Raw genomic sequence first — 55,192 nt, 5'->3', positions numbered from 1 at the left:
AAGCTCGCGGCAGACCTGAAGAAGAAGTACGACTCCGGTGCGAGCATCCGGGCGCTGGCCGAGGAGACCGGCCGCTCGTATGGCTTCGTCCACCGGATGCTCAGTGAGTCGGGCGTCACGCTCCGTGGGCGTGGCGGGGCGACCCGGGGCAAGAAGGCTTCGGCCTGATCCCGAGCGCTCATCGGCTTCGATGGTGACCACCCGGTCGGACGACTGACCGGCCGGGTGGTTACTGTGCAGTCACTTAGCTCTGCTCTGTTGACCGCACACATCGGAGGCGCCCCATGGCTTCGCCCGAACAGGACGACAAGGACCTCGGTCCCGTACTCGACAAGGACGGCGTACGGCTCACCGTCGACGACGCGATCGCCACGGTGACGCTGACCAACCCGGCCAAGCGCAACGCTCAAAGTCCTGTTCTGTGGCGGGCGTTGGCGGAGGCCGGGCGGTCGCTGCCGGGCTCCGTCCGAGTCGTGGTGCTGCGTGCCGAGGGCAAGTCCTTCTCGGCCGGACTCGACCGGCAGGCGTTCACGCCCGAGGGCTTCGACGGCGAACCGTCGTTCATCGACCTCGCGCACAGCAGTGACGCCGTGCTGGACGAGGCCATCGCCGGGTACCAGGCGGGCTTCACCTGGTGGCGACGGAGCGACATCGTCTCCATCGCCGCCGTGCAGGGGCATGCCATCGGGGCCGGCTTCCAGCTCGCCCTCGCCTGTGACCTGCGCGTCGTCGCCGACGATGTGCAGTTCGCCATGCGTGAGACCAGCCTCGGACTGGTGCCCGACCTGACCGGCACCCACCCGCTGGTGGGGCTCGTCGGCTACGCCCGCGCGCTGGAGATCTGCGCGACCGGGCGCTTCGTCGCGGCCGAGGAAGCGGTGAGCACCGGCCTGGCCAACATCGCCGTGCCGGCGGACCAGGTCGAGGACACCGTACGCGAACTCGCGACAGCCCTGCTGGCCGCGCCGCGCGACGCCGTCATCGAGACCAAGGCGCTGCTCCAGGGCGTCCAGGGGCGTGCGTACGACGACCAGCGCGCCGCCGAGCGTGCAGCCCAGGCCCGACGACTGCGGGACCTGGCCGGCGTCGGCGAATAGGCGCCAGCCGACCGTGGTTCAACCGACCGTGGCTCAGTCGATCCTCGTGACGAGCACCGCCACGGTCGGGTGACCGGGCAGCACCTCGCCGGCCCTCGCGCGGACCTCCCGGGCCACATCCAGGGCCCGATGGTCCGCGCGTACGGCGATCTCCACGCGCGCGTGGACGCGCGGCAGCGCACCTTCGCCCTGCCGTTCCTCGATGTGCACCGCGCGCCCCAGCCCGCCCAGCGCCCCGGTCAGCCGGACCACGCCGGGGGCGCCGAGCGCGGCTGCGGCGATCAGGGATTCGCCACCGTCATCAACATTGACCACCACGTCAAGTTCATCAACATGGTCAGTGTCGGCGGCGATCTGATCCATATCGTCCACACGGTCAACGTCGTCCATCTGGTCCAGCAAGGCTGTCACCTGTAGATCAACCTCCGTCACCACCAGCCCGAGCCGCTCCGCCGCGGCCGTCGCCAGCGCCGCGCGCAGCCGGGACGCGGTCTCCGGAAGGGGCTCGGTCGCCACGGCCGCGAAGTCGGCCGTGATCCGCAGCGGACCGGGCGGCAGCGCCCCCGGCGGCGGTGGTACGGCGGGCTCGTGCACGTCCTCCGGGTCGGCGAGCGCGATGCGCAGCGCGCCCAGCCGCACGCCCCGTACGTGCTTCGCCACGCCCCGCAGCACGGCCTCGGCCGCCCGCTCCGCGATCCACGCGCCGTCCCGCCGGTCACCCAGGGGCAACAGCCTCCCGAGCCCCAACTGCTGCCGTACTGCTTGCGCCCATGAGTCCGCCGTCATTCCTCCAGCCTGCCGCATCCCCGGCGCGGGAGAATGGAACCGCACTTACCGTGGTCGAAGGACGACGACCGAAAGGGACGTACGGCGATGACCGACATGACGGAGCGGAACCGGACACAGGACCCCGACGGCGAGAGGGAGCCCCTGCTGACCCGTAAGACCCCCACCAAACGCGGCGGAGGCGACCCGGCGTCCCGAGGGCGTACCACCATCGCCGACGGGGTCGTGGAGAAGATCGCCGGGCTGGCCGCCCGGGACGTCCTGGGCGTGCATGCCATGGGCAGCGGGCTGTCCCGCACCTTCGGGGCCGTGCGCGACCGGGTGCCCGGCGGTTCGAAGTCGGTGTCCCGGGGTGTGAAGGCCGAGGTCGGCGAGGTGCAGACCGCCCTCGATCTGGAGATCGTCGTCGACTACGGGGTGTCGATCGCGGATGTGGCCCGGGCCGTACGGGAGAACGTCATCGCGGCCGTGGAGCGGATGACCGGACTCGAAGTCGTCGAGGTCAACATCGCGGTGAGCGATGTGAAGCTGCCCGACGAGGAGGACGACGAGCCGGAACCCCGGCTCCAGTGACCGAGCCGACGGATGAACCAATGAGCAGCGGGCCGACGAACGAGCTGAGGAGCGCAGGATGAGCAGGGCCGTGGTCGGCATGATCGCCGGAATGGCGCTGGGCTTCGCCGGATACTTCGGCGGGTTCGGCGCGTTCCTGCTGGTGGCCGCCCTGGGAGCCATCGGGTTCGTCGTCGGCCGGTTCCTCGAAGGGGACCTGGAACTCGGCGACTTCTTCCGCTCGCGCGACGACCGGCGGCGGTGACGTCCGTGAGCGGCGCGGACGGCGCGGTCGACGAACGCGGCAGACCCAGGGCGGCCGTCCCGCCCGGCGAGCGGGGCGCCACCCGGATCGCCGACCGGGTCGTGGCGAAGATCGCCACGCAGGCCGCGCGCGAGGCGCTCGGGCCGCTGCACCCCGAGGCCGCACCGCCGCATGCCACCGTGGTCGTACACCACGATGCCGCACGCGTGCGCGTGCACCTGGAACTCGACTATCCCTGCGACATCGGCGACCGCTGTCTTCGGGTGCGTCGACAGGTGGTTCAGCGGGTACGCGCGTTGGTGGGCATGGAGGTGCCCGAGGTCGCCGTCCAAGTGGAACGGCTGCATCCGGCACAGGCACACCGCGCGGTACAGGGGAGGACGCGATGAGCGAGCCCCAAGGCTCCGAAGGCACGACCCAACGACTACCGGTCATCGAGAAGGAGACCGACCCCGGACACGGCGGGTACGACCCGGCGGCGGACCGCGGTCCCGCACCCCTGGTCGACGGCGGCGGCAAGGACGGCCGCTTCTGGTCGATGCGCCGCGTCCCCGCGGGCATCGTCGCCGTCCTGCTGCTCGTCGGCGCGGGCGCCCTGCTCTACGACATCACCGCCGTGCGCGCCAAGCGGCCCGCCGCGCACTGGCGCCGCGAACTGACCCGGCAACTCGCCGAACGGCCCCTGGACGACACCTGGGTCCTCGTCGGCGCCGGGATCGCCGCCGCCCTCGGCCTCTGGCTGGTCGTGCTCGCACTCACGCCCGGCCTGCGCCAGGTGCTGCCGATGCGCCGCACCCACGCCGACGTCCGGGCCGGCCTGCAACGCGCCGCCGCCGCGATGGTGCTGCGCGACCGTGCCATGGAGGTCTCGGGCGTGCAGTCGGTCCGGGTGCGCACGAGCCGGACGAAAGCCGATGTCCGCGCGGTGTCCCATTTCCGTGAACTCGACGACGTACGCGCCGACTTGGACACCGTGCTGAGCGACGCGATCACCGGGCTCGGGCTGTCCGGGCCGCTCGCGCTGTCGCTGCACGTCGGCCGTTCCGGACGGAAGGGGTGAGCGCGGTGCTGAGGGTCGTCAACCGTGTGGTGATCGGTGTCGTCGGTCTCGCGCTGCTCGTGCTCGGCGGCTCCGTACTGGCCGTAGGGCTGGGCGTGAAGCCGCCGTCGTGGTGGATCTACGACGGGCGGCACGACGTCCTGCTGAGCAACGCCCGGCGGACCCGCTGGCGGGCCGACGGCTGGTGGTGGCCGACGGTCCTCGCCGCGCTCGCGGTCCTCGTCCTGCTGGCCCTGTGGTGGCTGGTCGCGGTGCTACGGCGGCGCCGGCTCACCGAGGTCGCGGTCCGCACCGGCGACGGCGAGGGCGCGCTGCTGCGGGGCCGGGCCCTGGAGGGCGTCCTCGCCACCGACGCGGGCGACCTGGACGGCGTGGCCCACGCGCACGTGCGGCTGGCCGGCACCCGTACCGCACCCGAGGCCCGCGTCCGGCTCAGCCTGGAACCGCACGTGGACCCCGGAGTCGCTCTCGACCACCTGACGGCCAACGCCCTGGCCCACGCCCGAGACTCGGCGGGCCTGGACGCGCTCCCGACGGAGGTACAGCTGACGGGAGTCAAGCACCGTGCGGAGCGGGTGAGTTGACCGGTTGAGCCGACGGGTTGAGCTGACGGTCCGTCAGAACCCGTGCCGCATCCCACCGTCGACCGGCACCATGATCCCCGTCAGATAGGACGCGGCCGGCGACAGCAGGAACGCCGCCACGCGTCCGAACTCGTCCGGCGTCCCGTACCGCCGCAGCGGGATCCGCGACTCGTTGGCCGCGCGGGTGGCCTCCGGGTCCGCGGAGAGGCCGTCCAGCTCGCGTACGCGGTCCGTGTCGATGCGGGCGGGCAGCAGCCCGACGACACGGATGCCGCGCGGGCCCAGCTCGTCCGCGAGGGACTTGCCGAAACCGGCCAGGCCGGGCCGCAGCGCGTTCGAGATCGTCAGCCCGGGAATCGGCTCGTGCACCGAACCGGACAGCACGAAGCCGATGACCCCGCCCGCCTCCAGCTCCCCGGCCGCCGCGCGGGCGAGCCGTACCGCGCCCAGGAACACCGACTCGAACGAGGCCTGCCACTGCTCGTCGGTGGTGTCCGCGACGAACCCGGGCGGCGGCCCGCCGACGCTCACGAGGATGCCGTCGAAGCCCCCGAAGTGCTCGCGCGCGGCGGCGATCAGCCGGACCGGCGCCTCCGCGTCGGCGTTGTCGACAGCGACGCCCACCGCGTTCGGCCCCAGTCGGGCCGCCGCCTCGGCGGCCCGCTGTTCGTCCCGCCCGGTGACGACGACCTTCGCGCCGTCGGCCACCAGCTCGCGCGCGGCGGCGTTGCCCAGTCCACGGGTGGCGCCGGTGACGACGTACACCCGGTCCTTCAGTCCAAGATCCATGGTCCCTATCCTGCCTTCTCGTCCCCGAACAGGGTGAGGGCGGTGTTCACCAGGCCGATGTGGCTGAACGCCTGCGGGAAGTTGCCCAGTTGACGGCCGGCCACCGGGTCGTACTCCTCCGCGAGCAGCCCCACGTCGTTCGCGAGCCCCACCAGACGCTCGAACAGCACCTGGGCCTCCTTCGTACGGCCCGTCAGGTGCAGCGCGTCCACGAGCCAGAACGAGCACGCCAGGAAGGTGCCCTCGTCGCCCGGCAGCCCGTCCACGGGGGTGTCGGCGGCGGTGTCGTAGCGGCGTACGAAGCCGTCGTGGCCGAGCGCCGCCTGGACCGCGTCGACCGTGCCGACGACCCGGGGATCGTCGGGCGGCAGGAAACCGAAGCGGGGGATGAGCAGCAGGGCGGCGTCGAGTTCCTGCGAGCCGTAGTACTGCGTGAACGTGTTGCGCACCGGGTCGAAGCCTTTCTCGCACACGTCCTTGTGCACCGCGTCCCGCAGCTCGCGCCAGCCCGACAGGTCCCCGGGGAGGTCGGCGTACTCCTCCAGAGTGCGTACGGCCCGGTCGGCGGCCACCCACACCATGACCTTGGAGTGCACGAAGTGCCGGCGCCCGCCGCGCACCTCCCACAGGCCCTCGTCGGGCTGCTGCCACTGCGCGCGCAGCCACTCCAGGAGGACGCTTTGCAACGACCACATGTGCGGCTTGGGCGACAGACCCGCGCGCCGGGCCAGCCACAGGGAGTCCATGACCTCCCCGTAGACGTCGAGTTGGAGCTGGTTGACGGCGCCGTTGCCGATCCGTACGGGCGCCGAGCCGCCGAAGCCGGTCAGGTGCGGCAGTTCGAACTCGGGCAGCCGCCGCTCGCCCGCCACGCCGTACATGATCTGCAGGTCCGCCGGATCGCCCGCGACCGCGCGCAGCAGCCAGTCGCGCCAGGCCTCGGCCTCCTTGTGGTAGCCCGCGGTGACGAGGGCGCCGAGGGTGAGACTGGAGTCGCGCAGCCAGCAGTAGCGGTAGTCCCAGTTGCGTACGCCGCCCATCTCCTCGGGCAGCGAGGTGGTGGCCGCGGCCACGATGCCGCCGGTCGGGCGGTAGGTGAGGGCCTTGAGGGTGATCAGGGAACGGACGACCGCGTCCCTGTAGGGGCCGTCGTAGCGGCAGCGGGCCGTCCAGCGCTCCCAGTCCGCGACGCTGTGCCGCAGCGACTTGTACGGGTCGACGAGCGGCGGACGCGGCTCGTGCGAGGGATGCCAGGTGAGGACGAAGGCGACCTTCTGCCCGGCCTCGACGGTGAACTCCGAGAGGGTGCTGAAGTCCTCGCCCCAGGTGCGCACCTCGGGTTCGCTGCGCAGCCACACCGAGTCGGGACCCGCGACGGCCACCCGGTGCCCGTCCGCCCTGCGCACCCACGGCACGACCGCGCCGTAGTCGAAGCGCAGGCGGAGCGTGCTGCGGACGGTGACCGTGCCGCTCAGGCCTTCCACGACGCGCACGACATCGGGGGCGCGGTGGCGCTGGGGCATCAGGTCGGTGACGCGTACCGTGCCCTCGGCGGTCTCCCACTCGGTGTCCAGGACCAGGGTGTCGGGGCGGTAGGCGCGGCGGGTGCAGCGGTCCGCGCCCGCGGGGGCGATGCGCCAGTGGCCGTTCTCCTCGTCACCGAGCAGTCTGGCGAAGCAGGCGGCCGAGTCGAAGCGCGGCAGGCACAGCCAGTCGACCGAGCCGTCCATGCCGACCAGGGCCGCGGTCTGTTCGTCGCCGATGAGGGCGTAGTCCTCGATACGTGGGTGCACGGGGTGCGGGTTCCCTCCCTACCGGCGGGGCAATCAAGGTTCGGGGCCGGGCGGGTGAAGCGCGGGGGTCAGACCGTCGCCGGTTCCGCCTGCTCCGTCTCCTGCTCCTTGGCCGCCGCCTCCCGGCGGTCGCGGGCCTCGCGCCGCGCCAGGACGACGTAGCCGACCGGGACAGCCGCCGCGAACAGCCACCACTGGATCATGTACGCGTAGTTCAGCGGGGCGTCTTCCTTGCCCGGGTCGGAGATCTGCTCCGGGGTGTCGCCCTTCGCCTCGGGCGCCGTCTGCTCGACATAGCCGCCGAGCACCTGGGCGTTGAGCCGCTTCGCCTGTTCCTCACTGTTGATCAACATGATCTGGCGGTCGGGCAGGCCCTTGATGTCCTTGATGCCACTGGCCGCGGTCGTCTCGTCGGCCATCAGACGCCCGGTGATCGTGGTCCTGCCGCTCGGCGGTGCGGGGATCTTCGGGAAGGCGGTCTGCGCGCCGTTCGCCGGGATCCACCCACGGTTGATCAACACCACCTTGCCGTCCGTCAACACGAACGGGGTGAGTACATGGAAGCCGACCTCGTCGTCGTCATTGGTGCGACGCCGGACGACGACTTCCTTGGAGGTCTCGAAGGTGCCCGTCGCGGTGACGGTGCGGTACTTCTCGGTACGGGTCACCGCGTGCCCGGGGGTGCTGATCGTCTCCACGGGGACCGGCTTGGCGTGCAGGGCGTTCGCGACCAACTGGTTGCGGGCGCTGCGCATCTCGTAGCGGTGCATCTGCCAGATGCCCAGCCTGATCATCGTGGGGATCAGGAGAAGGGTGATCAACGCGAGGATCACCCACTGCCGGGACATCAGGAAGCGGTACACCCCACGACCGTACAACTCGGTCGCGGGGCGCATTCAGGGGGGTCTGTCCTCGGACTGTCCTCAGACCTTGTCGATGATGCCCACCTTCCCCTCCGCCCGCGCACAGTGGCCGCCGCAGAACCAGTGGCCCTCGACCTCCACGCCCTGGCCGATGATCTGCACCCGGCAGTGCTCGCAGATCGGGGCCATGCGGTGGATCGCGCACGAGAAGCAGTCGAAGACGTGTACCGCGCCCTGCGCGTGCACCTCGAAGCTCATGCCGTAGTCATTGCCGCACACTTCACATCTCGCCATGCGCCACAGGGTGGGCCGTCCGCCCGGCACGGGCGAGCGGACGCGGGGCGAGTCGCGTCCCAATCACCCGTCCGTACGGCTCCCCGTGGCGCGCTCAGTCCGCCTGCTCGACGTCCCGGAGCAGTTGCCCGAAGGCCGCCTCGTCCACCACGGGCGTGCCGAACTGGCGGGCCTTGACCACCTTCGAGGTGCCCGAGTCCGGGTCGTTCGTGACCAGCAGGCTGGTCAGCCGGGACAGGCTCGTGGCGACATGCAGCCCGGCCTCCACGGCACGGTCCTCCAGGAGCTCGCGCTCGATGGACGTGTCCCCGGAGAACGCGATCCGCATCCCCTGCTTGAGCGGCTTGCCGTCCTCGAACCGACCCGGGTTCGGGTAGGGGCACGCGGGCCGCTTGCGCGCGGGACGCCAACTGCCCGCCCCGTAGCCGCTGTAGCCACCCGCCTGCTGCCCGATGCGGGGCGCGGGCCGGTCGGCGGTCCACTCGGTCAGCGGCCGGCACTCGTGCAGCGGCAGTCGTACGCCGCCCTGTGCCGCCGCCCGCAGGCTCGGCCGGAACGCCTCGGCGAGCACGCGCGCGTCGTCCAGCGCGTGGTGCGCGCGCTGCTGCACGACACCGAAGTGCGCCGCCAGGGACTCCAGCTTGTGGTTGGGCAGCGGCAGGGCCAGCTCCTTGGAGAGCGCGATGGTGCACAGCCGCTGCCGGACCGGCGGCTCGATCTGCACGCGCGCGTACTCCCGCGCGATCATCTGCCAGTCGAAGACCGCGTTGTGCGCGACCAGCACCCGGCCCTCCAGGCGGGTCGCGAACTCCTCGGCGATGTCCTTGAAGAGGGGCGCGCCCTCCAGTACGTCACTCGTCAGACCGTGAATCCACACCGGGCCGGGATCGCGCTCCGGGTTGACCATCGTGTACCAGTGGTCCTCGACCTCGCCGAGCGCGTCCAGCCGGTACACGGCTGCGGAGATTATCCGGTCGTCCCGGGCCAGACCGGTGGTCTCCACGTCAACTACCGCATACCCCTGGGGATACGCGGCCGGCCACGGAGCGGCTGCGGACACTGCGGGCGAGTGGTCTTCGAGCATGGTCACTGAGGATACGGGCCGTCACTGACAGCCCCGTCCCTCAGGTGGCTTGTCCCGCCCGCCCGTTCGGGTCCGCCGAACGCACGCGCGCGTGGCTATGGACCTTTTGCCCGCCTGGTGCAAGCGTGCTGCCCGCCTGACGGATGACGGCCTACGAAGGGCGGTACGGCGTATGGCACGCGTACGGTACGGCGCACGGACCCAGGCGGAGATCGCCGCCGCACGCACAGCGAGCGCGAAGCTCCCCGACATCTGGTCCACCGGTGTGGTGGCCGTCTGGGAGAGCGACCCGGACGCGGTCGCGGCGGTCCTTCCGCCGCCGCTCAAGCCCACCGGGCGGCCCCTGGTCCGGGTGAACATCAGCAGGGTCGAACTGACCGGATATCCCCTGGGCGCGGGCTCGTTCGCGGTCGCCGCCGCGCACGACGGCGTCGAGGGCTGGTACCCGCTGGTCATGCCGATGACCCACGAACGGGCCCTCACCGGCGGCCGTGAGGTCTTCGGCGAGCCCAAGAAGCTCGGCGAGGTCACCGTCGAACGCGTGGGCCTCGTCGTGCACGCGTCCCTGGCCCGGCACGGCATCGCCTTCGTCGAGGTCCGCGGCGCGGTCAGCGAGGAGCTGCCCCTCCCCGGGCCGACACAGAAGACCGACTTCTACTTCAAGTTCCTTCCCGCGGTGGACGGTTCGGGCTTCGACGCCGACCCGGTGCTCGTGCACTGCCTGCGCAACGAGAAGGTCCGCCGCCTCGAACGCGTCACCGGGGACGTCGTCCTGCGCGAGTCCATGTACGACCCGGTCGCCGACCTCCCCGTACGCACCCTCGTCGACATCACCATCGGCGAGAAGACCAGCGACCAGCGCGGCAAGGTCGTCGAACGGGTCGACGCGCGGGCCCTGTTGCCGTACATCCACCAGCGCTACGACGACCCGCAGCAGATCCACGACGGGCCTCCCGAGGGGAGTGCCTGATGGAGTTGACGGAGGGGCAGGTCGCAGTCGTCACCGGGGCCGCGAGCGGGATCGGGCTCGCGATGGCACGGCGGTTCGCCGCCGACGGGCTCAAGGTGGTCCTCGCCGACGTCGAGCAGGGCGCCCTCGACAAGGCCGCCGCCGATCTGCGCGCGGACGGCGCCGACGTGCACGCGCGCGTGGTCGACGTCGGCGTACGCCAACAGGTCCTGGATCTGGCCGAGTCGGCGTACGACACGTACGGCGCCGTACATGTCCTGTGCAACAACGCGGGCGTCGGCTCGGGTGCCGAGGGCCGGATGTGGGAGCACGAACCGAACGACTGGCAGTGGGCGTTCGCCGTCAATGTGTGGGGCGTCTTCCACGGCATCCAGGCGTTCGTCCCGAGGATGATCAAGTCGGGTCAACCCGGTCATGTCGTCAACACGTCCTCCGGGGACGGCGGTATCGCCCCGCTGCCCACCGCCTCCGTGTACGCGGTCACCAAGGCGGCCGTCGTGACGATGACCGAGTCCCTGTACGCCCACTTGAGAGCGGAGCACGCGCGCGTGGGTGCCTCGGTGCTCTTCCCGGGGCCGCACATGCTGCGCACCGGCCTGTGGGAGTCGCACCGCAACCGGCCCGACCGGTACGCCAAGGAGCGCCCCCGTAGGACCCCTTACCGCAGCCTCGACCAGTGGGAGACCGCCATGAAGGCGGCGGGCAAGGAGGTCGCCTTCACGCCCGTCGAGGAGGTCGCCGGCCTCGTCGTGGACGGTATCCGCGCGGACCGCTTCTGGCTGCTGCCCGAGAGCGAGCACAGCGACGCCCAGATCCGGGCCCGGGCGGCCTCGATGCTCGACCGGGCGAACCCGTCGTACCTCGAAAGCTTCATCCTGGACTGAGGGGGCTGTTGTGACCGACCAGGAGCCGTACCTGATCATCTCCTCCGACTGCCACGCCGGACTGCCCACCGAGGAGTACCGGCCCTATCTGGACGCCCGGTTCCACCGGGACTTCGACGAGTTCCTCGCCGGACGCGACCGGCGCCGCGAGGAGATGACCCGGCTCGGCATCCGCAACGAGGCGTTCGCCACCAAGTGGTTCCAGGACAACGAGGAGGGCCTGCGCGGGGGTTGGGACACCGCACAGCGCCTCAAGGAGCTGGACGGCGACGGGGTGGCCGCCGAGGTGGTCTTCCCGGACGCCGACGCCGTGGACAGCCAGACGGCCGCACCCTTCGGAGTCGGACTCGGCCTCTCCGGGGACCAGGACCCCGAGTTGGGCATGGCGGGCGCGCAGGCCCACAACCGCTGGCTCGCCGACTTCGTCTCCGAGAACCCCCAACGGCACTGCGGGGTGGCCCTGTTGCCGGTGACGGCCCCCACGGAGAAGGTCGTCGCGGAGATCCACCGAGCCAAGAAGTCCGGCCTCGGCGCCTTGATGATCCCCTCCATGTGGGTCGACAAGGAGCCCTACCACGACCGCCGTTACGACCCCGTGTGGGCTGCCGCCGCCGAGTGCGCGATGCCCGTACTCACCCACTCCGGGGCCGCGCCCCGCCACGAGTACGGCGACCACCTGGGCATCTACGTCAGCGAGGTGACCTGGTGGCCCGCCCGGCCCCTCTGGTTCCTGCTCTGGTCCGGAGTCTTCGAACGCCACCCGGGTCTCAAGTTCGGTGTCGCGGAGTCGGGTTGCTGGTGGCTGCCGAACCAGCTGTGGTTCATGGACCGGCTCTACCTGGGCGCCCACGGCGGCAAGAAGCTCTCGCCGTTCGCGGAGCTGAAACGGCCGCCGAGCGAGTACCTCGACCGGCAGGTCTTCATCTGCGCCACCAACACCAAGCGCCGCGAACTGGCCCAGCGGTACGAGATCGGCGTCGACAACATCCTCTGGGGCAGCGACTTCCCGCATCCCGAGGGCACCTGGCCCGACACGCGCGCGTGGCTGAAGCGCACCTTCCACGACATCCCGGTCGACGAGACGCGTCGCATGCTGGGCCTGGCGGCGGCCGACGCCTTCGGCTTCGACGTGGCGGCCCTGGAGCCCCTGGCCCGCCGGATCGGCCCCACCCCCGCCGAACTCGGCCAGCAGGACGACCAGGAGGCCGTGACGGCGTCCTGGGCACGCTCCCGCGAGGTCGGGCGGCACTGGCTGACCGACCACGACTTCCCGGTCCTGGGGGTGACGCCATGAGTGCCACAGACCCCATGAGGCCCGCGAGCGAGGACCGGTACACGGTCATCTCGGCCGACTGCCACGCGGGCGCCGATCTCCTCGACTACCGGCCCTACTTGGAGAAGCGCTACCACGACGAGTTCGACGCGTGGGCGGCCACGTACGTCAACCCGTACGAGGACCTGGTCGCCGACACCGCCGACAAGAACTGGAACTCCGCGCGGCGGATCGCGGAGCTGGAGCAGGACGGGATCGTCGCCGAGGTCGTCTTCCCGAACACCATCCCGCCGTTCTTCCCGTCCGGCTCCCTGATGGCGCCCGCGCCGACGGCCGAGGAGTTCGAGCGCCGCTGGGCCGGCCTGCGCGCCCACAACCGCTGGCTTGCGGACTTCTGCGCGGCTGCGCCGGGCCGGCGGGCGGGTGTCTTCCAGATCCTCCTGAACGACGTCCAGGAGGCCGTCAAGGAGATCCGCCGGGCGGTCGAAGCGGGCCTCAGGGGCGGCCTGTTGCTCCCCGGTACTCCACCGGGCTCGGGGCTGCCGGAGCTTTACTCGTCGACGTACGACCCGATCTGGGCCGTGTGCGCGGAACTCGGCGTGCCCGTCAACCACCACGCGGGCTCGGCCGCCCCGCCCCTCGGCGACGAACCGGCCGCCCGCGCGGTGTTCATGGTCGAGACGACCTGGTTCTCGCACCGCGCCCTGTGGCACCTGATCTTCGGCGGTGCCTTCCGCCGCCACCCGGACCTGAAACTGGTGCTGACCGAGCAGGGTTCCGGCTGGATACCCGGGGTGCTCGACATGCTGGACTACTACCACGGGCGCCTGGTCGCGGCGGCTGCGAAGGCGTCCACCGCGGAGTCCAAGTTCGGCGCGGGGCTCGCCGCCTCCATGGGCAAGGGGCCGTCGGAGGTCTGGCGCGACAACTGCTTCGTGGGCGCCAGTTTCATGCGCCCGCACGAGGTGCCCCTGCGCGACCGCATCGGCATCGAGAAGATCATGTGGGGCAGCGACTACCCGCACGACGAGGGCACTTATCCGTACTCCAGGGAGGGCCTGCGTTTCGCGTACGCGCGCGTGCCGAGCGACGAGGTCGCCGCCATGCTCGGCGGCAACGCGGCCCGCGTGTACGGCTTCGACCTGGACCTCCTGGACCCGATCGCGGCGAAGGTCGGCCCCACGGTGACCGAGATCGCGGAGCCGCTCGCCGAACCGCCGGCGGACGCCACGAGCCCGGTGTTCGCCCGGGGGGCGTCGGTACGGGTGTGGTGAGGCCGGTGGTGGGATCCTTCGCGGTGTGACGGAACCGAGCAACGACCAGAGCCATGACGAGGCCCACGAGGGCACGCTGGGCTCGCGGCTGAACTGGCTGCGGGCCGCGGTCCTCGGCGCCAACGACGGCATCGTGTCCACCGCGGGGCTCGTCGTCGGCGTGGCCGGCGCCACGGACGACCGCTCGGCACTGCTGACGGCAGGCCTGGCGGGTCTCCTCGCCGGCTCCATGTCGATGGCGGCGGGGGAGTATGTGTCGGTCTCCACCCAGCGCGACTCGGAGAAGGCCGCCCTGGCCTTGGAGAAGCGAGAGTTGAGGGAGCAACCGGAGGCCGAACTGGAGGAGTTGACCGGACTTCTCCAGGACCGCGGTCTGTCCCGTGAGGTGGCCATGGAGGCAGCGGCCCAGCTCACGGAACGCGACGCGCTGCGCGCCCACGCGCGCGTGGAGCTCAACATCGACCCCGACGACCTCACCAATCCCTGGCACGCGGCCTGGGCGAGCTTCCTGTCCTTCACGGTCGGCGCGCTGCTGCCGCTGCTGGCGATCGTCCTGCCTCCGGCCGACTGGCGGCTCGGCGTCACCGTGGTGTCGTCGCTGGCCGCACTGCTCCTGACGGGCTGGGGCAGCGCACGGCTCGGCGCGGCGGACACGAGGCCGGCGATGCTGCGGAACGTGATGGGCGGGGCACTCGCGATGGGGGTCACCTATGCGGCGGGGGCGCTGCTGGGGGCGGTGGGGGTGTAGCGGGCCCACAGCCCGGGCGCGGCAGGCCCGTTGGCGGAGATCGCCAACAAGCAAGCGCGTACCCCAGGAAATACTTGTGGGTAACAACGTCTAGTCGTGGCCGATTCGCGGTCCTACGGTTCACCCATGCCGAACCTGCCCGATGCCGTGCTCTGGTCGATACCCGCCTTCGTGCTGCTCACCGTGATCGAGATGATCAGCGTGCGCGTCCACCCCGACGAGGACGCGGCGGGCTACGAGGCCAAGGACGCCGCCACGAGCGTCGGCATGGGGCTCGGGAGCCTCGTCTTCGACTTCCTCTGGAAGATCCCGATCGTCGCGATCTACACCGCGATCTACGAACTCACGCCGCTGCGCGTGCCCGTGCTGTGGTGGACGGTCCCGCTGATGCTGCTCGGGCAGGACTTCTTCTACTACTGGTCCCACCGCGGCCACCACGTGATCCGCATCCTCTGGGCCTGTCACGTCGTCCACCACTCCAGCCGCAGGTTCAACCTCACGACGGCCCTGCGCCAGCCCTGGACGACCCTCACGGTGTGGCCGTTCTACATCCCGCTCGTCGCCCTGGGCGTGCATCCCGCCGCGCTGGCTTTCTGCTCCTCGGTGAACCTCGTCTACCAGTTCTGGATCCACACCGAGCGCATCGACAAGATGCCCCGCTGGTTTGAGTTCGTCTTCAACACGCCGTCCCACCACCGGGTCCACCACGCGTCCCAGGGCGGCTATCTGGACCGCAACTTCGGCGGCATCCTGATCGTCTGGGACCGGCTCTTCGGGTCGTTCGTCCCCGAAGTCGATCGGCCCGTCTATGGGTTGACGAAGAACATCAACACGTTCAACCCGATCAAGGTCGCCACCCATGAGTACGTCGCCATCGCCAAGGACCTGAAGGCGGCGACCGGTTGGCGCGAGCGCGCGGGGCGGGTGTTCCGGGGACCGGGCTGGCAGCCGGCGGCCACGGTGGAACAGACCGAGGAGTCCGTGGCCGCGTGAGAACGTCCCGGGCGCTGCCGGCTGCCTTCGTCCTCGCCACGGTCCTCGACCTCGTCTCCCTCGCCGCGGGCTTCCGCGCCGGCCATCTGGTCACCAAGCCGCTGCTCATGCCGCTGCTCGCCGCGTTCGCCGCCCGCGCGGGCGGCCCTCGGCTCCTGGTCGCCGCCCTGTTGTGCGGCTGGGGCGGCGACGTCCTGCTGCTCTCCGACACCGACCCCGCCTTCATGGCCGGGATGGCCTCCTTCGCCGCCGGCCACGTCTGCTACCTCGTCCTGTTCCGGCGCCACGGTCCGCCACGCGCGCGTGCGGGTCTGCTCGCCGTCGGCTACGCCGTCGCCCTCGTCACCCTGGTCGTCCTGCTGTGGCCCGGCCTGCCGACCGGCCTCCGTGTCCCCGTCGCCTGCTACAGCGCCCTCCTGACCGCCATGGCGTACACCGCGGCCACCAGGCTCGGCCCGGTCGCCGGGCTCGGCGGGGCGCTCTTCATGCTCTCCGACACTCTCATCGCGACCGGCGTCGCCGACTGGCCGCAGCTGCCCGTGCCCGACTTCTGGATCATGCTGACCTATGCGGCGGCACAGTTCCTGCTGGTCCGGGGCGCCCTCGATGCGCGGCCAGCACCGGCGGCGGCGTACCGTGAAGTGCGCTCGACCACCCCCTGAGCGCACCGCACCAGCAGACCAGCGACGAGAAGGACCCTCGCCATGCGCGCCACCACCATCCACGCCCCGTTCGACATGCGCGTGGAGGACGTGCCCGAGCCCATGGTGCAGTTGCCCACCGACGCCGTGGTCCGGGTGCTGCGCGCCTGCATCTGCGGCAGCGACCTGTGGGCGTACCGCGGCGAGTCGGTCCGGCAGCCGGGGCAGCGGATCGGACACGAGTTCCTCGGGATCGTGGAGGAGACCGGCTCCGAGGTGAGCGGCGTCAAGGCCGGTGACCTCGTGGTCGCGCCCTTCATGTGGTCCGACGGCGTCTGCGCGTACTGCCGCGAGGGCCTCACCACCTCCTGCGTGCACGGCGGCTTCTGGGGCGCCGTGGGCTACGACGGCGGCCAGGGCGAGGCGGTGCGCGTCCCCTTCGCCGACGGCACGCTCGTACGACTCCCCAAGGAGGCGGCCTCCGACGACCACCTGCTGTCCGCGCTGCTGACCCTGTCGGACGTCATGGGCACCGGTCACCACGCGGCCCTCGGAGCGGGCGCCCGCAAGGGTGCCACCGTCGCCGTCGTGGGTGACGGAGCGGTCGGCCTGTGCGCCGTGCTCGCCGCCAGGCGCCTCGGCGCCGAACGGATCATCGCCCTGGGCCGCCACGAGGCCCGCACGGCCATCGCGCGCGACTTCGGCGCCACCGACGTCGTCGCCGAACGCGGCGAGGCCGCCGTCGAGGCAGTCCGCGAACTCACCCGCGGCCAGGGCGCGCACTCCGTCGTCGAGGCGGTCGGCACCGAGCAGTCCATGCGTACGGCCGTCAACATCACGCGCGACGGCGGCGCCATCGGCTTCGTAGGCGTGCCGCACGGCAGCGGCACCGGCCTCGACCTCGGGGTCATGTTCGACCGGAACATCGCGCTGCGCGGCGGAGTCGCGCCGGTCCGCGCGTACATCCCGGAACTGCTGCCCGACATCCTGGACGGCGCCATCGATCCCTCGCCCGTCTTCGACCTGACGGTCGGCCTGGAGGGCGTACCCGACGGCTACAAGGCGATGGACGAGCGCACGGCCCTGAAGGTCCTGGTCGTCAACAGTTGATCGATGCCGAGTTGATCAATGTCGGTGCCGGTCAACACTGGAGTCGGTCAATGCCAGCGGATCGGCACCGGTAGGGCGGTCAACAGTCCGGAGATCACGACCACCACCCCCAGGACGACGACCTCGGCCCGCGCGGGTGAGCAGGCGGCCAACGGATCGGTGGCCCGCCGCAGCCGGTGGCGCGCCCACAGCGCGAGTACGGCGACGGTGGCGACGAGCAGTACTTTGGCGAGCAGGGTGCGCCCGTACGCCGTCGTCGTCAGCTGGTCCAGGATCGTGCCGGCCGGCATCCTGCGCAGCGAACTCCACACCCCCGTGGCGGTGATCGCGGCGAGCAGCACAGCGGCCACGCGCGCGTAGAGGCCCAACAACGCGGCGCCCGCCTCGGCCTCCCGCCACTGCCGCAAGGTCCGCAGTACGTGCAGCAGCCCGCCGACCCACAGTGCCGCGCACGTCAGATGCACCGCGGTCAGCTCCGAGCCGACCAGCGGGCTGTGCTCGCCCACCGGGTGCGCGCGCAGCGCCTCCGCGAGGACCACGGCGGCAAGGGGCCACACCTGTGCGGCGGGTCGGCGCGACCGGGCGCACAGGGCCGCCACGGCGAACGCGTTGACCTCCAGGAGCGCCAGCTTGCCGTCGCGGGACTGGTAGAGGCCGCCGACATCGATCTCGGCGAGGCTGTGCGGCACCAGATTGCCCGTCGCCACGACCGACGCGAGCCCCAGCGCGGCGACGAATCCGGCACCGGCCGCGTACAGGGCCCAACTCCCGGGGCCGTTCGGGGGAGCACCGGGCACGGTGCGCGCCAGCCGGTTCACGAACAACTCGCCCAGCGGCACGCACAGCGCGCCGAACAGCACCGCCCGCAGCAGCGCGATGCCGCCGACACCGGGCGCGGCGGCCTCCCCGGTGCCGTGCAGCGCGGCGGACGGGCCGAGCAGCGGGATCAGCGCGGCGAGCAGCACCAGGGCCAGTACGGCGACGGCCCGGCGCGTACCGGGGCGCCGGCGGGGGCCGCTGGTGTCGGCCGCTTCGACAGTCGGTCGTATCAAGGTCACCCCAAGATCTTCACCAGCCGCCATATAACCGGGCAAGTGCAACAAAACGACTGGCGGAACCGGATTCCACTCATGGTTAGGTTTCCGGCCGACCCCCGGATCAAGCCCAACGAGCCGGGTCCGTGCCCCAACGGCCCGGCGGACGCGCCCAGTTCACGGGCCCACCGGTGAAGGAGACCGGCGACAGCGCGTGCCGCAGCCGCCCGATCCCGCTGTCCGTCTCGACCAGCCAGGCATCCGGCTGGTTGTACGCCGTCCCGCTCCGCTCGCTCCCGTACGCCGTTCCGTCCGTCCCTCGCTTCTCGGCCCCGCTCACCGCTTCGCCCGCTCCTCCTGCCGTCAGCCAGGCGGCGGTTCGCGCGAGCGCCAGTCGCAGGACGAGGCCGTGACCCTGCTCCGTCTGTTCCGTCAGTGCCCGCAGCGCCGAGGCCGCCAGCAGATACCCGGTCCCGTGGTCGAGGGCCTGCGCGGGCAGCGCGCCGGGCCGCTCGGGCGATCCCTCGGCAGCCGCGATACCGGTGGCGACCTGCACCAGGCTGTCGAACCCGCGCCGCGCGCCCCACGGCCCGTACGCGCCCCACGCCGACAACTGCGCCACGATCAGGCCGGGCCGGCGGCCGGCCAGCGCCTCGGGGGAGAGGCCGAACCGGTCCAGGGCGCCCGGCCGGTACCCGGTGACGACCACATCGGCTTGCCCGAGCAGTTCCCCGAAGGTCCGCCGGTCGGCCGCCACGCCGAGATCCAGTCGGGTCGACCGCTTCCCGAAACCGGTGTCCGCGTGCACGTCGGGATCCTCGGGCAACCTCGGGGCGTCCACGCGCAGCACGTCCGCGCCCAGCAGCGCCAGCGTGCGCGTGGCGACCGGGCCCGCGATCACCCGGGTCAGATCGAGCACCCGCAGCCCGGCGGCCGGCAGCAACGGATCGCCGTTCAACGGCGGCAGCGCACGAGCACGCGCGTGTGCCGTGTCGAGCCGCTCGCGCTCGACGAGAGGCCGCCGGGCCACCGCGGCACCCTGCGGGTGTACGGCCCACTCGGCCGCCGTCCGCAGTGCGACCGCGAGGCCTCCGGCACCGTACACGGTCTCCTCCACCTCCGACGCGGACCGTTCGGCGAGCACGTCGGCCACGTCCGCCACGGAGGCGTCCCCCGGCAGCCTCAACGCGCCCAGCAGCCGCGCCCGGTGGTGCGGATAGTTCGCGTGGGTACGCACCCAGCCGTCGGCCGTCCGCCAGAACCGCGACAGCGGCGCGAAGGAGACCGGCGCCCGTCCGTCGATCAGCAGATGCCGCTCACTGACGAACGCCGTGGCGACGGCCCCGTCGTCCACCCGCACCCCGGGCACCTCCGTGCGCCCGGCCCGCCGCGCCCCCAACTCGGCGGCGGCCAGCGCGCACGCTCCCACGCAGGCCCGCGCCAACTCCCGTACGGGAAGCCGCGCTTCGAGCGCCCCTCGGCGCGCGACGGTCGAGATACGCGGGACCAGGGCGGGATCGCCACCCAGTGCCGACCACGCCATGTTGATGTCAGTCATGACTGAACTATGCAGTATTGACTCAATCAATATTGGAGGCCGTGGCATTGCCCCGGTGCCGCAGCTCCGTCCAGGTCACACACCAGGACGGCAGCACGCGCACCCGCCTCAGTGTCCGGTCCGCCACCTTCGCGGCACGCCGCTCGGCCGACTCGCTGAACGCGAAGACCAGCTCCAACAGGTCGCCCACGAGCAACACCGCACCCCAGGCGGCGACGTTCACCAGACACCACGCCGGGAGGATCGCGACGGTGCCCACGAGGCGGAACGCCAACCGCCCCCGGGAACGTACCGGTTCGGGTCCGGCGGGGTCCTCGCGCTTGTTCAGCTCGACCATGGCGGTCATCATCCCGTACGGCCGAAACGGGCCGGGCGGAGATCCGCCCGACCCGCAACAGCAGAGAGACAAGGGTTACTTGACCGCCCGCAGCGCGTTGACGATGCCGAACCCGTAGAAGCCGTTGACGCGCTTGCCGCCGACGCAGGTCGCGTCCGCGATGCCGTCGCCGTTGGTGTCGTACACGTCGGTCGGGCAACCCGGGTTGTCCGCCTCGGCCTTCAGCAGCGCCTGCAACTGGGCCGGAGAGGCGTGCGGGTGCGTGGACTTGAGCAGCGCGGCCACGGCGGCGACGTGCGGGGTCGCCATCGACGTGCCCTGGAGGTAGCCGTACGTGTTGTTCGGCAGCGTGGACAGGATGCGGCCGTTCTTCGACGGGGTGTCCGGGATCTGCCGGGCGTCCCCGCCAGGCGCCGCCACGTCGATCACGCCCTTGCCGTAGCTGGAGAAGTACGACTTGGCCTTGGTGACGCCGACCGAGCTCACCGTGACGACACCCGGCAGCTGGGTCGGCACGTCGAAGCACTCGTGCGGGTCGACCGTACGGGTCGTCGCGGTCGAGTCGTCGGGGCTGGAGGCGTCGACCAGGGCGTCGGAGTCGAGGTCGTCGTTCGAGTTGCCGGCCGCCGCGACATTGAGCGTGCCCTTGTGCTGCGCGTACAACTGGGCCCTGTTGACCGCATCGACGATGGCACGTTGATCGGGGTCGTCCATGCAGTTGTACAGCCAAGGATCAACGTAGTAGCTGTTGTTGGTGATCTCCACGCCGTGATCCGCGGCGAACACGAACGCGCAGACCACGCTCTCCGGGTAGAAGAGCTGGGTCGAGTCCGGCTCGGCCACCGTGATCCCGGCGACCTTCACACCCGGGGCGACCCCCGCCACACCGATGCCGTTGCGGGCGGCGGCGATCTCACCCGCGACATGCGTGCCGTGGTAGTGGGCGGAGTCCACGGGACGCCAGGAGCCGTACGTCGTATCGGCCTTGCCGCCCACGCAGTTGGCGGACTGCGAGGCGGAGAAGTTCGGGGCGATGTCCGGGTGGGTGTCGTCGACGCCGACATCGATGACGGCGACCGTCACGCTCTTGCTGCCCGGGTTGATCTTCGCGGCCTTGTCGGCGCCGATCGCGGGCAGGTCCCACTGGTCGGCTTCGAGGGGCTCGCTGTCACCGGCCGCGGCGGAGGCCTTCGCCGTCTTCGCGGCCTGGTCCTTGGAGAGGTACTGCACCGCGCCCTCGTCGGTCGTCGAGGCGAGGCTCAGCGGCGCCGTACGCGTGGCACCGGCCGACTGCACACCGGGCACCTTGCGGATGATCGGCCCGAAGTCGGGGTTCGCCGAGTGGACGACGATCACACCGATCTTCTCGTACGTCACCACGATGGTGCCGCCGGCCGCATTGATCGCCTTCTTGACCGAGTTGATCGTCCAGTGGTCCAGCCGAGTGTTGACCACATACGCAAGGTTGGGCGCGTCAGCGGTCTGCGCGCTGGTCTCCGTGCTCGGGACCGCCGAGGCCGTCGACGGGAGGAAGCCGAGCGAGGCGGTCAACGACAGCACGACCGGTACGGCCAGGGCGAGCCGGCGTCTGGGGCGCAGATGAGCCATGGGATCTCCACATCATCCGGAAACGAAAAGGCCCGAGACGTGATGCCTCCCGGGCAGGTACATGACGAGTGGTGCCAGCTGAAGTTATCTCCCGCGAGGGCTGGCCAGCAATGACTTCCCAAAGGCGAGTCCTGAAAGAAGTCAAAGGAGTTGAACCGGTCCACGCGTGGCGCCGTGACCCTGGGCAGGAAGCGCCAGCAGGATCGAGACCCCCGCGATGTTGCGCAGGGGAGTTGCCCGATCACTCCTGGTGGCGTGATCCGTAGGTCTGTGAGGTCGCAACCAGCATGTCCGCAACGCGAGGAGACACCGTGGCCACCGAGACACCACCGCCCTCGAAAGCCGAACGCAAACTCCCCAGTACCGAGGAGTTCGAACAGGTCCAGGAGAGCGCGGAGTTCGCCGAACTGCGCCGCGCCCACCGCTCCTTCGCCTTCCCGCTGACCGTCGCCTTCATCACCTGGTACCTCCTGTACGTCCTGCTGTGCAACTACGCGGACGACTTCATGGACACCAAGGTCGTCGGCAACATCAACGTCGCCCTCGTTCTGGGCCTCGGCCAGTTCCTCACCACGTTCCTCATCGCCTGGTGGTACGCGCGGTACTCCGCCGCGAAACTCGACCCCAAGGCCGAAGCCATCAAGTCCCGGATGGAGGGCGGCGCATGAGCCCCGCGATCACCCTGGCCGCCGGCGAGGCGAGCCAGCACCGACCGCTGATCATCACCCTGTTCGCGGTCTTCGTCGCCGCGACGCTCGTCATCACCGTCTGGGCGGGCCGCCAGACCAAGAGCGCCGCCGACTTCTACGCGGGCGGCCGGCAGTTCACCGCCTTCCAGAACGGCCTGGCCGTCTCCGGCGACTACATGTCCGCCGCGTCCTTCCTCGGCATCGCCGGCGCCATCGCCCTCTTCGGCTACGACGGCTTCCTGTACTCCATCGGCTTCCTGGTCGCCTGGCTGGTCGCCCTGCTCCTGGTGGCCGAACCGCTGCGCAACTCCGGCCGCTACACCATGGGCGACGTCCTCGCCTACCGCATGCGCCAGCGCCCGGTCCGTACGGCGGCCGGCACCTCCACCATCGTGGTGTCGATCTTCTACCTGCTGGCCCAGATGGCCGGCGCGGGCGTCCTGGTCTCCCTGCTCCTGGGCATCACCAGTGACGCCGGCAAGATCGGCATCGTCGCCCTGGTCGGCATCCTGATGATCGTGTACGTCACCATCGGCGGCATGAAGGGCACCACCTGGGTCCAGATGGTCAAGGCCTGCCTGCTGATCGCCGGCGCCCTGCTGCTCACCTTCCTGGTGATGCTCAAGTTCAACTTCAACATCTCCGACCTGCTCGGCAAGGCCGCCGACAACAGCGGCAAGGGCTCCGCCTTCCTGGACCCCGGCCTCAAGTACGGCGCCACCGGCACGACCAAGCTGGACTTCATCTCCCTGGGTATCGCCCTGGTCCTCGGCACCGCCGGCCTGCCGCACATCCTGATCCGCTTCTACACGGTGCCCACCGCCAAGGCCGCCCGTAAGTCGGTCAACTGGGCCATCGGCCTCATCGGCGCCTTCTACCTGATGACCCTGGCCCTCGGCTTCGGCGCCGCGGCACTGATCAAACCGGACGAGATCATCGCCTCCAACAAGGCGGGCAACACGGCGGCCCCCCTCCTGGCCCTGCATCTGGGCGGAGTCGACTCCAACTGGGGCGCCATCCTCCTGGCCAGCATCTCGGCGGTCGCCTTCGCCACGATCCTCGCGGTCGTCGCCGGCCTCACTCTGGCCTCGTCCTCCTCCTTCGCCCACGACATCTACGCCAACGTCATCAAGCGGGGACAGGCGACGGAGAAACAGGAGATGGCCGCCGCCCGGTACGCCACGGTCGGCATCGGCGCCGTCTCCATCCTCCTGGGCGCCCTCGCCCGCGACCTGAACGTCGCCGGCCTGGTCGCCCTCGCCTTCGCGGTCGCCGCCTCCGCCAACCTCCCGACGATCCTCTACAGCCTCTTCTGGAAGCGCTTCACCACCTCAGGAGCCCTCTGGTCGATCTACGGCGGCCTGGTCACCGCGGTCGGCCTGGTCCTGTTCTCGCCGGTCGTCTCCGGGAAACCCGCCTCGATGTTCCCGGATGTCGACTTCCACTGGTTCCCCCTGGAGAACCCCGGCATCATCTCCATCCCGGTCGGCTTCCTGCTGGGCTGGCTCGGCACGATCCTCTCCAAGGAGGAGCCCGACACCGCCAAGTACGCGGAGCTGGAGGTACGGTCCCTGACCGGCACCGGAGCCCACTGAGTCCTCCCACTGAATCCCCCCACACCGACGGCCGCGTCGTAGATCCCTACGACGCGGCCTCGTCGTACCTCGTGGGATCGGGCCGCTCTCGTTGTCAGAGGTGTCGCGTAGGCTCGCAGGTGTCGGAAAACATGCGATCCGAATTGAGGGAGGAGGCCCACGTGCTCATCGACACCTATGGCCGAGTGGCCACCGACCTGAGGGTTTCGCTGACCGACCGGTGCAACCTCCGGTGCACGTACTGCATGCCCGAGGAGGGCCTGCAGTGGCTGGCGAAGCCCGACCTCCTCACGGACGACGAGATCGTCCGCCTGATCGACATCGCGGTCACCTCCCTCGGTATCGAGGAGGTCCGCTTCACCGGCGGCGAGCCCCTGCTGCGCCCCGGCCTCGTCGGCATCGTCGAGCAGGTCGCGGCCCTGGAGCCCCGCCCCCGGATGTCCCTCACCACCAACGGCATCGGCCTCAAGCGCACGGCGACCGCCCTGAAGAAGGCGGGCCTGGACCGGGTCAACGTCTCCCTGGACACCCTGCGCCCGGACGTCTTCAAGACCCTCCCCCGCCGCAACCGCCACCAGGACGTCCTCGACGGCCTCGAAGCCGCCCGCGAAGCGGATCTGACCCCGGTCAAGGTCAACTCGGTCCTGATGCCCGGACTCAACGCCGACGAGGCCCCGGACCTGCTGTCCTGGGCCGTGGCGCACGACTACGAACTGCGCTTCATCGAGCAGATGCCCCTGGACGCCCAGCACGGCTGGAAGCGCGAGGGCATGGTCACGGCCGGCGACATCCTCGCCTCCCTCCGCACACGCTTCGAGCTGACCCCCGAAGGCACCGACGAGCGCGGCTCGGCCCCGGCCGAGCGCTGGGTCGTGGACGGCGGCCCGCACCGGGTGGGCGTCATCGCCTCGGTCACCCGCCCGTTCTGCGGAGCCTGCGACCGCCCCCGCCTCACCGCCGACGGCCAGATACGCAACTGCCTCTTCGCCCGCGAGGAGACCAGCCTCCGCACCGCCCTGCGCTCCGACGCCCCGGACGAGGAGATAGCCCGCATCTGGCGCCAGGCGATGTGGGGCAAGAAGGCGGGCTCGGGCCTGGACGACCCGTCGTTCCTCCAGCCGGACCGCCCGATGTCGGCGATCGGCGGCTGAGCAGCCGCCGTAGACGAAGGGGCGCTACGGAACGTCGGGTGGGCTCTACGGGATCTCGGGTGCTTCCCAGTCCTCGAACTTGACGACGTCCTTCAGGAACCCGCGTACACCGAGGAACTGGGACAGATGCTCGCGATGTTCCTCGCACGCGAGCCACGTCTTGCGCCGCTCCGGTGTATGGATCTTCGGGTTGTTCCACGCGAGGACCCACACGGCGTCGGCGCGGCAGCCCTTCGCGGAGCAGATCGGCGTCTCGTCACTCACGGGAACTCACGGAATTCGTCTCACAGATGCGCTGAAAAGGCGACGCCGAGCAGCCACGGGGGGAGCTGCCCGGCGTCGGTCTGTCGCTCCGACGGGGGATGCGGAGCGCGTACGAAGTATGTCACGGGTGACCGGTCGCTCGGCACCGGAACAACATGATTGATCTGAGCTTTTCTTGAGCTTGATGCGGAGCCGACTTCCGTTTATGGCACGTTCCCCATGGTCACGACCGGCCGTACGGTTCGCCCCGCACACCGGGCGTCGGCTCGGGCACGACCTCTTCCGGGACGGGTTCCGCGACGCCCTCGTCCGACCGCGGCGGTGTGATCATCGGCCGCAGTGGCGTGGTGACGAACGTCGACGGCAGACCGGGCGCGTTCTCCCGCCCGGCGTTCGCGATCACCACGGCGACATAGGGGAGAAGCACACCGAGCACCAACGCGACGATCGCGACGTGCCGTTCGACGTTCCACAGGGAACAGGCGAGAATCACCGACACCGTACGGATCGACATCGAGATGACATACCGGCGCTGCCGACCGCGGACATCCTCCGCTAGTCCCGTCCGGGCTCCGGTGATCCGGAACACCTGGGCGTTGCCTTCGCCGTGCAGCTTCCGCATCACATTCCACCATCCGCCCGCATCGGACTCTCCCCGGCCCGCACCCCGGTCCGTACCCGATCCGGGAACCGGGCCCCGAGGCCTCCAACGTTACGCCGCGACTGCGCCGCCTTCGAGACCGGGGCACCCCGGGTCCGGGCGAGCGGCCTGCGCCGCGCCACGTACGGCCGTACCCGACATGCGGCGTACGGCGACCGGGCCCACACTTGGCGTAATGCTCACGTCGAGCCGTACAAGGAGGCAGCCATGGGCTGGTTGTGGGCGATCATCGTGGGATTCGTGCTGGGTCTGATCGCGAAGGCGATCATCCCGGGCAAGCAGCACAGTCCGCTCTGGCTGACCACCATCTGCGGCATTCTCGGCGCCATCGTCGGCAACGCGATCGCCCGAGCGGCCGGCGTCGACGCGACCAGCGGCATCGACTGGAGCCGCCACGCGTTCCAGCTCATCGCCGCGATCATCATCGTCTTCGTCGTCGACATGGCGTACATGGCGACGATCGGCAAGAACAAACAACGAGCCTGACGGCAGCGCCCCGTTAGGGGCGCGGGGAACTGCGCGACCAGCCACAACGAACCGGCAGACCGCGCGCTCTCCGCACCCCTACGGCGCTTACGCTCCAGTCACCTCAACGGCGGCCAGATTCTTCTTCCCCCGCCGAAGCACCAGCCACCGCCCATGAAGGAGATCCTCCGTGCCCGGCACGGCATCCTCCGCGGCGACCTTCACGTTGTTCACGTAGGCCCCGCCTTCCTTCACGGTCCGCCGTGCGGCGGACTTGCTCGCCACCAGGCCGACCTCGGCGAACAGGTCGACGACGGGACCGAGTTCGGCGACCTGGACGTGCGGCACCTCGGAGAGGGACGCGGCGAGCGTCTTCTCGTCGAGCTCCGCCAGCTCGCCCTGCCCGAAGAGGGCCCTGGACGCGGCGGTCACGGCGGCGGTCTGCTCGGCGCCGTGCACCAGCGTCGTCAGCTCCTCGGCGAGCGCGCGCTGTGCGGCACGGGCCTGCGGGCGCTCCTCGGTCTGCTTCTCCAACTCCTCAAGCTCCGCACGGGACTTGAAGGACAGCATGCGCGCGTACGTGGAGATGTCCCGGTCGTCCGTGTTCAGCCAGAACTGGTAGAACGCGTACGGCGTGGTCATCTCCGGGTCGAGCCAGATGGCGGTGCCTTCGGACTTGCTGAACTTCGTGCCGTCGGCCTTGGTCATCAGCGGTGTGCCGTAGGCGTGCACCGTGGCGTCCGGCTCCAGGCGGTGGATCAGGTCCAGGCCCGCCGTGAGGTTGCCCCACTGGTCGCTGCCGCCCTGCTGGAGCGTGCAGCCGTACCTCCGGTAGAGCTGGAGGAAGTCCATGCCCTGGAGGATCTGGTAGCTGAACTCCGTGTAGCTGATGCCCTGTTCGGAGTCCAGACGCTTGGCGACCGAGTCCTTCGCCAGCATCTTGTTGACGCGGAAGTGCTTGCCGATGTCGCGCAGGAACTCGATGGCGGAGAGGTTCGCCGTCCAGTCCAGGTTGTTGACCATGACCGCGGCGTTCTCGCCCTCGAAGGACAGGAACGGCTCGATCTGGCGGCGCAGCTTCTGCACCCAGCCGGCGACCGTCTCCGGGTCGTTCAGCGTGCGCTCCGCCGTCGGGCGGGGGTCGCCGATCTGGCCGGTGGCGCCGCCGACCAGCGCCAGCGGCCGGTGGCCGGCCTGCTGCAGCCGGCGCACGGTGAGCACCTGCACCAGGTGTCCCAGGTGGAGGGAGGGCGCGGTGGGGTCGAAACCGCAATAGAACGTGACGGGACCGTCCGCGAGCGCCTTGCGCAAAGCATCTTCGTCGGTGGACAGGGCGAACAGCCCGCGCCACTTCAGCTCGTCGACGATGTCCGTCACGGTTCTCGTATCTCCTTGAGTGGTCTCGTGAATCAGGTACGAGGTTATACGCCCTGACTGACAGAGCTCATATTGAAGTCCGGCACCCGCAGCGCGGGCATCGCCGCCCTAGTGAACCAGTCGCTCCACTCCCTGGGCAGCGTCTTTTCCGTACGCCCGGCCTCGGTCGCCCGCCCCAGCAGATCCACCGGCGACTCGTTGAACCGGAAGTTGTTCACCTCGCCCGCCACCTCGCCGTTCTCGACGAGGTAGACGCCGTCCCGGGTCAGCCCGGTGAGCAGCAGGGTCGCCGGGTCGACCTCGCGGATGTACCAGAGGCAGGTGAGCAGCAGCCCGCGCGCGGTGTTCGCGACCATCTCCTCCAGGGAGCGGTCCTCGCCCCCGCTCAGGATCAGGTTGTCGATCGACGGCGCCACCGGCAGCCCGGTCAGCCCCGCGCTGTGCCGGCTGGTCAGTAGGTGCTTCAGCTCGCCCTCGCGCACCCAGTCGGTCGCCGTCAGCGGCAGCCCGTTGTCGAACACCGACTGGTCGCCCCCGGAGGTGTGCGCGAGCACGAACGGCGCGGACTCCAGGCCCGGTTCGTTCGGGTCGCTGCGCAGCGTCAGCGGCAGCTCGCTGAGCTTCTCGCCGACACGGGTCCCCCCGCCCGGCTTGGAGAACACCGTGCGGCCCTCGACCGCGTCCCGGCCCGACGCCGACCACATCTGGTAGATCAGCAGGTCCGCGACCGCGGTCGGCGGCAGCAGCGTCTCGTACCGGCCCGCGGGCAGCGGGATCTTCCGCTCGGCCCAGCCCAGTCGTACGGCCAACTCGGCGTCCAGGGCCGCCGGGTCGACGTCCTTGAAGTCCCGCGTCGAGCGGCCGGCCCAGGCCGAGCGCGTACGGTCCGGGGACTTGGCGTTCAGCTCCAGCGTCCCGTTGGGCTGGTCGTGACGCAGGCGCAGCCCGGTCGACGTACCGAGGTAGCTGGTGACCAGTTCGTGGTTGGCGAAGCCGTACAGCTCACGACCGCCCGCACGCGCGCGTGCGAACGATTCGCCGAGCGCCGGGGCGAAGTCGGTGAACACGCTGGACGAGGTCTCGGCGGGGCCGTCCGTGAAGTCGGGCGACGCGGCCACGCCCGTGACGAGCGGCTGCGCGTCCTCGGCGGGCGCGGCCCCGCGCGCGGCGGCCTCGGCGGCGCGTACGAGCGGCTCCAGCTCCTCCGGGGTGACGGCGGACCGGGACACGACCCCCGAGGCGGTGCCCTCCTTGCCGTCGACGGTCGCGATGACGGTGAGCGTGCGCCCGCGCGTGACCCCGTTCGTGGTCAGCGCGTTGCCCGCCCAGCGGAGGTTGGCGGTCGACTGCTCGTCGGCGATGACGACACAGCCGTCGGCCCGGGACAGTTCGAGGGCACGCTCGACGATCTCGTGCGGCTTGTTCGTACGGGCGCTCATCGACCGGCCTCCTGCGTGGTGTTGAGGATGTTGACGCCCGTGAAGAGGGCCGACGGGCAGCCGTGCGAGACCGAGGCGACCTGGCCCGGCTGGGCCTTGCCGCAGTTGAAGGCGCCGCCCAGGACGTACGTCTGCGGACCGCCGACGGCCGCCATGGAGCCCCAGAAGTCGGTGGTCGTCGCCTGGTACGCGACGTCCCGCAGCTGTCCGGTGATCCGCCCGTTCTCGATCTTGAAGAACCGTTGCCCGGTGAACTGGAAGTTGTAGCGCTGCATGTCGATCGACCACGACCGGTCGCCGACCACGTAGATCCCGCGGTCGACCCCGCCGATCAGGTCCTCCGTGGAGAGCCCCGCAGGGTCCGGCTGGAGTGACACGTTGGCCATGCGCTGTACCGGGACATGGCCGGGGGAGTCGGCGTAGGCGCAGCCGTTGGAGCGCTCGAAGCCGGTCAACCTGGCGATGCGGCGGTCGAGTTGGTAGCCGACCAGGGTGCCGTCCTTGACGAGGTCCCAGGACTGGCCCTCGACGCCCTCGTCGTCGTAGCCGATGGTCGCCAGGCCGTGCTCGGCGGTGCGGTCCCCGGTCACGTTCATCCGCTCGGAGCCGTACTTGAGCTTGCCGAGTTTGTCGAAAGTGGCGAAGGACGTGCCGGCGTAGGCGGCCTCGTAGCCGAGCGCGCGGTCCAGTTCGGTGGCGTGGCCGATGGACTCGTGGATCGTCAGCCACAGGTTGGACGGGTCGACGACGAGGTCGTACAGGCCCGCCTCGACGGTGGGTGCCCGCATCTTCTCGGCGAGCAGCTCGGGGATCCGCGCCAGCTCCTCGTCCCAGTCCCAGCCGGTGCCCGTGAGGTACTCCCAGCCGCGGCCCACGGGCGGCGCGATGGTGCGCATGGAGTCGAACTCGCCGCTCGACTCGTCGACCGACACCGCGTTCAGCTGCGGATGCAGCCGAACCCGCTGCTGCGTGGTCACCGTCCCGGCGGTGTCGGCGTAGAACTTGTTCTCGTGCACGGTGAGCAGCGACGCGTCCACGTGGTTGACGCCGTCCGCCGCGAGCAGCCGGGCGCTCCAGTCCGCCAGCAGCCCCGCCTTCTCCTCGTCGGGCACGGAGAACGGATCGATCTCGTACGACGAGATCCACGTCCGCTCCTCGTGCACGGGCTCGGCGGCCAGCTCGACCCGCTCGTCCGACCCGGCCGCCTTGATCACCTGGGCGGAGAGCTTCGCCATCGCCACCGCCTGCGAGGCGACCTTGGCGGCGGCGTCCAGGCTCAGGTCCACCCCCGACGCGAACCCCCAGGTGCCGCCGTGCACGACCCGCACCGCGTACCCGAGGTCGGTGGTGTCCGACGTACCGGCCGGCCGGGCGTCCCGCAGCCGCCAGGACGCGCTGCGCACCCGCTCGAACCGGAAGTCCGCGTGCTCGGCCCCGAGCGCACGCGCGCGTGCCAGCGCGGCATCGGCCAGGGCGCGTAGCGGAAGTGCCGTGAAGGCTTCGTCGATGGAATGAGGCACGGAGGTCTCCCTGCTGTCGTGGCCTGTGGAGTCCGATCATGTCGCGCGGACAGGTGCGGGGACCACACGTTTCCGCTCGGCGTCGGCACTTTCTGTAGAGACCCGACAGCGAGTCCCCCAAGCCACTGTCGGTGCCCGATTGTCCCGTGGAGTGGGCCGACCGATAGGTTTTCGATAAGGCCGTCTGCCGACCGGGGTGCACCGGGCAGGCGCGCAGGACAGCTATCGAAAGGGTGATCCGTTGAGCCGCTCGGTTCTCGTCACCGGAGGCAACCGGGGCATCGGCCTCGCCATCGCCCGTACGTTCGCCGACGCCGGCGACAAGGTCGCGATCACGTACCGCTCGGGTGAGCCGCCGGCCGCCCTCCTTGCATTGGGCTGCCTGGCCGTGAAATGCGACATCACCGACTCCGAGCAGGTGGAGCAGGCCTACAAGGAGATCGAGGCCGTACACGGTCCGGTCGAGGTACTGATCGCCAACGCCGGTGTCACCAAGGACCAGCTCCTGATGCGCATGTCCGAGGAGGACTTCACCTCGGTCATCGACACCAACCTCACCGGCACCTTCCGCGTCGTCAAGCGCGCCAACCGCGCCATGCTGCGCGCGAAGAAGGGCCGCGTCGTCCTGATCTCGTCGGTCGTCGGTCTGATGGGCGGCCCCGGTCAGTCGAACTACGCAGCCTCCAAGGCCGCCCTCGTCGGCTTCGCGCGCTCGCTCGCCCGTGAGCTGGGGTCGCGCAACATCACCTTCAACGTCGTCGCGCCCGGCTTCGTCGACACCGACATGACCAAGGTGCTCAGCGACGAGCAGCGCGAGAAAATCGTGTCCCAGGTGCCGCTCGGCCGTTACGCGAGTCCGGAGGAGGTCGCCGCGACGGTGCGGTTCCTCGCCTCCGACGACGCCTCGTACATCACTGGAGCCGTCATCCCTGTTGACGGCGGACTGGGAATGGGTCACTGATCACCATGAGCGGAATTCTTGAGGGCAAGCGCGTCCTGATCACCGGTGTGCTGTTGGAGTCCTCCATCGCGTTCCACGCCGCCAAGCAGGCCCAGGAGCAGGGCGCGGAGATCATCCTGACCGCGTTCCCGCGGCCCACGCTGACCGAGCGCATCGCCAAGAAGCTCCCCAAGCCCACCAAGGTCATCGAGCTCGATGTGACGAACGACGAGCACCTCGCGCGTCTCGCCGACGTCGTCGGTGAGGAGCTGGGCGGTCTCGACGGCGTTGTGCATTCCATCGGGTTCGCGCCGGCGGACGCGCTCGGCGGCAACTTCCTCAACACGCCGTTCGAGTCGGTCGCCACCGCCATGCACGTCTCGGCGTACTCCCTGAAGTCGCTGACCATGGCCTGCCTGCCGCTGATGCAGAACGGCGGCTCGGTCGTCGGCCTCACCTTCGACGCGCAGTTCGCCTGGCCGCAGTACGACTGGATGGGCCCGGCCAAGGCCGCCCTGGAGGCCACCAGCCGCTACGTGGCGCGTGACCTGGGCAAGCAGAACATCCGCTGCAACCTCATCTCCGCGGGCCCGCTCGCCTCGATGGCCGCCAAGTCCATCCCGGGCTTCAGTGACCTGGCCGCCGTGTGGGACAACCGCTCCCCCCTGGAGTGGGACCTCAAGGACCCGGAGCCGGCCGGCAAGGGCATCGTCGCCCTCCTGAGCGACTGGTTCCCGAAGACCACGGGCGAGATCATCCACGTGGACGGCGGCCTGCACGCCATCGGCGCCTGACCTCCCGGCCCGACTTCTCCTACGGCGTCGACGCCCCGTTTCCCGCACAGCGCGGGAAACGGGGCGTCACCCGTTCGGCCCCGTAGACCGGGCGGGGTCGGGCCACAACTGCGCACTCTGGATTACGCGTTCACCACGCGATTCCCTCCCCAGCACCGCCGAGGAGGTTCCCCTTGTGCGCCTGTCCCGCAGCCTGGCCTCAGTGACCGCCGCCGTAGCGCTCGTCATCTCCCTGGCGTACGAGGCGATGCCCCACGCACGCGTGGAGGCCCGGAAACCGGCCGCCGCACCCCAGCTGTTCGGCGCCGCGTGCCGCACCACCGTCCACGGCTCGCACGTGATCGCGTACTGCCACAACCCGTACCCCCTGACCGACCGCGTCGCCCTGCACATCGAGTGCGACCGTTGGTGGGACATCGACAGCGACGGCACCGGGATCGACGCCGGCCCGGCGCAGACCGTACGGCTGGCCGGCCGCTGCTGGGAGGACGTCCGCGCGGTGTGGGTCAGCCACCAGAAGCGGGCGAGCTGAGCCCCTCGGGAGCGGGCGGGTCCAACCGCCCCGGGCGGCACAGGAACGGATAGCCCGCGGCCTCCGCTGCGGCCCCCGGCGCGTCACCCGCGCGGATCGCGTCCACGAGCCGCGTGTGGTCCATGTACGACTCCGGAGTCAGCTCCTCGCCGACGTCCGCGCGCAGCCAGTCCCGCAGCACCTCACCGAGGTCGGCGTACATCGCCGTCATGACGTCGTTGTGCGAGGCGGCCACCACGGCCATGTGCAGGGTCGTGTCGGCCGTCACGAAGGCCTCCGCGTCCCCCGACGCCCACGCCTCCTCGCGCCGTACGAGCAGGGCGTCCAGCTGCTTGAGGTCCTTCTCTGTGCGCCGCTCGGCCGCCAGCTGCGCCGCCGCCGACTCCAGGGCGGAACGCAGTTCGGCGATGTGCCGGGGGTCGGCGTCCGCGAACCGGCGGTGCATCACGCCCGCCAGCTCACTGGTCGCCACGACGTAGGTGCCGGAGCCCTGGCGGATGTCCAGCAGACCGTTGTGCGCGAGTGCGCGGACGGCCTCGCGGATCGTGTTGCGGGCGACCCCGAGCTGTTCGACCAGCTCCGGCTCGGTCGGGATCCGGGAGCCGACCGGCCACTCGCCCGAGGTGATCTCGTTCCGCAGCGCGGCGATGACCTGCTCGGACAGCGCCGAACGACGGGGGTGGCTCAGAGGCATGGCACACCTTCGCATGTGCGGGGCGGGAACGGGCCACCCGGGGATGGACAACCAATCATCCCATGATTCTATGATGGGCGGCATGGTGAGTGAGGGAACCCGGACACTGAAGTCCGCGACGACGAACACCGGCGGCCCGGCCGCGAACGACTCCCCGGCACCGACCGGAGGTCCGTCCGGCGGTCCGTCCACCGGAGGACCGTCGGCGGCCACGCGCGCGTGGACGACGCGTCTGGTCGTCGTCGGCATCGTGCTCGCCGCGCTGAACCTCCGTCCCGCCATCACCAGCCTCGGCGCCCTCCTCGAAGAGGTCCGTGACGGCCTCGGTATGAGCGGCAGCGTCGCCGGACTGCTCACCTCCGTGCCACCGTTGTGCTTCGCCGTCTTCGGCGTCATGGCTCCGCGCCTCGCCCGCCGCTTCGGCCCGAGCACGGTGGTCTGCGCCGGCATGGCCGCCATCACCGCGGGCCTGCTGATACGGCCGTACGTCGGCGGTACGGCGGGCTTCCTGGCCGGCAGCGCGCTCGCGCTCATGGGCATCGCGGTCAGCAACGTCCTGATGCCGGTGATCGTCAAGCGCTGGTTCCCCGACCGGGTCGGCTCCATGACCGGCCTGTACTCGATGGCCCTCGCCCTCGGCACGTCCGCCGCGGCAGCGGTCACCGTGCCCATGACCGGTGCCCTGGGCGGCAGTTGGCGCTCCGGCCTCGCCGTGTGGGCGGTGCCGGCCGCAGCCGCCGTACTGCCGTGGAGCGTTCTCGCACGACACCGGGAGGCGCCCGCGGACCCGCCCTCCCGCGCGCGGGAGACCGAGCGGGCGCGGCCCGAGCTGCGGATCACCCGGAGTCGTACCGCCTGGGCGCTCGCGGTGTTCTTCGGGCTCCAGGCCACCGCCGCGTACATCACGATGGGCTGGATGGCGCAGATCTTCCGGGACGCGGGTGTCTCCGCGAGTACGGCCGGGCTGCTGCTGGCCGTCACGATGGCGATGGGCGTGCCGCTGGCCTTCGTCATCCCGCGCGTGGCCACCCGGCTGCCCCGGCAGGGGCCGATCGTCGTCGTGCTCGGCGTCTGCGGCCTCGCCGGGTACGCGGGCCTGTACCTCGCGCCGGCCGGCGGCGCCTGGGCCTGGGCCCTGCTGCTCGGCATCGCCAACTGCGCCTTCCCGCTGGCCCTGACGATGGTCGGCATGCGGGCCAGGACCGGCGCGGGCGTCGCCCAGCTGTCCGCCTTCGCGCAGAGCGCCGGGTATCTCATCTCCATCCCGGGGCCGCTCCTGGTCGGCGTGCTCTACCAGCACAGCGGCGGCTGGGGACTGCCGATCGCCCTCATGGCCGGCCTGATGGTCCCGCAGATGGCAGTGGGCGTCCTCGCGGGCCGCGACCGTACGGTGGAGGACGAGGCGGCCCGCTGAACCCGCCCCGGCGGACGCCGCACGGACGGGGGGTGCGAGACTGGCCGTATGCCAGTGCTCGACCCGAACCCCCAGAACGGCCAGCGGAAGATGCTCCTCGTCTTCGGCTCGTTCTTCGCCATCTTCATCGTCATCGCCGTCATCGCGACGTTCGCGTCCCCGTGACCGTCTGATCGCCCGACGACCGCCTGATCGCCCGACCGCGTGCCCGCAACTGCGCCCGCGCGGGCCGATGGTGGGGTTCTCCCCACCATCCCCTAGGGGGTGAGGCTCAGGGTCAAGTGGGTGGATCTCCGGATGGGTCGAGGGCCGCCCGTTCCGTAACTTCGAAGTGTGACCGCGAGAAGCGGATCGCGGACCACTCGGAGACCAGCGGAGGCACACATGTCGGCCCCAACGCACACCCGGCCCCACCCGGCGACCACGGGCGGCGTCGACATCAGGCTGCCGTGGTGGGCCCTCGCCCTGCCGGCGCTCGCCTTCGTCGTGCTGCTCGTGATGATGCTCAACCCGACGGACGCGCAAGCGGCGGCCTCGGACCCGATGATCACCCACCTCTTCGAGCGCGCGCAGCAGCTCATAGCCCGCTGAGCACGGGCGAAGCCGCCCGTCAACTCCCTGCGCCCCGTGGCCTGTTTCATGCGAAGCTGGATCCCATGAGCGTCGCAGAACCCCGCAGGATTGTCCTCTTCCGGCATGCGAAGGCCGACTGGCCCGAGGTGACCGATCACGAGCGGCCGCTCGCTGAGCGGGGCCGCCTGGACGCGGCCACCGCCGGAAGCAGACTGGCCGACACCGGCATCCCCTTCGATCTGGCCCTCTGCTCCACCGCGACCCGCACCCGGGAGACCTGGAAGCTGGCCGTCCACGAACTCGCGCACCGGCCGAAAACCGTCTACGAGGAGAGGCTCTACGAGGCCTCGCCCGGCGAGCTGATCGCCGTACTGAACGAGACGCCCGACGACACGCGGAACCTGATCATCATCGGCCACAACCCGGGCGTCCAGGGCCTGACCGAGATCCTCTCCGGACCGGACACCGGCGAAGCCCGCGAGCGGCTGACCCGCCGCGGCTTCTCGACCTCCGCCTTCGCCGTCCTCACCTTCGACGGCTCCTGGAAGTCCCTGGAACCGGGCGCGGCCACACTGTCCGACTACTGGGCGCCGTCCGAGTAGACCCGTAGATCCGCAGACCCGCACGGCAAGGGGCCCGGCACCACGCGGTGCCGGGCCCCTGAAGGTCCTGAAGTATCCGGGGGTCAGTCCTCGTCGTGGGTATCCGCCGCCTCGACCTCTTCGCGGGTGACGCCCAGCAGATACAGCACGGTGTCGAGGAACGGCACGTTCACCGCCGTGTGCGCGGCCTGCCGTACGACCGGCTTCGCGTTGAAGGCGACACCGAGACCGGCCGCGTTGAGCATGTCCAGGTCGTTGGCGCCGTCGCCGATCGCCACGGTCTGCGCGAGCGGTACGCCCGCCTCGGCGGCGAACCGGCGCAGCAGCCGTGCCTTGCCCGCGCGGTCGACGATCTCGCCGGTGACCTTGCCGGTCAGCTTCCCGTCGACGATCTCCAGCGTGTTCGCCTGGGCGAAGTCGAGCCCGAGCCGGTCCTTGAGGTCGTCGGTGACCTGGGTGAACCCGCCCGACACGACGCCGACTTGATAGCCGAGCCGCTTGAGCGTACGGATCAGGGTGCGGGCGCCGGGCGTCAGCCGCACCTCGCTGCGCACCTTGTCGACGACCGAGGCGTCCAGCCCCGCGAGCAGCGCCACGCGCGCGTGCAGCGACTGCTCGAAGTCCAGTTCCCCGCGCATCGCGGCGGCGGTCACCTCGGCGACCTCGTCCTCGCAGCCGGCGTGCGCGGCGAAGAGTTCGATGACCTCGTCCTGGATGAGCGTGGAGTCGACGTCCATGACGACGAGCCGCTGGGCCCGCCGGTGCAGCCCCGCCGCCACGACGGCGACATCGACGCCGAGGGCCGCCGCGTGGGTGGCGAGGGCGGTGCGCAGGGGTTCGGTCTCCACCCCGGACACCGCGAACTCGACCGCTGTCACGGGGTACTTGGCGAGCCGGAAGATACGGTCGATGTTGCCGCCGGCCTTGGTGATGCGGGCGGCGATCGCGGCGGTGGACTCCGCGGTGAGCGGATGGCCGAGCACGGTCACCAGCGAACGCCCGAGTCCGCGCGGCCGGTTGTCGCCGAGGCCGGAGATGATCTCCGCCTGCATCTTCATCGACTCGGCCCAGCTGTGCACGGTGGCCCGCAGATCCCCTTCGAGCCCGGCGGGCGGCGGCGTCACGAGCGCGCACAGCACCATCCGGCCACGCGTGACGACCTGCTCGATGTCGACCACGTCGACGGAGTAGGCGGCGAGGGTGTCGAAGAGTCCGGCCGTGATGCCCGGCCTGTCCTTGCCGAAGATCTTGACGAGGAGAGTGGGGACGTCAGAGGTCTGCGAAGCGCTCATGATGTACCCACCGTATCCGGCACGGAGTGCCTTATGCCGCAGAGGTCCGCCCAGCGGACACGGAACAGTCGGTGTCGGATCGGTGGCGGGAATCTTACGGGGCGATCACGAAGGTGCCGGTGGGCGGTCACGAGCCGGTTCGGGGACGGTCAGGAGACGCGTCGAGGCGGTCGCGGTGGGGTGCGGTGCCGATCAGGAGTTGGCGGGGCGTCGGGCGTCGGACCGCAGGCGACCGGCACGGCGCCGGGCGCGGGAGATACGGCCGGACGGGTGGGGTGCGACGGCTCGGGTGACACCGAAGGATCACCGGCGCCCCTTGGGCCTCCCCGGAGGGAGCGGTGGCGGTGGCGGCGGAGGAGGAGGTTGCTGCCCGTCGTCCGAGTCGTCCCCCCCCGGCCAGTCCCGCGAAGGCGTCCCGGGCCGACGCCGGGGCGGCCGGGACGGCGGCTCGTAGGACTGGGCCATGGTCGGAGCGCCGTACAGGTCGGTGGGCGGCGAAGGGGTGCCGGGTGGCTGCGGGTCGACGTAGGGGCGAGTGGCGTCGTCTGCCGGAACGGCCCCGGACCGCCCCGCGCCTTCCGGCGCACCGGACGACCACGAGTCCCCGGCGGGCGGCCGACCGCCTCCCCGCGGTGACCGCGCACCCGGCGGCCAGGCACCCTCCTGAGGCCGGCCCGAGTCCGGTGGCCACCCTGCTTCAGGAGACCGGGCACCGGCGCCAGGTCCCGCACCGCCCGCCCCCGCACCGCCCGGCGGCCCGCCGGCCTCGGGTTGCCTCAGCTCATCGGGCAGTTGGAGATAGGGGTTGGTCGCGGGGTTGGGCGCGCGATACGGCGTACTCGGCACGTAGGGGCCGGTGCGTCCCGTGCTCCCCGCGGGCTGCGCGTGTTCCGGACGGCCTTCGTACCCCGGTGCCCCGGCATCCGGCCCCACCCCCGGAACCGGCGCCCCCGAGTCACCCAGTGCCAGCCGCGCGGCACGCCGTCCCGCCGCCCCCGTCGCATACGCGAGCAGCCCCCCTACGCCTCCCGCGCCCGCACCCCACACCGCGCCCAGCAGTAACGCCATGCCCAGGTGCCCGTGCAACTCGATCCCGGCGCCGAACGCGTCGAACCCCAGCACCGACAGCGAGGCGTCCACCGACACATCCGTGAGCCAGGCCAGCATCGGCAGCGTCAGCGCGGTCACGACCCCCAGTCGCACAGCGCACCGCCCGGCGAAACCGAGCGCCCCCGGACCACCACCGACGCCCTTCGCGCCCAGAGGTGTCCGCGCCGCGGTGAGCACCCCGGCCAGCAGCATCATCAGGGCCGCGGCGACCCCCAACAGCCATACACGGTTGTCCAGTTCGGCCAGTCGCCCCAGCGTCACCGGCTGGTCGGACTTCACGCTCAGGAGGTCGTCGAGGGGATGGGGGAGCAGCTTCGCCAGTTCGCCCGTCGCCCTGCCGTCCCAGGGGACGAAGAGGCCGATCGGGATGCCGAGCCAGACCCCGTTGGGCGCGCCGAGCAGCGCGGCGCCCGCGATCCGCTTGGGGTGATCGTCGCCGATCGCCGCGTACGCCGCCGCCGCGAGCCCCGCCGCCACCGCGACCAGCAGTACCGCGACGAGCGCGGACACGGCCGGCCGTACGACACGGTGGACGGCCTCCCAGCCTCGGGGGAGCGGTGTGCGGCGCGAGGCCAGCAGGGCGATGAGCAGGATGCCGGCCGACCAGGCCAGGCCGCCCAGCAGGGTCGGCGCCGTGTCGACGGTGAAGCCGACCGCGGCCTTCGCCTTGACCAGGTCGGAGATCTTGCCCGGCAGCAGCCCGCCGATGTCACCGATGTCGCCGATCCCGGGGATGTTCACCCCGCCGCCACTACCGCCGCCCGTGATCTTGTCGAGGCCCAGTTTGCTGCCGTCGATCGTGATGACGTCGTGCCCGGCCCAGGCCAGCCCGCCGAGCATCGCCACGAAGAGCGCGACCACCGAGCCCGCGCGCGCGAGGAGTTCGGCCGGTGCGATCACAACTCCGGCCGCCCGCAGGGACCGTAGGAAGAAATACGACAGCAGGAGCGCTCCCGCCAGGCTCACGCCCAGCGGGGTGATCGTGACGGCTGTGGTCGCCTGGGCGCCGGTCAGGCCGAACGCGGAGACGTCGCCGGTCGGCGTCACCGAACCGCCCGCGCCGAGCGCCACCACCGCCGCGGTCATCGGGCCGAGCGAGCCCGTCGCGTCGGCGCCCAGCAGGTGCAGGCCGAGCGCGGCCGTGCCCGCCATGCCGATCAACGCCCAGCTGACCGAGGCGATCGCGGACAGCAGGACGTCACCCCAGGGCACCCTCGTGTCGTAGTGCGCCGTCCTGACACTCGTCGCTGAGTTCATGGCAGACCCCCCGATCCGCGGCACGGCGTGGTGCGGACACCACGCATGTCCCCCTCGCGTGGATTACCACTCTCCGGGTCGGTTTCCACCCCGTCAACGGAACCGCCGAACGCGTAACAGCGTGCTCATCACAAGGCCCGACTTTCGGTCAGGGGGTGCAGCCTGAAATAGTTCCCGACGATGTTCGACATCCCTAGACTCCCTGTGATGGGGGTAACTCGGGGGACTACTCAGTGGGGCATGGAGTGCCGGAACTCGTACTGGAATTGAATGGACGGACCTGGACGCTCGACGCGTCCAGGACCTACACCCTCGGACGTGATCCGCAGGGGGACGTCGTGGTCGACGACGCCAGGGTCTCCTGGCGGCACGCCACGATCAGCTGGAGCGGCCGGAGTTGGGTCATCGACGACCACGGCAGCACCAACGGCACGTTCGTGCAGGGGCAGCGCATCCATCAGATGGAGATCGGCCCCGGCTCGTCCGTGCATCTGGGCAACGCGACCGACGGCCCGCAGCTGAGCCTGTCCGGCGCCGCCGCCTCCGTGGCGAGCCCGCAGGCCCAGCCGCAGCAACAGCCGTACGCGGCACAGGGCGCGGGCCCCGGCTGGGCCCAACAGGCGCCGCCGCAGCAGCAGACGCCGGAGCAGCAGCGTTTCCAGCCGCCCGCCGCCTCGCAGATTCCGCAGCAGCCGGGACCCGGTGTCGGCGCGGGGGCGCCGCCGGTCTACGGCGACCGCAGCCCGACCACGTTCCACCAGTTCTCGCTGGACCGTGTGATGCGCATCGGCCGTGCGCTGGAGAACGAGTTGGTGGTCTCCGACCTCCAAGTCTCGCGCTACCACGCCGAGTTCCACGCGACGCTGGACGGCCGCTTCGAGATCCGTGACCTGGGCTCGCACAACGGCACGTACGTCAACGGTCAGCCGATCACCAAGGGCGGCTCGGCGCTGCTCGGCCCGAACGACATCGTCGGCGTCGGCCACTCCACGTTCCGCCTGGTCGGGGACCGGCTCGAAGAGTTCGTCGACACCGGTGAAGTCTCCTTCTCCGCCCGGCACTTGACGGTGACGGTCGACGGCGGCAAGCAGATCCTCAAGGACGTCTCCTTCGGCGTACCGGAGAAGTCGCTGATCGCGGTCATCGGCCCGTCGGGCTCCGGCAAGTCGACCCTGCTCAAGGCGCTCACCGGCTACCGGCCCGCCAACCAGGGCGACGTCCTCTACGACAACCGCAACCTGTACAAGCAGTTCGCCGAGCTGCGCCAGCGCATCGGTCTGGTCCCGCAGGACGACATCCTGCACAAGGAACTGACCGTCAAGAAGGCCCTCAAGTACGCGGCCAAGCTGCGCTTTCCCGCCGACACCACCGGCGACGAGCGCGAGACCCGCATCGACGAGGTGCTGCGCGAGCTGAAGCTCGACATCCACAAGGAGAAGAAGATCACTTCTCTCTCCGGTGGCCAGCGCAAGCGGGTCTCGGTGGCCCTGGAACTCCTCACCAAGCCCTCGCTGATCTTCCTGGACGAGCCCACCTCGGGCCTCGACCCGGGCATGGACCGCGATGTCATGCAGCTGCTGCGCGGCCTCGCCGACGACGGCCGCACGGTCCTCGTCGTCACCCACTCCGTGGCCGAACTGGCGATCTGCGACAAGCTGTTGGTGATGGCTCCGGGCGGTGCCGTCGCCTACTTCGGCCCGCCCGAGGAGGCGCTGAACTTCTTCGGCTACGACACCTGGGCCGATGTCTTCTCCGCCTTCGAGAACTACCGCGACTACGACTGGGCGGGCCGCTGGAAGGGCTCGCAGCACTACCAGATGTACGCCGCCGACATCGACGCGATTGCTCCGCAGTCCGTACAGATGCCGCCGATGCAGGCCATGAAACCGCCGAAGCCACAGGGCTGGATGTCGCAGTTCGTCACGCTGGTGCGCCGCTACGTCACGGTGATCGCCTCCGACAAGGGCTTCCTGGCCCTGATGGTGATCCTGCCGGGCGTGCTCGGCGCGGTGAGCCTGCTCATCGACTCGGGCAACAGCCTGCTGCCCAACCCGCCCAGGGCGAACGGCCAGATCATCCCCAACGGCACGGCCACCACGGTCCTGCTGATCCTCGCGGTCGGCGCCTGCTTCGCCGGCGCGGCCAACTCGGTCCGTGAGCTGATCAAGGAACGGGTCATCTACGAACGGGAGCGCGCGACGGGGCTGTCCCGTTCCGCGTACCTGATGTCCAAGGTGTTCGTGCTCGGCGTGATCACCGCGCTCCAGGGCCTGATGGTCGGTGTCATCGGCTTCTCCAGCCGGGAGATCCCGAAGCAGGGCCTGGTCCTCGGCAGCCAGACCATGTTCGAGCTGTGCATCCCGATCATGGGCCTCGGCTTCACCGCGATGATGTTCGGCCTGATCATCTCCTCGCTGGTGAAGACCGCCGAGAAGACCATGCCGCTGCTGGTGATGTTCGCGATCATCCAGGTCGTGTTCACCGGCTGCCTGTTCACGCTGAACGGCGCGATCGGCGTCAACCAGTTCTCGTACCTGATGCCCTCGCGCTGGGCGGTCGGTGCCGCGGGCGCCACGCTGGACTTCAACAAGATCAGCCCGCCCAAGCCGGGCGACAGCACGGACCCGCTGTGGGAGCACACCGTCGGCGCCTGGGGCATGGACATGGCCGCCCTGATCGCCCTCGGCATCATCTGCGGCATCTTCGTGGCCCGCTTCCTGCGCCGGCACGAGCCGGAGGTCATGCGCAAGTAGCCGGTTCCGTACGACGCCGAAGGGCGGCGCCCCTCACACGGGTGCCGCCCTTCGGCGTCGATACCGAGACCCAGAGGTCCGCCGGAGGCCTCGGTACGCGTCTCAGTACGCGCTGTTGACGTTGTCGATCGAGCCGTACCGCGCGGCGGCGTAGTTGGCCGCGGCGGTGATGTTGGCGACCGGGTCGTAGATGTTCGTCGAGGTACCGGAGACGTGGTACGCGTTGAACGTCGGCTGGATGACCTGGAGCAGACCGATCGACGGTGTGCCGTTGACCGCGTTGACGTCCCAGCCGTTGACGGCGCTCGGGTTGCCCGAGGACTCCCGCATGATGTTCTTGTACAGGCCGTTGTACGAGCCCGGGATGCCCTTCTGCTTCATGATCGCCAGGGCGTGGTTGATCCAGCCGTTGAGGTTGTTGGCGTAGGTCGTCGCGGCGACGGGCTGGAGCTTGACGCGCTCGGCGGAGCGGCTCGCGGCCTTCTTGGCCTTGCGCGCGGCCTCCGCCTTCTTCTTGGCGGCGGCTTCGGCGGCCTTCTTCTTCGCGACGGCGTCCGCCTTGGCCTTCGCCGCCTTCGCCTTCGCGTCGGCCTTCGCCTGGATCGCCTCGGTCTTCACACTGGCACCGGCGAGCTGGTCGGTGACGCTGGCCTTGACGCCCTTGATGGGCTCCGAGCTGTACGCCACCTTCGCCGTGGACGCGGCGTCGCTGGTGGTCGTCCCCGCCTCGCTGGGCACCGCGGAGAAGGCGAGGGCGGCGGCGCCGAGCGTGGCGACACCGGCGAGCGCGATCTTGTGCTGCTTCGTCAGCTTGTTCAGCTTGGTCAGGCGACTATGACCAGGAGTGTTCGTGTTCTTGGGCATGGCGGATGGACCTCTTCGAATTGCGCGGAGGTCGCTCTTCGTCCGGCGGGGACGCGGGTGCTTCCGGCACAAACGCCGCGGACGGGATCCGCGGCGCTGAGCGACGGCTGCAATTCTTAGCGGTCGCAAAAACCTGTGGCAAAGGTGTGACGTACGATCCCCGGTAGTGGACCAGGGAAGGGCAAAACGGGACAGACGGGACCGTCTGTCCCGCTCAAGCGGGTCGGGTTTATCTCCTATGTGTCCTAGTACGTGATCTGCGCCCTATGTGCGGGCTCACATCGGCGAGGCGGCAACCTCACTCGCAGTTGCTTGCGCAACGCACTCTGTGAGGATCCTCCTCCGGGAGGATGAGGTGCACGTCCCCGAACTCGTGCCACAGGTAGAGCCCGCGCAGCGCCTCCTCATAACTGCGGTCGACAGCGGCCCGCCCGGCGACCGCCTCCAGCATCAGGAGATGCGAGGCCTCCGGCTCGTGCAGCCCCGTCAGCAGCCCGTCCACCACCCGCACCCCCCGCTCCGGCGTGACGACGAGATCCGTCCACCCGGCACGCGCGCGTACGACCCCGTCGTCCCCGGCGGCGGACTCCACCGCCCGCACCGCGGTGGTCCCCACCGCGATCACCCGCCCGTCCCCGGCCCCGACCGCGTTGATCAACCGGGCCGACGCCTCCGACACCGCGAACCGCTCCGGATACGGCGGCTCGTGCACCTCGGCCGACGCCACTCCCGTGTGCAGGGTGATCGGCGCGAACTGCACCCCCCGACTCACCAGCTCCGCCACCATCCGCGCGGTGAAGGGCCGCGCGGCACTCGGCATCTCCGCACTGCCCGTGCCGTCCCCGTCCTCGGACGGCAACGAGAACACGGTCTGATAGACGGCCAAGGGCTGATCCCGCTCCGTGTACGAGTAACGGATGGGCCGCCCGTGCTCACGCAACAGCTCCGGCACCCCCGAACCGGACACCCGGGCCCACCACAAGCGCTCACCCCGCGCGCTCAGCGGCTCCTCCAGGGCCAGCCGCGCGTCCCCGGGCAGCCGCACCTCCGTCCCCGCCGGGCCGCCCGCACGCGCGCGTGAGGTGCCCTTCCCGTCCGGCTCCCGCAGCTCGACCGCCCACCGCCCGTCATCGCCCCGCGTCGAGAAATGCACCACCACGCGCGCGTGCCCGATCCACCCGTCCACCGCGGCGGCCAACGTCGGCGACGTGTTCACGACCAGCAGATCCCCGGCCCGCAGCAGCCGCGGCAACTCCCCGAACCCGTGATGCGACACCTCGGTACCTCGCGACACGAGCAGTCGTACGGCATCCCGGTCGAGCCCGGGCCCGCGCTGCTCGGCCGGCACGCGCGCGGACAGCTCCTCGGGTACGCGCACGGCCACCGTCATCGCTCCTCCAGCAGGGCCGGGGCTCCATAGCGACCGCTCGCCGGCCGCTCGTCCAGCAGCCGCAGGAAGGCCGGCACCACCGCGACCGGCTCAGGCCGCGGATCGTCGTCGTCCGGTACGGCCGCCGCGTACAGGTCCGTGCCCATGTCCCCGGGGTCCACCGCCCACACCCGCAGCCCGGGCTCCTCCGCGCCGAGCACCGCCACGAGCTGGTCGAGGGCCGCCTTGGACGCCCCGTAGCCGCCCCACGTCTCGTAGGCCTCGGCAGCCGCGTCCGAACTGACCGCGATCACCGCACCGGCCCGCGAGGCCCGCAGCAGCGGCAGCGCCTCCTGGACCAGGCCCAGGGCGGCCACCACGTTCACCTCCAGCGCCCGCCGCAACCCGTCCAGGGGCAGCTCCTCAAGCCGTACGAGCGGCTCGGCACCCAGCGCGCTCGCGTTGCTCACGACCAGGTCGACGCCGCCCAGTTTCCCCGCCGCGGCCACCAGCTCGGCGCGGTGTACGGGATCCGTGACATCCCCCGGGACAGCCTCCACGCGCGCGCCGTACGCGCCGACAGCCCCCGCGGTCTCCCTCAGCACCCCCTCGGTCCTCGCGTCGAGCACCAGGTCCCAGCCCCGTGCGGCCAGCGCCTCTGCGAGCGCCCGCCCCAGCCCCTTCGACGCCCCCGTGATGATCGCCACCGACATGACACACGTCCCCTCGTCACTACGCCGCCATCGGCGTGCCCCCAACGTAGGAACGGGACCGCCCCCACCGCGTCGGACGCGGGCCGCAGTCCACCGGGGCCCTTCGCCCTAGGCCTTCCGGACCAGACGACGGCCGCCACCGGCCCGATCCGCGTTGTCACACCCCGCCGGTACCGTGAGGACATGAGTCAAGGTCCACGGTCCGGCCTCGCGGCGGTGAGTTCCGCACTGCTGGCCATGAGCAGGCACCTGGAGGTGCGCGACGTCCTCAAGACGATCGTCGCCTCGGCCCGCGAGCTGCTCGACGCCGAGTACGCCGCCCTCGGCGTCCCCGACGACCACGGCGGCTTCGCCCAGTTCGTGGTCGACGGCGTCAGCGACGCCCAGTGGAAGGCCATCGGCCCGCTCCCGCGCCAGCACGGCATCCTCGCCGCGATGCTGCACGAGGCCAAGGCCGAACGGCTCGCGGACGTGCGCAAGGACCCGCGCTTCGAGGGCTGGCCCTCGGCCCACCCCGACATGTCCGACTTCCTGGGCCTGCCCATCCGCGACGACGACGAGGTCATCGGCGCCCTGTTCCTCGCCAACAAGAACTGCCCGAAGCCGGAGGGTGGTTGCGGCTTCACGGAGGAGGACGAGGAGCTGCTCTCGATCCTCGCCCAGCACGCCGCCATCGCCCTCACCAACGCCCGCCTCTACGAGCGCAGCCGCGAACTGACCATCGCCGAGGAGCGCTCCCGGCTGGCCCACGAACTGCACGACGCGGTCGCCCAGAAGCTGTTCTCCCTGCGCCTCACCGCACAGGCCGCCGCCACCCTCGTCGACCGCGACCCCTCCCGCGCCAAGGGCGAACTCCAGCAGGTGGCCGCGCTCGCCGCCGAGGCAGCCGACGAACTCCGCGCCGCCGTCGTCGAGTTGCGCCCCGCCGCCCTCGACGAGGACGGACTGAGCGCCACCCTGCGCACCCAGATCCAGGTCCTCGACCGCGCCCACACCGCACGCGTGACCTTCACCGGCCGCGGCTTCCGCGCTCTGCCCGCGGCCCAGGAGGAGGCCATGCTCCGCGTCGCCCAGGAGGCCCTGCACAACGCGCTGCGGCACTCCGGCGCGGACCACGTCGCCGTGACCCTGGAGCGACACGGCTGCGGAGCGGTCCTACGGATCACCGACGACGGTACCGGCTTCGAACCCCAGTCGATCCGCCGCGCGGGACGCCACCTGGGCCTGGTCTCCATGCGGGACCGGACGAACGGCGTCGGCGGCACGCTCACCGTGGAATCGGCGCCCGGCAAGGGCACCACGATCGAGATGGAGGTCCCCGGTGGCTGACGCAATCAAGGTGCTGATCGTCGACGACCACCAGGTCGTCCGGCGGGGCCTGCGCACCTTCCTGGAGGTGCAGGACGACATCGAGGTCGTCGGCGAGGCGGCCGACGGCGCCGAAGGAGTCGCCCGCACCGAGGAGTTGAAGCCCGACGTCGTCCTCATGGACGTCAAGATGCCGGGCATGGACGGCATCGACGCGCTGCGCAGACTCCGCGAACTCGACCACCCCGCGCGCGTGCTGATCGTCACCAGCTTCACCGAACAGCGCACGGTGATCCCGGCCCTGCGCGCGGGCGCCGCCGGCTACGTCTACAAGGACGTGGACCCGGACGCCCTGGCCGGCGCCATCCGCTCGGTCCACGCCGGCCACATCCTGCTCCAACCCGAGGTCGCCGGCGTCCTGTTGTCCCAGGAGGAGTCCAACTCGGGCCAGGGGAGAGGCGGTTCGCTCACGGAGCGGGAGCGCGAGGTGCTCGGCCTGATCGCGGACGGCCGCTCCAACCGCGAGATAGCCCGCGCCCTGGTGCTCTCCGAGAAGACGGTCAAGACGCATGTCTCGAACATCCTCATGAAGCTCGACCTGGCGGACCGCACCCAGGCCGCCCTGTTCGCCGTACGCCACGGCCTGACCAGGTGAGCGGCACCGCAGCAATGGCCGGACGGCAACACGGAACGTCCCGTTCCGGACCGAGATTCATACCGTCGTGGGAATGTCCCCCGGATGGCGCATCCTTCATGGATCTCCACCGTTCTCCAATGCGTGCCGCGGCGCCTGCCGCGGTGATCGCTAGGAGGGCTCAGAAGTGAAGAACCTGAAGAAGGCAGCGGCCGTGACGATGGTGGCCGGCGGGCTGGTCGCCGCCGGTGCCGGGCTGGCCTCCGCCGACGGCCTGGCGAACGGCCAGGCCATCGGCTCGCCCGGCGTCGGCTCGGGCAACGTCGTCCAGGTCCCGGTCCACGTCCCGGTGAACGCCGTCGGCAACAGCGTCAACGTCATCGGCGTCCTGAACCCCGCCTTCGGCAACCTGGGCGTCAACCACTGACGCACGTCGCTCCGCGACAGTGACCTCCGGCCTCCCAGGGCTCGCCCTGGGAGGCCGGTCTGCTCGTCACCTGGTCATCCGGTCGGCTTGTCGCGCCAATGATCCGAACGGGCAGTCAAACGCGCATTCCCGTGCCGTTTCCGGTACTCCCCGCGTTGATCAGCGCACGACCCGCGGCCGGGTCGGTCACGCAATCGCAGGAGGAACGCTTCCCATGAACATCGCCAAGAAGGCCGCCGTGGCCCTCACCGTCGCCGGAATCGCCGCTGGCGCCTCCGCCGGTGCCGCTGTCGCCGACGCGGGTGCCGACGGCGCGGCCGTGAAGTCGCCGGGCGTCGGCTCCGGCAACGTCGTCCAGGTCCCGGTCCACGTCCCCGTCAACGTCGTCGGTGACAGCGTCAACGTCATCGGCCTGCTGAACCCCACGTTCGGCAACAAGGGCATCAACGGCTGACACCCACAGCAGTAAGGAAAGGCCCCGAGAGTCAACGACGACTCCCGGGGCCTTTTTGTCTTTCAGCCCGTCCGGCGTTTGAGGACGAGGCCCCTTCAGGGCCGACGGGGGGCTGGGGGCGGAGCCCCCAGAACGCCCACACCAACACAGGGCACCCGGCGAACACCTCTCACCGCACCCCCTTCTCCCGCTCCTCCACAACGGAGTTGTACGCCGCGACCTGCGCCCGCCGAGCCGTCCGCTCCACCGGCCGCAACGCCTCCGCCCGCACCGCCATCTCGGACGCGCTCACCGCACCCCCGTGCCCGCTCTCCGCAGCCAGGGACACCAACAGCCCCACCCGCTGCGCCAGCTCCAACACCCGCACCGCGCGCGGCGGATACCCCGGCGCCAACACCTCCCGTCCCCGCTCCGCCCGCGCGCGATATGCGTCGAGCGCCGCCTCCGCGACCGGCCCCGACCCGGCCACGTCCAGCCGCGACAACACCGCCGTCGCATCCCGCAGCGCCTCCGCGAGCTCCCGCTCGGCCTCCCCGAGCGAGGGCACGTCGGCGGGCGGCGCCTCCCGGACCGGCAGGCAGTGCCAGACGACCTCGACATGTACGTCACCGGGGGGACCGGCCTCGTACACCTCGGGAACGAGGCCGAGCGCGGCGCCGTAGCAGATCACCGCCTCCTCGGCCTCCAGGGCCCGCGCGTTGAACGCGGGCGGGCCGCTCAGCCCCAGCAGATGTCCCGAGGTGGGCAGTGCCACCCGCAGCCCGGTGACGCCGAGGGTGCGCAGCCGTCCCAGCGCGAGTGTGAGTCCGACGGGCGCCGACTCGCCCGGCAGCCCTTCCACCCGGTGCACGGCGTCCTCGCCCACGATGGCGAGTACGGCGTCGTCCGGTGAGACAAGCCCGGCCAAAAGGGCGTTTCCCCAGGCGGCGAGGCGCCCTGAACGTGGTTCCGAAAGCATGCCCCCCACCCTAAGGACCGGACCGATGGGATGGACCGCCCGGCCGGTGGCGTAGATTTCTTCGAGGGCTGCGCCTACCGGCGCACGCGACAGCCGAGACAGGCCGACGATGCAATGGGAGACAGCGCGCTCATGAGCGATGTTCTGGAGCTGGAGGACGTAACCGTGGTCCGGGAGGGCCGGGCTCTGGTGGACCAGGTCTCCTGGTCGGTCAAGGAGGGCGAGCGCTGGGTCATCCTCGGCCCGAACGGCGCCGGCAAGACCACGCTCCTGAACGTCGCGTCCAGCTACCTGTTCCCCAGCAGCGGCACCGCCACCATCCTCGGCGAGACCCTCGGCAAGGTCGACGTCTTCGAACTGCGCCCCCGCATCGGCGTCGCCGGCATCGCCATGGCCGAGAAGCTCCCCAAGCGCCAGACCGTCCTGCAGACCGTGCTGACCGCCGCCTACGGCATGACCGCCGGGTGGCACGAGGACTACGAGGACGTCGACGAGCAGCGCGCCCGCGCCTTCCTCGACCGCCTCGGCATGAGCGACTACCTGGACCGCAGGTTCGGCACCCTCTCCGAGGGCGAGCGCAAGCGCACCCTCATCGCCCGCGCCCTGATGACCGACCCCGAACTGCTGCTTCTCGACGAGCCCGCCGCCGGCCTCGACCTCGGCGGACGCGAGGACCTCGTACGCCGCCTCGGCCGCCTCGCCCGCGACCCGATCGCCCCCTCCATGATCATGGTCACGCACCATGTCGAGGAGATCGCCCCCGGCTTCACCCACGTCCTGATGATCCGTCAGGGCAAGGTCCTCGCCGCGGGTCCGCTGGAGCTCGAACTCACCGCGCGCAACCTCTCCCTCTGCTTCGGCCTCCCGCTGATCGTCGAGCAGGTCGGCGACCGCTGGACCGCACACGGTCTCCCCATGTCCTGACCGAACTCCCCTGAAAAATACGGGTGGTACGGGCATATGCGCCCTGTCCGCGACCCGACCCGCAGCCCTACCATGACCATGTGAACGACATCGGCGCATGGGTGTGGTGGCTCGTCGGCGCGGCAGCACTCGGGATTCCGCTCGTGGTGACCGCGATGCCGGAGTTCGGCATGCTCGCCGTGGGTGCCGGTGCCGCCGCTGCCACCGCCGGGCTCGGCGCGGACGTCGTCCTCCAGGTCCTCGTCTTCGCCGTCGTCTCGGTCGCCCTCATCGCTGTCGTACGGCCGATCGCTGCCCGCCACCGTTCGACCCGGCCCCAACTCGCCACGGGCGTGGACGCGTTGAAGGGCAAACAAGCCGTCGTCCTGGAGCGCGTCGACGGCTCCGGCAGCGGCCGGATCAAGCTGGCCGGCGAGGTCTGGTCGGCCCGCGCACTCGACACCGACCGCGCCTATGAACCGGGCCAGGAGGTGGACGTCGTGGAGATCGAGGGAGCCACCGCGATCGTCATCTGACCTCGCAGGACTCAACTGAACCGAACAGCACACGAGTTGCGTGACGGTCTGACAGACTCGACCAGCAAGATCTTCAACAACCATAAGATCTTCCGAAAGTGCCGAGGCGGAGAAGGGTACGGGGAGCACGATGGAACCGGTCATCATCGTCTTGATCATCCTGGTGGTGTTGGTCTTCATCGCTTTGATCAAGACGATCCAGGTCATCCCGCAGGCAAGTGCCGCGATCGTGGAGCGGTTCGGCCGCTACACACGGACACTCAACGCGGGACTCAACATCGTCGTCCCGTTCATAGACACGATCCGCAACCGCATCGACCTGCGCGAACAGGTCGTACCGTTCCCGCCGCAGCCGGTGATCACCCAGGACAACCTGGTCGTCAACATCGACACGGTCATCTACTACCAGGTGACGGACGCGCGGGCCGCGACCTACGAAGTGGCCAGCTACATCCAGGCAATTGAGCAGCTCACGGTCACCACGCTCCGCAACATCATCGGCGGCATGGACCTCGAGCGGACCCTGACCTCCCGCGAGGAGATCAACGCGGCCCTGCGCGGAGTCCTCGACGAGGCGACGGGCAAGTGGGGCATCCGCGTAAACCGCGTCGAACTCAAGGCGATTGAGCCCCCCACCTCCATCCAGGACTCGATGGAGAAGCAGATGCGCGCCGACCGGGACAAGCGCGCCGCGATCCTCACCGCGGAGGGCACCCGCCAGGCCGCGATCCTCACCGCCGAAGGTGAGAAGCAGTCCCAGATCCTGCGCGCCGAAGGCGAGGCCAAGGCCGCGGCCCTGCGTGCCGAAGGTGAAGCCCAGGCCGTCCGCACGGTGTTCGAGGCCATCCACGCAGGCGACGCCGACCAGAAGCTCCTTTCCTACCAGTACCTCCAGATGCTCCCGAAGATCGCCGCAGGTGACGCCAACAAGCTCTGGATCGTCCCCAGCGAAATCGGCGACGCCCTCAAGGGCCTCTCCGGCGCGATGGGCAACGTCGGCCCGTTCGGCGGCGGTTCGGGCAACGACGGAGGCAACTCCGGCAACTCGGGCGGCAATTCGGAACGCCGAGAGAAGCCGTCCATCGACTGACAGGCATGTTCTACGACACTGGGGCCCACCTCCCGCAGGAGGTGGGCCCCAGTTCCGTTCACGTGCCCTACGCCGCCGGCTGCACCAGCCACTGCGGCAAGGCGTCGAAGTCCTCGGTCCCCAGCGCCAGCAGCATCGCATCGGCAGGCGTCGGCTCGAACGGCCGCCGCAGCAGCGGCATCCCCGCCTGCTCCGGAGTCCGGGCCGCCTTGCGGTGGTTGTCCTCCGCGCACGAGGCCACCGTGTTCAGCCAGGAGTCCTGACCGCCCTGCGCCCTGGGCACCACGTGGTCGACCGTCGTCGCCCGCCTGCCGCAGTACGCGCACCGGTGCCGGTCCCGGACCAGCACACCGCGCCTCGACCACGGAGCTTGTCTTCGGAACGGCACCCTGACGTACCTGCACAGCCGGATCACCCGGGGGGCCGGTATGTCGACCTCGGCTCCGCGCATGCGCAGTTCGGGGTGGGCCTGCTCGACGACAGCTTTGTCCTGCAGCACCAGAACGACGGCTCGATTCAACGACACCGTCGACAGCGGCTCGAAGCTCGCGTTCAGCACCAGCGTGTCCCGCATCCAGCCCACCTCCCATGTGCAACCGGCCCACCGGGTGGCGGGCTTGGATCAACTCTGGCCGGGCACGCCGAGATGGACAACGCAATAAAAAATGCCCGCCCCTGATCAATTCCAAGACCAGAGGCGGGCAAACGTTCAATGAACGTCAGTCTTGCGTGGGCGCTTCGTACTCACCGATCAGCTGGGCACGTGCGAGCGCGTGAAACCGCAGGTTGAAACCGACGACCGCAGGAGACACGTCCGAGTCCGGACCCAGCTTCTCCGTGTCCACGGCGTACACCGTGAACACATAACGGTGCGACCCGTCCCCGGGCGGTGGGGCGGCCCCGCCGAAGTCCTTCGACCCGTAGTCGTTCCGCACCTGTACGGCGCCCTCCGGCAGTCCCTCGAACTTGCCGCTGCCCGCACCCGCCGGCAACTCGGTCACCGAGGCCGGGATGTCGAACGCCGTCCAGTGCCAGAACCCGCTCCCCGTAGGGGCGTCCGGGTCGTAGCAGGTCACGGCGAAACTCTTGGTCTCGGGCGGGAAGCCCTCCCACCGCAGCTGCGGCGAGGTGTTGCCGGCCGCGTAGACCTGAGCGTCCTTGAGCGTCGCCCCGGGCTCGACGTCCTCACTCGTCACCGTGAACGACGGCACAGGCGGATGGAAGTCATGGGGGAGGGGTCGCCGCTTGAGCTCGGTCACCTCGGTACCTCCTGATCGGTTTCTTCAGTGGACACCGAGCCTAGAACCAGTTGCGCTTGCTGCCGACCTCGGACAGCCACTGATTGAGGTACGCCGCCCAGTCCGTCCCGTGGAAGTCGTGCTGGCCCACCTGGAAGGACCGGAAGGTGTCACTGCCCTCGCTGAACAGTCCCGGCTTCTTGTCCATCTCCAGGATGACGTCCATCGCGTTCTCATCGGCGACGAAGCTCAGCTCGACCTGGTTCAGCCCCCGGTACTGCGACGGCGGGAAGAACTCGATCTCCTGGTAGAACGGCAGCTTCTGCCGTGTCCCCCGGATGTGACCGCGCTCCATGTCCGCGTTCTTGAAGCGGAAGCCCAGCTGGATGAAGGCGTCCAGAATCGCCTTCTGCGCAGGCAACGGGTGCACGTTGACCGGGTCCAGGTCACTGGAGTCCACGGCCCGTGCGATCGCCAGCTCGGTGCTCACCCCGATGTGCATACCGCGCAGCGACTGCCCGTCGATCATCGTGACCGGCGTCTCCCAGGGGATCTCCAGCCCGAACGGCACGTTGTGCGCGGTCCCCGCCTGCAGCTCGAAGGCACCGCCCAGCCGCACCTTCGTGAACTCGATGTCCTGCTTGTACTCCTGGTCGCCGCTCTCGATCTCGACCTTGGCCTGCAGCCCGACCGAGAGCCCCTGGATCTCCTGGTTCACGGACCCGCCCTGGATCCGCACCTCGCCCTGGACGACACCACCAGGAACGACGTTGACCTCGGTCAGCACCGTCTCCACCGAAGCCCCGCCGGCCCCCAGGCTCGCGAGCAGCTTCTTGAACGCCATGACTCTCCCTTTACGAATGGACCCTTGATCCCTACAAACGCGATCCGGCCGCGACCGGTTCCGCGCCACACCCTGGCAAGCGGACCGAACCTTGACCACCCCTTGGCACAAGTGCGCCTGGACTACGCTCGGACGCCATGATCGCGCCCCCGGACCGTAAGCCACTCCCCAGAGAGTTCTTCGACCGCCCTGTACTGGAGGTCGCCCCCGACCTACTGGGCCGCATCCTCGTCCGTGCGACCCCTGACGGTCCGACAGTCCTGCGCATCACAGAGGTCGAGGCCTACGACGGCGGAAACGACCCCGCCTCCCACGCCTATCGCGGCCCGACCGCGCGCAACGGCGTGATGTTCGGCCCACCCGGGTATGTGTACGTCTACTTCACCTACGGCATGTGGCACTGCATGAACCTCGTGTGCGGTCCCGAGGGCACGGCGAGGGGGGTCCTGCTCCGCGCCGGCGAGATCGTCGAGGGCGCCGAGCTGGCGCGCAAACGTCGACTCTCGGCCCGAAATGACAAAGAACTGGCCAAAGGCCCCGCTCGCCTGGCCACTGCCCTGGACGTCGACCGCTCCCTGGACGGCACGGACGCGTGCAGCACGGGCGACACACCCCTGAGGATGCTGGCCGGTACACCCGTGCCCTCCCATCAGGTAAGCAACGGTCCCCGTACCGGAGTGTCCGGCGAGGGAGCGGTCCACCCGTGGCGGTTCTGGATCACCAACGACCCTACGGTGAGTCCTTATCGGGCCCATACGCCAAGGCGTCGGTCAAGTTGACGCGCCGTGGCGGGATGCGTAACGTAGCCCGAGCCGCTTGACCCGGGTACGGCATTCGCCTGCAGCCGGAAGCGGCCAACCCACTACCTACGACTCCCTCTCAGCAGGGGCGCATTCAGCATGCCCGCATGCCTGAATTCGAACCTGCGGAACTCGATTATGAGCTGGCGAGGGGATCGGCTAACGTAGTGAATGTCGAAAGGCCGACAGGCGAAAGCCCAAAGCGTTTGACAATCCCAACCGACAGGGAATCGGGACCGGAAACGGTCTGATAGAGTCGGAAACGCAAGACCGAAGGGAAAAGCCCGGAGGAAAGCCCGAGAGGGTGAGTACAAAGGAAGCGTCCGTTCCTTGAG

General features: G+C 70.4%; 60 protein-coding genes (1 of these 60 cut by a window edge). 35 read left to right on the top strand and 25 right to left on the bottom strand.

Annotated elements, in window-relative coordinates:
* Positions 1–168, top strand: the 3' portion of a protein-coding gene (locus OC490_RS34280) for a helix-turn-helix domain-containing protein (RefSeq protein WP_019060653.1). Its footprint begins 51 nt before the window's first position; the window shows 168 of its 219 coding nt (coding positions 52–219); its start codon lies beyond the left edge, outside the window; it ends in the stop codon at positions 166–168.
* Positions 169–284: 116 nt separating this feature from the next.
* The gene (locus OC490_RS34275) at positions 285–1,097 is read left to right on the top strand and encodes an enoyl-CoA hydratase/isomerase family protein (protein WP_262061917.1); all 813 of its coding nucleotides are present in this window, start codon (positions 285–287) and stop codon (positions 1,095–1,097) included.
* Between the two features lie 33 nt (positions 1,098–1,130).
* Here the strand turns inward: OC490_RS34275 and OC490_RS34270 are convergent, their stop codons facing one another.
* Positions 1,131–1,883, bottom strand: coding sequence for a nucleopolyhedrovirus P10 family protein (locus OC490_RS34270; RefSeq protein WP_262061916.1), 753 nt, complete (start codon positions 1,881–1,883; stop codon positions 1,131–1,133).
* An 87-nt stretch (positions 1,884–1,970) separates the two neighbouring features.
* On the opposite strand from OC490_RS34270, the gene OC490_RS34265 reads away from it, so the two are divergent.
* The 5 genes from OC490_RS34265 to amaP are packed head-to-tail and all read left to right on the top strand — an operon-like array spanning position 1,971 to position 4,344.
* Complete coding sequence (locus OC490_RS34265) at positions 1,971–2,456, top strand: Asp23/Gls24 family envelope stress response protein (protein WP_262061915.1); 486 nt, start codon at positions 1,971–1,973, stop codon at positions 2,454–2,456.
* Positions 2,457–2,514: 58 nt separating this feature from the next.
* The gene (locus tag OC490_RS34260) at positions 2,515–2,700 is read left to right on the top strand and encodes a hypothetical protein (protein WP_019060657.1); all 186 of its coding nucleotides are present in this window, start codon (positions 2,515–2,517) and stop codon (positions 2,698–2,700) included.
* Entirely contained in the window at positions 2,697–3,089 is a 393-nt protein-coding gene (locus OC490_RS34255; RefSeq protein WP_262061914.1) for a hypothetical protein, read from the top strand. The genes OC490_RS34260 and OC490_RS34255 overlap by 4 nt, the downstream gene beginning before the upstream one ends.
* Positions 3,086–3,760 (top strand): DUF6286 domain-containing protein, encoded by a 675-nt coding sequence (locus OC490_RS34250; protein WP_262061913.1) that lies wholly within the window; start codon positions 3,086–3,088, stop codon positions 3,758–3,760. Before OC490_RS34255 ends, OC490_RS34250 begins: the two co-directional genes overlap by 4 nt.
* Before the next feature lie 5 nt (positions 3,761–3,765).
* The gene (gene amaP / locus OC490_RS34245) at positions 3,766–4,344 is read left to right on the top strand and encodes an alkaline shock response membrane anchor protein AmaP (RefSeq protein ID WP_262061912.1); all 579 of its coding nucleotides are present in this window, start codon (positions 3,766–3,768) and stop codon (positions 4,342–4,344) included.
* A gap of 33 nt (positions 4,345–4,377) precedes the next feature.
* On the opposite strand, the gene OC490_RS34240 is transcribed toward amaP, so the two are convergent.
* From OC490_RS34240 to OC490_RS34220, 5 genes are all read right to left on the bottom strand, one after another.
* Entirely contained in the window at positions 4,378–5,133 is a 756-nt protein-coding gene (locus OC490_RS34240; RefSeq protein ID WP_262061911.1) for an SDR family oxidoreductase, read from the bottom strand.
* A 5-nt stretch (positions 5,134–5,138) separates the two neighbouring features.
* Complete coding sequence (locus OC490_RS34235; protein ID WP_262061910.1) at positions 5,139–6,926, bottom strand: glycoside hydrolase family 15 protein; 1,788 nt, start codon at positions 6,924–6,926, stop codon at positions 5,139–5,141.
* 68 nt (positions 6,927–6,994) lie between these two features.
* Positions 6,995–7,789 (bottom strand): SURF1 family protein, encoded by a 795-nt coding sequence (locus OC490_RS34230; RefSeq protein ID WP_315986721.1) that lies wholly within the window; start codon positions 7,787–7,789, stop codon positions 6,995–6,997.
* A 60-nt stretch (positions 7,790–7,849) separates the two neighbouring features.
* Entirely contained in the window at positions 7,850–8,083 is a 234-nt protein-coding gene (locus OC490_RS34225; RefSeq protein WP_078532401.1) for a hypothetical protein, read from the bottom strand.
* Positions 8,084–8,177: 94 nt separating this feature from the next.
* Entirely contained in the window at positions 8,178–9,167 is a 990-nt protein-coding gene (locus tag OC490_RS34220) for a DEDDh family exonuclease (RefSeq protein ID WP_262061908.1), read from the bottom strand.
* A 172-nt stretch (positions 9,168–9,339) separates the two neighbouring features.
* Between OC490_RS34220 and OC490_RS34215 the strand changes: the two genes are divergently transcribed.
* The 8 genes from OC490_RS34215 (at position 9,340) to OC490_RS34180 (ending at position 17,060) form a co-directional block, all read left to right on the top strand.
* Positions 9,340–10,137: an acetoacetate decarboxylase family protein gene (locus tag OC490_RS34215; protein ID WP_262061907.1), complete on the top strand. Its 798-nt coding sequence runs from the start codon at positions 9,340–9,342 to the stop codon at positions 10,135–10,137.
* On the top strand, positions 10,137–11,021 hold the full coding sequence (locus tag OC490_RS34210; RefSeq protein WP_262061906.1) for an SDR family NAD(P)-dependent oxidoreductase: 885 nt from the start codon (positions 10,137–10,139) through the stop codon (positions 11,019–11,021). Before OC490_RS34215 ends, OC490_RS34210 begins: the two co-directional genes overlap by 1 nt.
* A gap of 10 nt (positions 11,022–11,031) precedes the next feature.
* Positions 11,032–12,315: an amidohydrolase family protein gene (locus tag OC490_RS34205; RefSeq protein WP_262061905.1), complete on the top strand. Its 1,284-nt coding sequence runs from the start codon at positions 11,032–11,034 to the stop codon at positions 12,313–12,315.
* The gene (locus OC490_RS34200) at positions 12,312–13,568 is read left to right on the top strand and encodes an amidohydrolase family protein (protein WP_262061904.1); all 1,257 of its coding nucleotides are present in this window, start codon (positions 12,312–12,314) and stop codon (positions 13,566–13,568) included. Before OC490_RS34205 ends, OC490_RS34200 begins: the two co-directional genes overlap by 4 nt.
* A gap of 25 nt (positions 13,569–13,593) precedes the next feature.
* The gene (locus OC490_RS34195; protein WP_262061903.1) at positions 13,594–14,316 is read left to right on the top strand and encodes a VIT family protein; all 723 of its coding nucleotides are present in this window, start codon (positions 13,594–13,596) and stop codon (positions 14,314–14,316) included.
* A gap of 126 nt (positions 14,317–14,442) precedes the next feature.
* The gene (locus OC490_RS34190) at positions 14,443–15,309 is read left to right on the top strand and encodes a sterol desaturase family protein (protein WP_262061902.1); all 867 of its coding nucleotides are present in this window, start codon (positions 14,443–14,445) and stop codon (positions 15,307–15,309) included.
* Positions 15,306–15,971 carry a lysoplasmalogenase gene (locus OC490_RS34185; RefSeq protein ID WP_262061901.1) on the top strand — a complete coding sequence of 222 codons (666 nt, stop codon included), beginning with the start codon at positions 15,306–15,308 and terminating at the stop codon, positions 15,969–15,971. The genes OC490_RS34190 and OC490_RS34185 overlap by 4 nt, the downstream gene beginning before the upstream one ends.
* A gap of 42 nt (positions 15,972–16,013) precedes the next feature.
* Complete coding sequence (locus OC490_RS34180; RefSeq protein ID WP_262061900.1) at positions 16,014–17,060, top strand: zinc-dependent alcohol dehydrogenase family protein; 1,047 nt, start codon at positions 16,014–16,016, stop codon at positions 17,058–17,060.
* Positions 17,061–17,107: 47 nt separating this feature from the next.
* Here the strand turns inward: OC490_RS34180 and OC490_RS34175 are convergent, their stop codons facing one another.
* The 4 genes from OC490_RS34175 to OC490_RS34160 form a co-directional block, all read right to left on the bottom strand.
* Entirely contained in the window at positions 17,108–18,118 is a 1,011-nt protein-coding gene (locus OC490_RS34175) for a CopD family protein (RefSeq protein WP_262061899.1), read from the bottom strand.
* 100 nt (positions 18,119–18,218) lie between these two features.
* Positions 18,219–19,652 (bottom strand): CoA transferase, encoded by a 1,434-nt coding sequence (locus OC490_RS34170; RefSeq protein WP_262061898.1) that lies wholly within the window; start codon positions 19,650–19,652, stop codon positions 18,219–18,221.
* Between the two features lie 22 nt (positions 19,653–19,674).
* A complete protein-coding gene (locus OC490_RS34165) occupies positions 19,675–19,989 on the bottom strand; it encodes a hypothetical protein (RefSeq protein WP_262061897.1) in 315 nt (104 codons plus the stop codon).
* Positions 19,990–20,064: 75 nt separating this feature from the next.
* Positions 20,065–21,597, bottom strand: coding sequence for a S8 family serine peptidase (locus OC490_RS34160; protein ID WP_262061896.1), 1,533 nt, complete (start codon positions 21,595–21,597; stop codon positions 20,065–20,067).
* A 311-nt stretch (positions 21,598–21,908) separates the two neighbouring features.
* Here OC490_RS34160 and OC490_RS34155 point away from each other — a divergent pair, with 311 nt between their 5' ends.
* The 3 genes from OC490_RS34155 to moaA all read left to right on the top strand — a co-directional run bounded on the left by OC490_RS34155 (position 21,909) and on the right by moaA (position 25,032).
* Positions 21,909–22,265, top strand: a complete 357-nt coding sequence (locus OC490_RS34155) for a DUF485 domain-containing protein (protein WP_262061895.1) — start codon at positions 21,909–21,911, stop codon at positions 22,263–22,265.
* Positions 22,262–23,881, top strand: a complete 1,620-nt coding sequence (locus tag OC490_RS34150; protein ID WP_262061894.1) for a cation acetate symporter — start codon at positions 22,262–22,264, stop codon at positions 23,879–23,881. The genes OC490_RS34155 and OC490_RS34150 overlap by 4 nt, the downstream gene beginning before the upstream one ends.
* Before the next feature lie 161 nt (positions 23,882–24,042).
* Positions 24,043–25,032, top strand: coding sequence for a GTP 3',8-cyclase MoaA (moaA, locus tag OC490_RS34145; RefSeq protein WP_262062043.1), 990 nt, complete (start codon positions 24,043–24,045; stop codon positions 25,030–25,032).
* 45 nt (positions 25,033–25,077) lie between these two features.
* Here moaA and OC490_RS34140 read toward each other — a convergent pair whose 3' ends face one another.
* Positions 25,078–25,296 carry a hypothetical protein gene (locus tag OC490_RS34140; RefSeq protein ID WP_262061893.1) on the bottom strand — a complete coding sequence of 73 codons (219 nt, stop codon included), beginning with the start codon at positions 25,294–25,296 and terminating at the stop codon, positions 25,078–25,080.
* A gap of 223 nt (positions 25,297–25,519) precedes the next feature.
* A complete protein-coding gene (locus tag OC490_RS34135; RefSeq protein WP_262061892.1) occupies positions 25,520–25,918 on the bottom strand; it encodes a DUF3099 domain-containing protein in 399 nt (132 codons plus the stop codon).
* Positions 25,919–26,164: 246 nt separating this feature from the next.
* Between OC490_RS34135 and OC490_RS34130 the strand changes: the two genes are divergently transcribed.
* Positions 26,165–26,443: a GlsB/YeaQ/YmgE family stress response membrane protein gene (locus OC490_RS34130; RefSeq protein ID WP_043685229.1), complete on the top strand. Its 279-nt coding sequence runs from the start codon at positions 26,165–26,167 to the stop codon at positions 26,441–26,443.
* Between the two features lie 87 nt (positions 26,444–26,530).
* Here OC490_RS34130 and tyrS read toward each other — a convergent pair whose 3' ends face one another.
* Genes tyrS through OC490_RS34115 form a run of 3 tightly spaced genes read right to left on the bottom strand, consistent with a single transcriptional unit; the run spans position 26,531 to position 30,758 of the window.
* Positions 26,531–27,799 carry a tyrosine--tRNA ligase gene (tyrS, locus tag OC490_RS34125; protein ID WP_262061891.1) on the bottom strand — a complete coding sequence of 423 codons (1,269 nt, stop codon included), beginning with the start codon at positions 27,797–27,799 and terminating at the stop codon, positions 26,531–26,533.
* 44 nt (positions 27,800–27,843) lie between these two features.
* Positions 27,844–29,238, bottom strand: a complete 1,395-nt coding sequence (locus OC490_RS34120; RefSeq protein ID WP_262061890.1) for a metallopeptidase TldD-related protein — start codon at positions 29,236–29,238, stop codon at positions 27,844–27,846.
* Entirely contained in the window at positions 29,235–30,758 is a 1,524-nt protein-coding gene (locus OC490_RS34115; protein WP_262061889.1) for a TldD/PmbA family protein, read from the bottom strand. The genes OC490_RS34120 and OC490_RS34115 overlap by 4 nt, the downstream gene beginning before the upstream one ends.
* A 241-nt stretch (positions 30,759–30,999) precedes the next feature.
* Here OC490_RS34115 and fabG point away from each other — a divergent pair, with 241 nt between their 5' ends.
* From fabG to OC490_RS34100, 3 genes are all read left to right on the top strand, one after another.
* Positions 31,000–31,719 (top strand): 3-oxoacyl-[acyl-carrier-protein] reductase, encoded by a 720-nt coding sequence (gene fabG / locus OC490_RS34110; protein WP_262061888.1) that lies wholly within the window; start codon positions 31,000–31,002, stop codon positions 31,717–31,719.
* Between the two features lie 5 nt (positions 31,720–31,724).
* Positions 31,725–32,492 carry an enoyl-ACP reductase FabI gene (gene fabI / locus OC490_RS34105; RefSeq protein ID WP_262061887.1) on the top strand — a complete coding sequence of 256 codons (768 nt, stop codon included), beginning with the start codon at positions 31,725–31,727 and terminating at the stop codon, positions 32,490–32,492.
* 175 nt (positions 32,493–32,667) lie between these two features.
* Positions 32,668–33,024 carry a hypothetical protein gene (locus OC490_RS34100; RefSeq protein WP_262061886.1) on the top strand — a complete coding sequence of 119 codons (357 nt, stop codon included), beginning with the start codon at positions 32,668–32,670 and terminating at the stop codon, positions 33,022–33,024.
* Here OC490_RS34100 and OC490_RS34095 read toward each other — a convergent pair.
* Positions 32,999–33,718, bottom strand: coding sequence for a FadR/GntR family transcriptional regulator (locus OC490_RS34095; RefSeq protein ID WP_262061885.1), 720 nt, complete (start codon positions 33,716–33,718; stop codon positions 32,999–33,001). The two genes, OC490_RS34100 and OC490_RS34095, sit on opposite strands and share 26 nt — an antisense overlap.
* A 73-nt stretch (positions 33,719–33,791) precedes the next feature.
* Between OC490_RS34095 and OC490_RS34090 the strand changes: the two genes are divergently transcribed.
* The 4 genes from OC490_RS34090 to OC490_RS34075 all read left to right on the top strand — a co-directional run bounded on the left by OC490_RS34090 (position 33,792) and on the right by OC490_RS34075 (position 36,307).
* The gene (locus tag OC490_RS34090; RefSeq protein WP_410099212.1) at positions 33,792–35,132 is read left to right on the top strand and encodes a CynX/NimT family MFS transporter; all 1,341 of its coding nucleotides are present in this window, start codon (positions 33,792–33,794) and stop codon (positions 35,130–35,132) included.
* 48 nt (positions 35,133–35,180) lie between these two features.
* Entirely contained in the window at positions 35,181–35,297 is a 117-nt protein-coding gene (locus tag OC490_RS34085) for an SGM_5486 family transporter-associated protein (RefSeq protein ID WP_262061883.1), read from the top strand.
* A 219-nt stretch (positions 35,298–35,516) separates the two neighbouring features.
* Entirely contained in the window at positions 35,517–35,723 is a 207-nt protein-coding gene (locus OC490_RS34080) for a hypothetical protein (RefSeq protein ID WP_200711686.1), read from the top strand.
* Between the two features lie 65 nt (positions 35,724–35,788).
* Positions 35,789–36,307: a SixA phosphatase family protein gene (locus OC490_RS34075; protein WP_262061882.1), complete on the top strand. Its 519-nt coding sequence runs from the start codon at positions 35,789–35,791 to the stop codon at positions 36,305–36,307.
* An 83-nt stretch (positions 36,308–36,390) separates the two neighbouring features.
* Here the strand turns inward: OC490_RS34075 and serB are convergent, their stop codons facing one another.
* Positions 36,391–37,599, bottom strand: a complete 1,209-nt coding sequence (gene serB / locus OC490_RS34070) for a phosphoserine phosphatase SerB (protein ID WP_262061881.1) — start codon at positions 37,597–37,599, stop codon at positions 36,391–36,393.
* A 303-nt stretch (positions 37,600–37,902) separates the two neighbouring features.
* Complete coding sequence (locus OC490_RS34065; protein WP_262061880.1) at positions 37,903–39,966, bottom strand: streptophobe family protein; 2,064 nt, start codon at positions 39,964–39,966, stop codon at positions 37,903–37,905.
* A gap of 245 nt (positions 39,967–40,211) precedes the next feature.
* Between OC490_RS34065 and OC490_RS34060 the strand changes: the two genes are divergently transcribed.
* Positions 40,212–42,719, top strand: coding sequence for an FHA domain-containing protein (locus OC490_RS34060; protein WP_262061879.1), 2,508 nt, complete (start codon positions 40,212–40,214; stop codon positions 42,717–42,719).
* A 102-nt stretch (positions 42,720–42,821) separates the two neighbouring features.
* Here the strand turns inward: OC490_RS34060 and OC490_RS34055 are convergent, their stop codons facing one another.
* From OC490_RS34055 to OC490_RS34045, 3 genes are all read right to left on the bottom strand, one after another.
* Positions 42,822–43,583, bottom strand: a complete 762-nt coding sequence (locus tag OC490_RS34055) for a transglycosylase SLT domain-containing protein (RefSeq protein ID WP_262061878.1) — start codon at positions 43,581–43,583, stop codon at positions 42,822–42,824.
* Between the two features lie 298 nt (positions 43,584–43,881).
* A complete protein-coding gene (locus OC490_RS34050) occupies positions 43,882–44,973 on the bottom strand; it encodes an S-adenosylmethionine:tRNA ribosyltransferase-isomerase (RefSeq protein WP_262061877.1) in 1,092 nt (363 codons plus the stop codon).
* Positions 44,970–45,665, bottom strand: a complete 696-nt coding sequence (locus tag OC490_RS34045) for an SDR family NAD(P)-dependent oxidoreductase (protein ID WP_262061876.1) — start codon at positions 45,663–45,665, stop codon at positions 44,970–44,972. The genes OC490_RS34050 and OC490_RS34045 overlap by 4 nt, the downstream gene beginning before the upstream one ends.
* 183 nt (positions 45,666–45,848) lie before the next feature.
* Between OC490_RS34045 and OC490_RS34040 the strand changes: the two genes are divergently transcribed.
* The 4 genes from OC490_RS34040 (at position 45,849) to OC490_RS34025 (ending at position 48,488) form a co-directional block, all read left to right on the top strand.
* Positions 45,849–46,994, top strand: a complete 1,146-nt coding sequence (locus tag OC490_RS34040) for a GAF domain-containing sensor histidine kinase (RefSeq protein ID WP_262061875.1) — start codon at positions 45,849–45,851, stop codon at positions 46,992–46,994.
* A complete protein-coding gene (locus OC490_RS34035) occupies positions 46,987–47,628 on the top strand; it encodes a response regulator (RefSeq protein WP_019067391.1) in 642 nt (213 codons plus the stop codon). Before OC490_RS34040 ends, OC490_RS34035 begins: the two co-directional genes overlap by 8 nt.
* A 166-nt stretch (positions 47,629–47,794) precedes the next feature.
* Positions 47,795–48,034 carry a chaplin gene (locus OC490_RS34030; protein ID WP_262061874.1) on the top strand — a complete coding sequence of 80 codons (240 nt, stop codon included), beginning with the start codon at positions 47,795–47,797 and terminating at the stop codon, positions 48,032–48,034.
* A gap of 214 nt (positions 48,035–48,248) precedes the next feature.
* Positions 48,249–48,488, top strand: coding sequence for a chaplin family protein (locus OC490_RS34025; RefSeq protein ID WP_019067389.1), 240 nt, complete (start codon positions 48,249–48,251; stop codon positions 48,486–48,488).
* Positions 48,489–48,657: 169 nt separating this feature from the next.
* Here OC490_RS34025 and OC490_RS34020 read toward each other — a convergent pair whose 3' ends face one another.
* Positions 48,658–49,446 (bottom strand): hypothetical protein, encoded by a 789-nt coding sequence (locus OC490_RS34020; protein WP_262061873.1) that lies wholly within the window; start codon positions 49,444–49,446, stop codon positions 48,658–48,660.
* A gap of 132 nt (positions 49,447–49,578) precedes the next feature.
* Here OC490_RS34020 and OC490_RS34015 point away from each other — a divergent pair, with 132 nt between their 5' ends.
* The 3 genes from OC490_RS34015 (at position 49,579) to OC490_RS34005 (ending at position 51,975) form a co-directional block, all read left to right on the top strand.
* Complete coding sequence (locus OC490_RS34015; RefSeq protein ID WP_200711677.1) at positions 49,579–50,370, top strand: ABC transporter ATP-binding protein; 792 nt, start codon at positions 49,579–49,581, stop codon at positions 50,368–50,370.
* A gap of 80 nt (positions 50,371–50,450) precedes the next feature.
* Entirely contained in the window at positions 50,451–50,885 is a 435-nt protein-coding gene (locus tag OC490_RS34010; RefSeq protein ID WP_262061872.1) for an NfeD family protein, read from the top strand.
* Positions 50,886–51,015: 130 nt separating this feature from the next.
* Positions 51,016–51,975: an SPFH domain-containing protein gene (locus tag OC490_RS34005; RefSeq protein WP_262061871.1), complete on the top strand. Its 960-nt coding sequence runs from the start codon at positions 51,016–51,018 to the stop codon at positions 51,973–51,975.
* Positions 51,976–52,042: 67 nt separating this feature from the next.
* On the opposite strand, the gene OC490_RS34000 is transcribed toward OC490_RS34005, so the two are convergent.
* From OC490_RS34000 to OC490_RS33990, 3 genes are all read right to left on the bottom strand, one after another.
* Positions 52,043–52,549 carry an HNH endonuclease gene (locus OC490_RS34000; protein WP_019067385.1) on the bottom strand — a complete coding sequence of 169 codons (507 nt, stop codon included), beginning with the start codon at positions 52,547–52,549 and terminating at the stop codon, positions 52,043–52,045.
* 145 nt (positions 52,550–52,694) lie between these two features.
* Positions 52,695–53,234, bottom strand: coding sequence for a YbhB/YbcL family Raf kinase inhibitor-like protein (locus tag OC490_RS33995; protein ID WP_262061870.1), 540 nt, complete (start codon positions 53,232–53,234; stop codon positions 52,695–52,697).
* A gap of 40 nt (positions 53,235–53,274) precedes the next feature.
* The gene (locus OC490_RS33990) at positions 53,275–54,057 is read right to left on the bottom strand and encodes a sporulation protein (RefSeq protein ID WP_262061869.1); all 783 of its coding nucleotides are present in this window, start codon (positions 54,055–54,057) and stop codon (positions 53,275–53,277) included.
* 137 nt (positions 54,058–54,194) lie between these two features.
* Here OC490_RS33990 and OC490_RS33985 point away from each other — a divergent pair, with 137 nt between their 5' ends.
* Complete coding sequence (locus OC490_RS33985) at positions 54,195–54,836, top strand: DNA-3-methyladenine glycosylase (protein WP_262061868.1); 642 nt, start codon at positions 54,195–54,197, stop codon at positions 54,834–54,836.
* Positions 54,837–55,192: the final 356 nt, after the last annotated feature.

It is taken from the genome of Streptomyces sp. STR69 (assembly GCF_024519455.1).
In the GTDB taxonomy this organism is placed as follows: Bacteria; Actinomycetota; Actinomycetes; order Streptomycetales; family Streptomycetaceae; genus Streptomyces.
The sequence above is the reverse complement of the archived record's forward strand: the minus strand, read 5'-3'. Positions and strand labels throughout refer to the sequence as shown.

What these genes read in the sequence shown, in the direction of transcription:
- OC490_RS34275 (WP_262061917.1), top strand. Translation starts at nt 285, where the DNA reads ATGGCTTCGCCCGAACAGGACGACAAGGACCTCGGTCCCGTACTCGAC.
- OC490_RS34270 (WP_262061916.1), bottom strand. Translation starts at nt 1,883, where the DNA reads ATGACGGCGGACTCATGGGCGCAAGCAGTACGGCAGCAGTTGGGGCTC.
- OC490_RS34265 (WP_262061915.1), top strand. Translation starts at nt 1,971, where the DNA reads ATGACCGACATGACGGAGCGGAACCGGACACAGGACCCCGACGGCGAG.
- OC490_RS34260 (WP_019060657.1), top strand. Translation starts at nt 2,515, where the DNA reads ATGAGCAGGGCCGTGGTCGGCATGATCGCCGGAATGGCGCTGGGCTTC.
- OC490_RS34250 (WP_262061913.1), top strand. Translation starts at nt 3,086, where the DNA reads ATGAGCGAGCCCCAAGGCTCCGAAGGCACGACCCAACGACTACCGGTC.
- OC490_RS34240 (WP_262061911.1), bottom strand. Translation starts at nt 5,133, where the DNA reads ATGGATCTTGGACTGAAGGACCGGGTGTACGTCGTCACCGGCGCCACC.
- OC490_RS34225 (WP_078532401.1), bottom strand. Translation starts at nt 8,083, where the DNA reads ATGGCGAGATGTGAAGTGTGCGGCAATGACTACGGCATGAGCTTCGAG.
- OC490_RS34220 (WP_262061908.1), bottom strand. Translation starts at nt 9,167, where the DNA reads ATGCTCGAAGACCACTCGCCCGCAGTGTCCGCAGCCGCTCCGTGGCCG.
- OC490_RS34215 (WP_262061907.1), top strand. Translation starts at nt 9,340, where the DNA reads ATGGCACGCGTACGGTACGGCGCACGGACCCAGGCGGAGATCGCCGCC.
- OC490_RS34210 (WP_262061906.1), top strand. Translation starts at nt 10,137, where the DNA reads ATGGAGTTGACGGAGGGGCAGGTCGCAGTCGTCACCGGGGCCGCGAGC.
- OC490_RS34200 (WP_262061904.1), top strand. Translation starts at nt 12,312, where the DNA reads ATGAGTGCCACAGACCCCATGAGGCCCGCGAGCGAGGACCGGTACACG.
- OC490_RS34190 (WP_262061902.1), top strand. Translation starts at nt 14,443, where the DNA reads ATGCCGAACCTGCCCGATGCCGTGCTCTGGTCGATACCCGCCTTCGTG.
- OC490_RS34180 (WP_262061900.1), top strand. Translation starts at nt 16,014, where the DNA reads ATGCGCGCCACCACCATCCACGCCCCGTTCGACATGCGCGTGGAGGAC.
- OC490_RS34170 (WP_262061898.1), bottom strand. Translation starts at nt 19,652, where the DNA reads ATGACTGACATCAACATGGCGTGGTCGGCACTGGGTGGCGATCCCGCC.
- OC490_RS34165 (WP_262061897.1), bottom strand. Translation starts at nt 19,989, where the DNA reads ATGGTCGAGCTGAACAAGCGCGAGGACCCCGCCGGACCCGAACCGGTA.
- OC490_RS34160 (WP_262061896.1), bottom strand. Translation starts at nt 21,597, where the DNA reads ATGGCTCATCTGCGCCCCAGACGCCGGCTCGCCCTGGCCGTACCGGTC.
- OC490_RS34150 (WP_262061894.1), top strand. Translation starts at nt 22,262, where the DNA reads ATGAGCCCCGCGATCACCCTGGCCGCCGGCGAGGCGAGCCAGCACCGA.
- OC490_RS34135 (WP_262061892.1), bottom strand. Translation starts at nt 25,918, where the DNA reads ATGCGGAAGCTGCACGGCGAAGGCAACGCCCAGGTGTTCCGGATCACC.
- OC490_RS34130 (WP_043685229.1), top strand. Translation starts at nt 26,165, where the DNA reads ATGGGCTGGTTGTGGGCGATCATCGTGGGATTCGTGCTGGGTCTGATC.
- OC490_RS34120 (WP_262061890.1), bottom strand. Translation starts at nt 29,238, where the DNA reads ATGAGCGCCCGTACGAACAAGCCGCACGAGATCGTCGAGCGTGCCCTC.
- fabI (WP_262061887.1), top strand. Translation starts at nt 31,725, where the DNA reads ATGAGCGGAATTCTTGAGGGCAAGCGCGTCCTGATCACCGGTGTGCTG.
- OC490_RS34095 (WP_262061885.1), bottom strand. Translation starts at nt 33,718, where the DNA reads ATGCCTCTGAGCCACCCCCGTCGTTCGGCGCTGTCCGAGCAGGTCATC.
- OC490_RS34090 (WP_410099212.1), top strand. Translation starts at nt 33,792, where the DNA reads ATGGGCGGCATGGTGAGTGAGGGAACCCGGACACTGAAGTCCGCGACG.
- OC490_RS34085 (WP_262061883.1), top strand. Translation starts at nt 35,181, where the DNA reads ATGCCAGTGCTCGACCCGAACCCCCAGAACGGCCAGCGGAAGATGCTC.
- OC490_RS34080 (WP_200711686.1), top strand. Translation starts at nt 35,517, where the DNA reads ATGTCGGCCCCAACGCACACCCGGCCCCACCCGGCGACCACGGGCGGC.
- OC490_RS34075 (WP_262061882.1), top strand. Translation starts at nt 35,789, where the DNA reads ATGAGCGTCGCAGAACCCCGCAGGATTGTCCTCTTCCGGCATGCGAAG.
- serB (WP_262061881.1), bottom strand. Translation starts at nt 37,599, where the DNA reads ATGAGCGCTTCGCAGACCTCTGACGTCCCCACTCTCCTCGTCAAGATC.
- OC490_RS34065 (WP_262061880.1), bottom strand. Translation starts at nt 39,966, where the DNA reads ATGAACTCAGCGACGAGTGTCAGGACGGCGCACTACGACACGAGGGTG.
- OC490_RS34055 (WP_262061878.1), bottom strand. Translation starts at nt 43,583, where the DNA reads ATGCCCAAGAACACGAACACTCCTGGTCATAGTCGCCTGACCAAGCTG.
- OC490_RS34050 (WP_262061877.1), bottom strand. Translation starts at nt 44,973, where the DNA reads ATGACGGTGGCCGTGCGCGTACCCGAGGAGCTGTCCGCGCGCGTGCCG.
- OC490_RS34045 (WP_262061876.1), bottom strand. Translation starts at nt 45,665, where the DNA reads ATGTCGGTGGCGATCATCACGGGGGCGTCGAAGGGGCTGGGGCGGGCG.
- OC490_RS34040 (WP_262061875.1), top strand. Translation starts at nt 45,849, where the DNA reads ATGAGTCAAGGTCCACGGTCCGGCCTCGCGGCGGTGAGTTCCGCACTG.
- OC490_RS34025 (WP_019067389.1), top strand. Translation starts at nt 48,249, where the DNA reads ATGAACATCGCCAAGAAGGCCGCCGTGGCCCTCACCGTCGCCGGAATC.
- OC490_RS34020 (WP_262061873.1), bottom strand. Translation starts at nt 49,446, where the DNA reads ATGCTTTCGGAACCACGTTCAGGGCGCCTCGCCGCCTGGGGAAACGCC.
- OC490_RS34015 (WP_200711677.1), top strand. Translation starts at nt 49,579, where the DNA reads ATGAGCGATGTTCTGGAGCTGGAGGACGTAACCGTGGTCCGGGAGGGC.
- OC490_RS34005 (WP_262061871.1), top strand. Translation starts at nt 51,016, where the DNA reads ATGGAACCGGTCATCATCGTCTTGATCATCCTGGTGGTGTTGGTCTTC.
- OC490_RS34000 (WP_019067385.1), bottom strand. Translation starts at nt 52,549, where the DNA reads ATGCGGGACACGCTGGTGCTGAACGCGAGCTTCGAGCCGCTGTCGACG.
- OC490_RS33990 (WP_262061869.1), bottom strand. Translation starts at nt 54,057, where the DNA reads ATGGCGTTCAAGAAGCTGCTCGCGAGCCTGGGGGCCGGCGGGGCTTCG.
- OC490_RS33985 (WP_262061868.1), top strand. Translation starts at nt 54,195, where the DNA reads ATGATCGCGCCCCCGGACCGTAAGCCACTCCCCAGAGAGTTCTTCGAC.